The organism is Roseimicrobium gellanilyticum (assembly GCF_003315205.1).
GTDB classification, from domain to species: Bacteria; Verrucomicrobiota; Verrucomicrobiia; order Verrucomicrobiales; family Verrucomicrobiaceae; genus Roseimicrobium; species Roseimicrobium gellanilyticum.
In genome coordinates, this window is sequence record NZ_QNRR01000007.1 from 1 (window position 1) to 57,671 (window position 57,671).

Below are 57,671 nucleotides of genomic sequence, written 5' to 3' on the forward strand. Positions count from 1 at the left end.
TGCAAAGCCGATGATAGCCTGACGAAAGGTCACGCAAAAGTAGGCAGTCGCCAGTTTATTTCATTCAAGGCCGTTCCAGAAATGGAACGGCCTTGACGTTTTTATACCGCATGAACGGCGCGGGCCGTGGCGGTTTACAATGGGATGCCAAAAAGCAGATGCTACTTCAGTGACGCATGTACGGCAGCATCACCCTCGACATCTCCGGCTTGGGAATCATCATGTACTCCCCGGCCCATGCCGCCCACATCGCGCAGGATGAGGACTACTTCACTGCAAACTACTGGAGAGAATCGGACGTTCAGCGCCACATTCAGAAAGGAACCATCGTGGGTTTCGGCACCGGCAGTTCAGGGAGGTTCAAGCTCGATTTCTTCGAGGGGTATCCGACTGACGCACGCATTGAGGAAGCCGAGTTCAAATACCGTCTCGGCCTTGTCGTCACGGGTGGTAAAATCTGCATCCGTGATCTCTATGATCTGATGCGTTGGTCGGTTGCTTGCCCTGAGAGCCAGATCCTCACCCTCAAAGACGGCATCTATCACGTCACCCTCTGTAGTGACAGCCCTGCTTCAGGAATCTTGGGTGATGACCAGCGGATCGAAATCTATCTGCAACCGATGGCGGAGTTCCCAGCTATCGCCACCACCGGAATTCCTTCGCTGGTCTGACCCAGTGGAGGATTGGTGGTCCCGGTGTCGCAGAGCGACACCCGAGCCCGCGACCTCACCCACGGCTCACCTTTTCGGGCGTCTTCTCCAACGCATCTGCTCCCACCGCCCAGCGCTCCCGGCGCCTGCACTTCATCATTGCCCCGCATTTCACCAAGGTGTACAGTCACCCTGAGTGAAACCCACCCAGACCCCAGGAAACGATAGTTCGTTTGGCCGATTTTGAAGTTTTTCACCACCCACGCCGCATGAACGCCCTAACACCCACCACAGTAGCCAGGCTGTCAGGCGCACGCGCGCAATCACACCCCGCACAAACTGAAATCCGAGTACTTCGGACGCCCCTGCGGATTCCGTCCATTCCGCCGGAGCTGGAAGCGAATGTCCTGTCTCTGCTCTGCAGTCTCCCACGGTGCGAACCGCGACATCCGCTCGAGATGCTTGAGGTAATTCTCCAGGAGGTCCAGCGCCTGTGGCGTGTTCTCCCGGAAGTAACGACCGTTGATCCGGAACGCATAGCCGGCGTCTACCTGCCAAAAAAGCACCTCGTAACGCCTCCCTTGTGCATCCTCCACGGTTCGGGTCCGCCCCTGCTGGCCCACCACTCGTACTTCTTGACGGTCTGTGAGACCCTCGGGGAGGGGATAGCCTGAGCTGTCACTCATCCAGGCTCTCATGCCTGGCTTTGGGGAAATGGTACGCCGTTCCAGTTGCATGGTAGAATGTTTGAACACTGTTCAAAAGAACGCAAGTGCAAATTGTATGAAAATCTGCACATGCATCGGCTACATCTTGGAATCGATTCATGGCCAACACCGGGATGGATCCGCGTCGGCCTTGACCCACCTCGATTTCTCAGGCAATGCTCGCGCCAATGAGTTTGTATGATGTGATCATCATTGGCGGCGGCCCTGGCGGCAGCACGGCGGGCAGTGCCCTGGCGCAGCAGGGGAAAAAAGTCCTGATTCTTGAGCGCGAAAAGTTCCCCCGTTTCCATGTGGGGGAGTCCCTCATTCCCTTTGGCAATGAAGAACTGCGAGCCATTGGAGTCTGGGACCGTCTCACGAAGTCCAGTTTCGTGCCCAAGCTTGGTGCCGAGTTCGTGCTGGGAAACTCCACGGCTGGCATCCAGATCGTCTTCGGCAAGCACCTGCCACCCCACTACGCGCAGACCTTCCAGGTGGAGCGCTCCAAGTTCGACGACATCCTCCTCGATCACGCTGCCTCCTGTGGTTGCGAAGTGTGGCAGGAGACTTTGGTGCAGTCCTTCGAAGTGAATGATGATGGCGCCAAGATCGTCTGCAAGCGCGGGGATCAGACCATCGAACTGCAGTCCCGTTGGTTGCTCGATGCGAGCGGCCGCGATGCCTTCATGGGCAAGCGCATGGACCTGCCCAAGGATGACCTTGGTATGCCAAAGAAGTTCGCCACCTTCGCCCACTTCAAGGGGGTGAAGCGAAATGACCCACCGGCGGATGGTTACATCACCATTGTGCGTCTCGATTTCGGCTGGTTCTGGATGATCCCGCTCGATGACGTGAAGACTTCCATCGGTCTCGTGCAGACGCTGGAGCACTACAAGTCCACCGGCCTGAAGCCGGACGAGTGCTTCGAGAAAGTCGTGGCTTCCTATCCCGAAATCCGCCGGCGCATGGAGAGTGCCGAGCGCGTGGGAGAGTACCGCGTGGTGAGCGACTACACCTACCGCTATGAGGTGAATGCCGGCAATCGCTGGCTGCTCATCGGTGACGCTGCTGGCTTCATCGATCCCATCTTCTCATCCGGTGTGATGCTTTCCATCAAGTCTGGATATCTTGCGGCCTCAAAAGTGATCGCTGCGGATAAGGCCGGCACTGCGCTCTCGCTTGATGAGCAGAAGCGCTACACGAAGAAGGTGGGCCAGATGAGCAAGGTCTTCCTGCGAATGATCAAGATGTTCTATGACCGCAATGGATTCGAGGTCTTCATGACCCCGGCTCCGGATCCGCAGATGGAGTGGGCCGTGTTCAACCTCGTTGCGGGCAATACAGATTTCAGCTGGTGGCTCCACTTCAAGGTCAAGATGTTCTACGCCATCTGCGCCATTCAGAAATACTTCCCCATCGTGCCGCGCCTGGATTATTCCGAGAGGCCTGCCGTGCAGCAAGCACAAGTGACCGCATGAGCATGCGTCTCTGGAGTCTCATTCTAAGGTGCGTGATGGCAGGCATGCTCTGCCTGACTTGCACACATTGCGCCAGTACTCCGGAAGAGGAGGCCAGGGAGTGGGCCTCCATTCTGGAGCATCGTCTGTCACGTGAGTGGATTCTGCAGGCCAAAGTCGTCACCTTGGGAGAGCAGACGGTGTATTTCCATGGAGAGGCGGAAGTTGGGCCGGAACTCCCACTCGTCGGATGGGCCGGCGATATCACAGGGGACGTGCTGATCATCACCCCGAAGTCCGCCACCGTGTGCACTAATCTGAAGGTCACTCCTGACGGTGGTGTGCATGTTGCCGGTAGATCCCATACGGAGGCCAAAGATCCGCCCAATGCCTGGGAATATCTCGTGCCCCGATGAAGCTTTTGCATCTCGCAGGAGCGCTCCTTTGCGGCCTGCTGCTCACACAGTGCGTCAGCACTCCGAGCGCGAGCGATGAAGCGATCGGTCCACTTGCCTCGGTCACGCAGGCTGAGTCCCTGGCGATCGCTGAGCGCTACCTGAACCATCGCTGGGCCGCGACCGAAAAGCAGGCGATGCACGGCGTCGATCCTGACGGTGTACGCGTCGACACCCCCGACGCGACCTTTCGCCCGGCAGGCCGCACACCCGGATGGTGGAAGTCTGGTCAGGTGAACGTCGGCATTCCCTACTGCTGGGGAGCCGACGATACCCCAGAGAGCTTCGATCAAGGGGTGCGTCAGGGAAAATGGGCGGGAGACATCTACACCTCGGCGAAACGCAAAGGGCTCGCCTCCGCGCGCAGCAAACATACCGTGGGCGCGGATTGCAGCGGCTTCATTTCACGCTGCTGGAATCTGGACTGGCATTGCTCTACCCGCACCATTCCGAAGATTTGCGACAAGCTGGCGACCTATGACGAACTCCAGCCAGGCGACGCGCTGAACACCGTCAATGGCCACGTCCTGCTCTTCGCTGCCTTCTCGAAGCCGGACAAAAGCGAGCTCCTGGTTTATGAGACCGGCAGCCCGCTCGGTTGGCTGGTCACGAAGCACACCACGCCCGTTGGGTTTCTTCAGGGATTGGGGTACGAACCATACCGGTACCGTGGGATGCGCCGGTGAGCGGCGACTGTTCACTGAGTTGTCGAGGGACTACTTCGACATGCCCGTACCCGTTGCACTTCCCGGAGGATCAACCGTGGAGACAATCAGCGGGTAGTCCGTGAGTTGCTCCAGCTTGATGCCGTAGAGCTGGCAGATGGCATTCGCTTCGGAATCGGGGTAGGGGTCGCGGTAGTAAATTTCCTTTACCCCATAGGCGCACAGCATCTGGGCGCAGGAGGTGCAAGGCATGGTGGTGCAGGCCACCAGCTTCACGTTCCCCCGGGTGAAGAGACTGCAGAGGTTCACCTCGGCATGGAGCATGTATTTGCGCCGGGTATCGCGGTCCAGCCAGAACTCATGGTCGGCATTGAACCCCGGCGCCAGGCCGTTGTAAGCCGTGCCTATGACGCGGTTATCAAAGTCGAAGGCCACAGCGCCGACCTTCCTGAATGGGTCTTCAGAGCGCAGGCTGGCCACGTGGGCCAGTGCCATGGCGTACTCGGGAATGGTCAGGCGTGTCTTCGTGGCGGGTGCGCTCATGCGGGAGTGAAGGGTGGCGGTCTGCCCGGCAGGACAGCCCGTTGGGACCCTGCTTTTTCCGCAGTTCCGCCTCCCAAGTCAAGGCTGTGGTGGAATGCCCGATGGTGAGGGAGGTATCCTTCATTTGTCACGGCCTGCAAAAAAAGCCGCAATCCGGGCAAAATGAAGGCAGAAGAACCGATTTTTGAAAGACCTTTTTCGTGGCAGATTTTTTTCCCACCCGTGACGAAATCTCCTCGACAAGGGTAGACCACTTTGCTTGCATGGCGTTGCATCGCCCTCTTTTTTAGCCTTTTGTATGACTCCCTGCGCAAAAATTCATCTCCCCAGAATTGTTGCTGCGTGCCTTTCACTCCTTGCCGCCCATCAATTTACAACAACCGCCTCGGCGCAAACGGGCGTAGCCCCTTCGCAGACAGGGCTTTTCTTTGACGATCTGCGCAATCGCGCGGCGCTTTTTCGTCAGCAGGAAGCGGCGGATGAATCTGCTACCAGCTCTGCGGGAACCTATGACTTTAATCGCGGTGAGTACACCGGCGAATCGACTCCGGATGAGGAGCGTCCTCTCGGAGAGCGTACCCAGCTGGAAGAGAGCGTTGGCCGCTCCTTGGGCGCAGATGATTTCCGCGGAGGATATGTAGGCGGTTCGCGTCGTCGCCCGGGCGACTACACGGGTTCCTCCTCGAGCCCATATCCCGCGACCACCACGTTCTTCGCGCCGACCTACATCACGGATCCCTTCCTGGCTGGAAAGCGCAACATCAAGCTCGGCCCGGTAAACATTGGTTTGGGCCTAAACGGCAATCTTGAGTACAACGACAACGTCAATCAGGCACATTCCGATGCGCAGGATGACTTGATCGCGGGCCTCTACATGAACGTAGACGCCAACTACCAAATCACCGAGCAGCAGCGCTTCTCTCTCTCGGTCACCATGGGGGTGGACCATTACTTTAACCACCCTGAGCTCAGCCCCAACGGCAAGGATTTTAACTTGAACGTCTTCCCCGGCTCGACGCTGGCGTTCGATGTGATGGTGGGTGATATCCTCTTCGTCATCTATGATCGCGTTTCGGTGCGCCCGGCGTCCCAGACCGAATTCGCGCTGGACGACCTGGACGTGTTCGGGGTCTTCCAGAACGACATTGGTCTGGCCATGAGCTGGGCCATCAATTCGAAGACCAGCCTGTCGGTGAACTACAACCACTCCGACTCTCTCGCGCTGGAAGACAATTTCTCCGAGACAGATCGCACGGTTGATTCAGTGTCGGGATCGTTGGCCTTTACACCGACTGGCACTTACACCATTGGCATCGAGGGAAGCGTCTCGTGGGTCAACTATGATGAAGAGTTCAACAACGATGGTGTTACTTCCAGTGCGGGCGTCTTCCTTATTCTGCCCATCACAAGGAGCACCATCCTGAAGGCGTCCGGTGGTTACCAGCACTTCGAGTTCGATACGCCTCCGGCTTTCACCCGCAGTGTTTCGGATCAGGACATCGCTTCCACGCAGGCGCAGATCGATACTCTGAATGCCCAGGCCGCTTCAATCAATGTGGCGACTTCGCCAAACCCAGTGCAGGCGCAGGAACAACTGGCCGCCATTCAGGAGCAGCAGCTGGCTCTGCAGGATCAACTGGCCGCCCAGCAAATCCAGAAGCAGCAGGATGACGTCACCGAATCCAGCCGCAGCTTCGACAGCAACAGCGAGCTCGACGACTACTACTATAATGTCACGCTGTTCAACCAGCTCAACGCCCGCATCTCCCATCAACTCAGCTTCGGTCACGAATCCTCGCTCAACACGAGTTCGAACTTCCTTACGGCTGACTATGTCACCTACGCTGTTGGTATGATCGCCTGGCGCGGCGCCCGTTTCACCCTCAGCACCTACTACGAAGATGCTGAAGATTCCGGCGGTCGCCTCGCGGAAGACGTGGAGCAGTGGGGCATCGACGCCCTCCTTACCCACCGCCTGAACAGCCGCCTTGTACTCGGCCTTGGCTATCACTACGGCAATACCGACTCCAACATCGAACTGCGCGACTACAACCAGCATGCTTTCTCCTTGGACGTAAGCTGGGCCTTCAACCGCAAGATGAATGTTGGTGTGGGATATCGTTACCTGACCACGGATGCTGAGGACGAGCGCCAGAGCTTCGACCAGAATCGGTTCGTGATGTCCATGAACTACAACTTCTAACGAAGGATGGGCTTGATGTCCCCGTGGGGTGATGTCCGGGCCCTCAGGGAAGAATCCGCCCTCGCTTCCCGTCGTGGAGCGAGGGCTTGTCGTTAGCCACTTGGAAGTGGTCCGGCATTGCGTTTTGCGAATCTGGAGGAAGCGTCGCAGGCTGGGCGAGCGAATGATCTTGCAGTTCGAACATTGAAAAGGGAAACTTGTCCTAGTCGCATTCGAAATTTAAACTCAGTTCCCTGCCTTACCCCAGTATGAAGCGCCTTCTTCCCCACGCCGTGGTTGCTGCGGCCCTGCTAGCCAGCCAGATCATCGCTGTTGCCCAAGACCCCGGATTCCTTCCTGCGCAGCCACAGAGCAGCCGCTCGCGTCAGCAGATCCAGCCGGCCGCTTCCCAGTCGCAAGCCCAGCCCGGGTCCATGGAGCGTGACGATGTTGCCGCCTCCGCGTCCCGGATCACCTCGATGACCCAGCTGGATGACTCGCGCCCGCTGCGTATCAAGGATCAGGTTGTCCTTCGTATTGTAGAGGACAAGGCGGAACCCAAAAGCCTGGTGGTTCAGGACTCTGGAGACATCTTTGCTCCCTACATTGGCTTGGTGAAAGCGGCAGGCCGTACCCCCCGCCAGCTGGCCTTGTACATGAAGGGTGAATTGGAGAAGCAGTACTTCCAGCAGGCCACTGTCATCGTGGCGCTTGAGCGTGCTTACATCCCCGGCAGGGGGGGGCGCCAAGGAGACGGCTTCGTCCCCGATGACATGGGTTATATCACCATCTATGGGCAGGTCATTCGCCAGGGCAAATATGAGTTCGCCCCGGAAGACCAGCTCACTGCCAGCCAGGCCATCCTGCGGGCGGGCGGCTTTGCCCCCTTCGCCAAGGACAAGGCGGTGAAGATCATCCGCAAAATTCCCGGCAAGGGTAATGTGACCATTGTGGTGAACCTCCGCGATGTGATGACCAAGGGCCGTTTGGAGAAGGACATCACGATCTATCCCAACGACACCATCATTGTTGAGGAAAAACTCATCAATTTCTAAGAACGTCGCAACGTATGCGCCCAGAAGGGCGGAAAATCTTCCAAGGCTGGTCCGAGGGGTGGGTGCAAAGAGGTTCGGCAACAGCTGGCTCACTTCGCTCTCCTGGTTAACCGCCCTCCATGGAAGTTCCAGCCCCCACGCAAAGCCCCTCTGGGCCATCCTCTCCCAAGGGGACACAGGGGCGGCTGTGGTTTTGGGTCGGGCTTACGATCGTTGCTCTGGTGGCAGGGGTGATGTCACTCCCCTACGTGGCTTCCACCCAAACCCCGGCGACGCCTCCCAGTCCTTCGCCTCCGAGATCCGCAGGAGCGGGGGCTGCCGGGCCCTACATTACCGTTTACGGTGAGGTGAAACACCAGGGAAGGTATGATTTCGTGACAGGGGAGATGGTGGGAGGGGCGATCTTGCGCGTTGGCGGATTTTCCACAAAGGCCAAGGACAAAGCCGTGAAAGTCGTCCGAAAGGTGCCCGGGAAGGGGAATGTCACCATCGTGGTAAACCTGAGGGATGTTTTTTCTGGGAAAGCACCGGGGAAGGACATCCCCCTCATTGCTGGCGACACCGTCATCGTCGAGGAAAAGCTGATCAACTTCTAACGTCACCGTCACCAGAACGTCACTTGCATTGGCGTCTGTGGTGACAATGTAAACAAAATTTTCTTTTAACACCTGCTCAATCTGGTAAGCTCGTTTGCTGCCAGCTCATCCTGCTCCAATATGGAATCCCTGTACTCTGCCCAAACCACGGCAAACTCGCTGAACCGGTTTCACGAGACTTCAGCCAAGCTTCAGCGCTACAAGGTGCTGCTTCGCCGCCGGTGGTGGTTCCTGCTCCTGACTTCCTGTATCGCGGTGGTGTACGCGGCCATCACCGTAACCAGCAGCCCTCAAGAGTACATTGCGGTGGGCAAGCTGCACGTGGGTACCAAGATTGACGTTTCCGGCTCCTCTGGCGGGACCATGTCCAGCATGTTCCTCACGGACTTTTACGGTACGCAGATTGAGTTGCTGGAGAGCTCCAGCTTGAGGAACAAAGCCAAGGAACGAGTGGCCATGGCTCACCCGGAACTCAAAGAGATTGAGGTAGATATCCAGGTGACCCAAACGAAAGGCTCTTCCATCTTGAACGTCACGGCGATCGGCACGGAAGAGAAATACACCCAGGCCTTGCTGAATGAGTTGCTGTCCGAGTACATCGCCTTCCGCAAAAAGATGATCGATGACTCCGTGGGCGGAACGGTGGGCAAGGTCATTCAGGAAGTGTTGGAGAAGCAGAAGGAAGTGGCGGCCGCCAAGCTGGCGTTGGAAAACTTCCTCAAGGCCAATGATGCCACCATGTTCGAGGGGAATTCCAACCGAGCTGGAGCCTATCTGGTGCAGCTTGAGAACAGCCTGAACATGTATGAGACTGAAAAGCGGATCATGGAACGCATGGGATTGGACAACTACCTGCGCCAGCAGGATAAGCGGTCATCCACCATGCCGGCAATGTCGGGAGCTGTAGATGCTGCTCCGACCACCGTGCAGGGCAGCGGCAACTCTCTGCCCACTGCTCCAACAAGCTCCACTCCAACTGTGGGTAGTGGCATTTCCCCCATGGAAGGACGCTACTTGGATGCACAGAATGAGCTCATGTTCATGGAGTCAAAGCGCCTGGACCTGCTCAAGACCTACCGGCCTGAGCACCCCTCCATTAAAGATGTGGATGAAGAAATTGCCGAGGTAAAATCGAAAGTGCTCATCTACAAAGCGCGGTGCGAGGAGGAAATGCAGGGGCGCATTGCAGGCCTCCAGACCAAAATCAGCGGTCTCAAGGAAGCCATCGCCGAGTGGACGGTGAAGGCGAAAGAGGCCAACGACAAGATTGTGACCTACAAGCAATTGGACAGCGAGTACAAGCGCTTGGGTGAGGACCACGACTCTTGGAAAAAGAAACTGGCCGATCTCGACACCACCAGCATCACGCAGTCTGACCTCGTGGCCATTTTGGAGCTCGCCGGTCCGGCCATTGAAAAACGCCGTGAGTTGATTCTTCCCATCGCCCTGGCGCTGATTGCTGGTCTCGTGGCCGGTTCGGTCATTCTCCTGCTGTTCGACCGCTTGGACGATCGCATGAACACCTTCAGCGAGTTCCAGTCGCTGTTCCCGAACGAGTCCATCCTGGGGCAGATTCCCGAGCTGGCTGGACGTGGTGACGTGGCTCTCATCCGCCCGAGCGATGATCGCCACCTGTATGCCGAGGCCTTCCGCAATTTGCGTTCTTCGATCCTGTTCAAGAACTGGACGGGTGGCAAGCCCCCCAAGGTGATTCTTGTGACCAGCGCCGTGCCGAACGAAGGCAAGACCACTTCCGTGGCGAATATGGCCATCACCATGGCACTCGGCGGAGCCCGTGTGTTGCTGGCAGACGCGGACTTGCGTCGTGGCGGGGTGAGTGAGCTTTTCAAGATCCCGGGCACACCCGGCTTCACGGAGGTGCTCAATGCCCAGATGCACTGGCGGGATGCAGTGCTCGAGAGCGGTACACGTGGACTGCACGTGCTTCCCCGAGGTGAGGCAGTGGACCAGGCTTCTGAGCTGTTCCTCAATCCGATGACGGATGAAATCATTCGCGAGATGACTGAGGAGTACGACTACATCATCTTCGACAGCGCTCCCGTCCTCGTGGCGGATGACACGGCAAGCTTTGCTCCGAAGATGGATACGGTGCTCTTCGTGGTGCGCATGTCCTCCACCATGGCCCGTCTGTCCGCGAAGGCGCTGGACCTGCTCTACGATCGCCAGGTGAGTGTGGGGGGCATCATCCTGAACCGTGCCAGCACCAGCCTCAAGGAGTACACGTACTACAACTACGCCAGCTACTACTCCGTGGGCTCGAAGAAGGGGCACGCGTCCCAATCCGCCTGAGGAGGCAAGTCACGCCCTGGCTTCCCATTTGGAGACCCGGTGATGCACATCACCGGGTTTTCCTTTTTGGAGCGGCCTTAGCTTTGGTCCTTCCACCAATCAGCTCCGCGTTCCCAGGGCTGCCGCTTGGGGTCCTCTTCGGCGCTTCTTTCTGACTTTTGGGAGGACTCGGGACGCTGCACGTGGCTGTGCGGCGCTTCATTTTCGGGTTCGGACAGGGTGTCGTGCTCTCTCTTCCGCAAGACCAGTGCGCCGCCGAGGAAACACACGGTGCAGAAGACGAGCAGAGCGACGAGAGTCCACGCCGTGGCATCTGCGGCCGCAGCCTCGCTCTCGGTGAGAGTTGCCAGACCTTGCCACCATGTGGATGGCTTGAGGGGTGTGCCCGGCAGGTTCATGGACGTTTTCAGGTATTGTTTTCGAGAAACACCAGGCGCATCGGAATCATATGGGAGAACACAAATCCGTGCTTCTGGAAGAAGCGCTGGCTCTCAGCGCTGATCTTATCGGTGAGCAGCGTGATACGCTTGAAATTCTTTTCGCGGGCGAACTCAATGGCGCGCTTCAGGAGGCGCGATCCGTAGCCCTGACCGCGGTGCATGGGATGTACTATCACGTCCTCCATGAGGACCACGAATCCGCCTTCCGCGGTACTGATGGTGAAGAGCAGGTTCACCATGCCGATGACAAAGTGATCATTGCGCAGGACAAAGATGCGGCCGCGGCTGGGTTGCTCCAAAATGAGGCGCAGTCCGTGTTCCTGTTTGCTCCGATTTGGCGTGAAATCCTCCTCCTCACCCAAGAGGGCCATCACGAGATCTGTAAGCTGCGGCAGATCTTCTAGTGTGGCTGGCTCTATGCGGGGATCTGAGGTGATGGATTCGATAACCATGTGCCCCAGCATACTCCAAGCCAGCCAAACTCAAAATTCAAACCCTGAAACTTGCGGCCAGCAGGCATCTTGTCCAACTGCCTGCCGATGTGGCTGCGGCATGGGCGGAACTCCAGGGAAACAAGGGGTTGAGCCAGGAGGCTCCAGATGCGTTGTTCCTAGACGGGAGCTGGGGCGCTGACAGGTGCCACTTCCAGTTTGACATTTGTACCCCACCCAGTAGTATGCCCGCCCCTTCCATCCAGCCGAGCCGCGTGGATGGATTCCAGCACCCCTTTCACCTCCCCGCGAGAATATGCCCAAACGCACCTACCAACCCTCCAAGCGCACCCGCAAGCAGCAGTTCGGCTTTCGCGCCCGCATGAAAACCGAAAAGGGGCAGGACATCCTGCGCCGCCGCCGCAAGGCTGGTCGCTGGCGTCTCCTTCCGAAGGGTGTGGAAGTTCCCTTCAAGCGGCATACCCGCCAGCATACTCCCAAGGGCACCGCGCAGGCCCGGCCCACCTATTGAGGCTGCGTGCCACCATGCGACTTCCCGCCGCGCGTCGCCTTCGCTCATCTTCTGAGTTTGCCCGCGTGCGGGCTGAGGGCACAAGTGTTTCTGGGAAGTTCGTGATTGTGAATGTGTTACGCCATCCTGAGGGTGGCTTGTGGCGCTCCGGCGTCATCACCTCACGGAAGGTCGGCGGAGCGGTGCAGCGTAATCTTGCCCGCCGCCGCCTCCGCGAAATCATCCGCCAGGCCGGCATTCAGGACGGTGTCTGGGTGGTCACTGTGGCTCGCTGGCGCATTCTTGAGGCCAGCTTTGAGGAATTGAAGCAGGACTGGATGCGTGCCGCCCGGCGCGCCCGTATCCTCCTCCAGCAAGAGGCAGCAGTCCCCGGCACGCCATGAAATTCCTCATCCGGATCGCCATCCGCTTCTACAAGCGCTTCATCTCCCCGGTCATCCATTTTGCCGCGGGACCTATGGGTGGCTGCCGGTACACTCCCACCTGCTCGATGTATTTTCTCGAGGCCGTGGAAACTCACGGCGTCCTGCGTGGAAGCTGGATGGGCATCAAGCGCATCTGCCGCTGCAATCCCTGGGGCGGGACCGGGCATGACCCCGTCCCCCCTTCGCGTGACAAGAATGACCCCGGAGCGAATTGCGATTGCCACCGCTCATCTTCGGAGCACCAGTCTCCTCCCCGCCATGATAGCGGCCTGATGCGCAAACCTGCCTGACAGACCGATAACTGCGACAATTTTTCCTGCACCCATTTTCCTTCCCGAATCCTGACATGGACAAAAAGACCTGGATCGTCGTGAGCCTTTGCATCGTGGGCATGATCGTCAATGCCTTCTATCTGACTCCCAAGCCTCAACCGCAGTCGCAGACTCCGGCGGCCGAGTCCGCTCAAACCACTCCCGCTGCCCCTGCGGCCCTCACGCCTCAAAGTCCCACGGCCACGGCGCCCGACGGTCAGGCCACAGCTGCTCCTGCGCAGACTGAAGCGGTGGAAACTGTCGAGCTTACCAGCACCAATGCGCGGTACGAATTCTCCAGCAAGGGTGCCGGCATCAAGAAGGCCTATCTTCTGGACACCAAGGACAAGGTCGTGCTCAACAAATGGGGCAAGGCTCCCATTGGCGCCCTGAGCACCGCCTCCAGGAGCTATGATGATCTCAACTACAAGGTCGTCGAGAAAAGCGACAAGCATGTGGTCTTTGAGGCCATCTCGGCTGAGAAGGTATTGATTCGCAAGGAATACCGCTTTTCCACGGGACCCGCAGTGAGCGACCACCTCCTTGACATGAAGATCACTCTGACCAACCAGAGCGGGGCGAAGATGAGCCGCGACAGTTGGTTCCTCTACACCGGCTCCTCCTCTGAGCTGCGTCCTGATGAAATCGAGCGCCCCGCCTTCATCTGGAACGATGCCGGCGATGCTCATGCCATCCACACCAGCCACTTCCGTGACGGCCCGAACTGGCTGGGCTGGGGCGGTGCCATCGTGCTTGAGGAGAAGTCTCTCCCGCGCACCCGCTGGGCGGGCGTGATGAGCCGATTCTACACCACGGTGATCACCAACAAGGAGGATCAGCCCTCCCGCATCTGGATGGAGCGCTTCCTCATTGACCATTCCAAGGACGAATTCGCCAAGAACAGCAAGGCTGCCACGGACCATGCCATCCACGGCGGCATGAGCCTGCCCCCGGTGGAACTGGAAGCTGGCGCGGCGAAGACCTTGGAGTTCCGCATTTACACCGGACCGAAGATCTATCGTGACCTTGCCGCGATTGACGCGGCGGATGGCAATCATGAACGCCAGCTCAAGCAGGTGATGTTCTACGGCAACTGGTTCGGCTGGGTGAGCCGCCTGCTGGTGTCCGCATTGCGGATATTCCACGATTGGACCGGCAACTGGGGCGTGGCCATCATCATGCTGACAGTGGCCGTGCGCAGCCTTCTGTGGCCGCTGCAAGCGCGCTCCAACGCGCAGATGAAAAAGATGGGCAAGCTCTCCCCCCTGATGAAGGAGATGCAGGAGAAGTACAAGGATGACCCGCAGAGGATGAATCAGGAGATGATGAAGATGTACCGCGAGTACGGGGTGAATCCCGTCGGCGGATGTCTTCCGCTGCTGGTGCAGTTTCCCATTTTCATCGGCTTCTACACCGCGCTGAAGAGTGCGACCGAACTGCGTGGCCAGCCCTTCATCTGGTGGGTGCAGGACCTTTCGCTGCCCGACACGGTGGCTACGCTCAACCTGTTCATCTACCATCTGGACATCAATCCGCTGCCGCTGCTCATGGGTTTGACCATGTTCCTGCAGATGAAGCTGACGCCGCAGCCGGCCACGGTGGACAAGATGCAACAGCGCATCTTCATGCTGATGCCCTTCATGTTCCTGTTCTTCTGCTACACCTTCGCCTCCGCGCTGGCGCTGTACTGGACCTTCACGAACATCTTCATGATCATCCAGGCCCAGCTCACGCGCATTTGGCAGAAAGAGCCGGTGCTGGAAAAAAAAACGGTGATTGACACCAAGCCCGCGTCTGTGTCATCCATGTCGCCTTACGCCTCGGGCAACAAGCAGAAGAAGGACAAGCCCAGGACGCTGCGCCCCGGTGGTGGCGGTAGCAAATCGACCCGCAAGCCCAATACATGACCCCGCTGGAACATTCTCGCAAGATTCTCGACACCATGCTGGGGTACCTCGGCTTTGTCGTGAAGATTGAAGAGGATGACGGCCCGGACGGTCCCACGCTGCAGATTCTCACGGAAGAGCCGGACGCCCTCATTGGGCGCCGCGGAGAGGTGCTGGATGACATCCAGTACCTCGTGAACCGCATTCTGCAGCGTCGTGAGCCCAAAGCGCCCCGCATTCGTGTGGATGTGGAGTACTTCCGCACGATGCGAGAGGACAACATGCTGGAGAAGGTCAAGCAGCAGGCTGAGCGTGTCCGGGCGACCGGGCATGCCATTGCCCTCAATCCCATGAACAGCTACTACCGCCGGCTGGTGCACAATCTCTTCGTGGACGATCCGGACATCATCAGTGAAAGCGCCCAGGGGGACGGCCGCTTCAAGCGCATCACTCTGAAGAAACGGGGCAGTGCGGGACAGGGGGCTGTGCCGGCGGCTGGGGAGGCCACCTGAGGCAGCCCCCCAAAGGGATTTCCGAGAAGAGGCCGGACCAACGGGAGGCCACACCTTGTGCTTGCGTTCCGGCCTGTTTGTGCTTATCTCTCAGGCTCCCCGCACGACGGTGCGCGGGTAATTCAGATACCAAACCATCCTCGATTCATGGCCGCCATCGTCTCCATGCCCCTCTCTACTCAAGCTGCCAGCAGGGGCGCTTTCGGCGGTCTGCCAGTCCAAGCTATGAGATCCGAACTCGTTGAAAAAGCCGCTCAGGTCGTCCCGGAACTTCCCGTGTTGATCAACATGGTCTCCAAGCGCGTGAAGCAGCTGACCTTGGGCCGCCCTGCGCTCATCGACAAGAAGCCGGGCATGCGGGAGGCGGATGTCGCCCTCCTGGAAATCATTGAAGGCAAGATCAAGGTGGAACGTCCGGAGGACGAATTCCTCAACCAGGACTAAGCCGCGGCACCTCGCCGCGGAAGATATCGAAGGATGATCGCGGAGGCCCACGCCTTCGCGATGCGCTATAGTGAAAACAGGATGCCTTGCTGAGGAGGGCATTCGACCGGGTATGCCGTCATGAGTGAAATCGCCACCAACCGCAAAGCGCACCGGGATTACCACATCTTGGAGAAGGTGGAGGCGGGCATGGAATTGAAGGGCACGGAAGTGAAGTCCGTGCGCCTCGGGCACATCAATATCGGCGATGCCTTTGCCCGTGTGGAGCGAGGCCAGTGCTTCCTCTATGGGTGCGACATCCAGCCCTATGTGAAAGCCAGCCATGAGCAGCACGAGGCCCGCCGCACGCGTCGACTGTTGCTTCACAAAAATGAAATCATGCGCCTGTGGGCGGCCAGCCAGCAGAAGGGCCAGTCCCTCGTGGCTCTGCGCGCCTATTGGAAGAACCGTCGTGTGAAAATCGAAATCGGTGTCGGCAAGGGCAAGACGAAGGGCGACCAGCGTCAGGACCTCAAGAAGAAGGCCGAGATGCGCGAGGCCCAACGCGAGTTGGCACGCTTCAACGATCGCGGCAAGAAGTAGGCCGGAAAGCTCGGAATTGCGGGCCGGAGGCGGGGCGTTTTGCCTGATGGCGCCGTTATTTCGATTTCATTGACCGCCGTAGCAAGGGCCTTACCTTTGGTGTCGTTTTTGTCCGCTCACTCCGCGCGACCACGCCCCCATGCTCCGACGCCTTACTGCGCCTTCGTTTTGTCAATCCATGGTGAAATCCATGCCACTGGGGATCAGCCTGAGCGCGGTGTTGCTCAGTGCGGCTACGGCACCTGCGAATCCCACGGATGAGTTCCGGAAGGGAGCCACGAGGTTTTTTGAGCAGCACTGCATGGAGTGCCACGATGCGGATGTGGCCAAGGGCGGGCTGAATTTGGAGAAGCTCCAGCCATCCATGGCGGGTAAAGAACAGACAGATCTCTGGACCGCCGTTTTTGACCGTGTGAAGGCCGGCGAGATGCCGCCGGCGAAGCAGCCGCGTCCGGCTGCAGCGGAGCTGGAGCAGTTCCTTTCCTCCGTGTCTCCGCGCCTGAGTCAGGCGGACAAGGCGCGCCGCGAAGTGGTGCAGCGCCGGCTCAACCGTATCGAGTACGAGAACACCATCTGCGATCTGCTGGCGGTGAATGTGGAGGTGAAGGATCTGCTTCCCGCGGACCAACAGGCCGGTGGATTCGACAACAACGGTGAAGCTCTCGCGCTCTCTGCGGAGCAGATGCAGGGCTATCTCGATGCGGCACGAGTGGCGGTGAAGGCGGCCATCTTCACCACGCCCCGTCCCGAGACGAAGACGGTCACCGTGGATTCACTCAAAGAGGTGCAACGATACATCGACACGGGTGACTACGGCTTTGTGGATGGGCGTATCATCAGCTATACCACCACGGACACGGATTACTCAAAGATCTCCACGCGCGAGTACCGCACACCGGTCGCGGGACGGTACCGCTACCGTTTCCAGGCGGCCGCGCACAACACGCAGGACACCCAGTACTTCAGCATCAATGCCTCGAACTTCGCGGGTGTGGCAGCGTATTCGAAGATGATCGGGTACTACGAGGTGGGGCCGGAGCCGAAGATGTTCGAGATTGAGACGTATCTCGAGCCGAAGTACGCGCTCCAATTCTTCCCGCAGGGATTTCCTGGGTACGTGAAGAAGGTCCCCGGCATGCCTTATCGCGGAGTTGGCTTTGGCAAAGTGGAGATCACCGGGCCCATCATCGACCAATGGCCGCCGGAGAGTCACACGCGCCTCTTGGGCGAAATCGATGTGAACAAGGGGACGCTTCAGGACGCAGAGATGGTGCTGCGCCGTTTCATGCCGCGTGCCTATCGTCGTCCGGTGCAGGAGACGGAGGCGCAGCGTTACGTCACCCTGGTGAGCAAGCAACTCGACGCAGGACGCCCGTTCCTGGAAAGTCTGCAAGGCGGACTGGTGGCGGTGCTGTGCTCGCCGGGTTTCATCTACCTGAATGAAGTGAAGGTGCCGGATGCTGTGCGTGTCTCTGACTTGGAGCTGGCCTCGCGGCTTTCCTATTTCCTCTGGAGCAGCCAGCCGGATGCCACGCTGCTGGAGGTGGCCGCCAAGGGTGGGCTCAAGGATCGCGCGCAACTCGAGGCCCAGGTCGAGCGCATGCTGAAGGATCCGAAAGCAGAGTCCTTTGTGAAGAACTTCACTGGCCAGTGGCTGAAGCTGCGCCAGATCAATGAGACCGTGCCGGATGAGCGGCTCTACAGGAAGTTCAACGAAATCCTCCGCATCAGCATGGTGTGGGAGACAGAAGGATTCTTCCGCCATCTGCTGACGAAGAACCTGTCCATCGCGAACTTCCTCGACTCCGACTTTGCCTTGCTGAATCAGCGATTGGTGGAGCACTATGGCATCGACGCGAAGGAAGTGCAGGGACTTGAGCTGCGCCCGGTTGCGTTGCCCAAGGATTCCGTGCGTGGTGGCGTGCTCACTCAGGCGGCGGTGTTGAAGGTGACGGCGAATGGAACCACGACCTCGCCTGTGATGCGCGGCGTGTGGGTGCTGGAGAACATTCTCGGTCAGCATGTACCACCACCTCCTCCGAATACCGCTGGCATCGAGCCGGACATTCGTGGAGCCGAGACGGTGCGAGAGCAACTCGACAAGCATCGCAATGTGGAAAGCTGCAGTGCCTGCCACAAGAAAATCGACCCGCCAGGCTTCGCATTGGAGAGTTTTGATCCCATTGGAGACTATCGGGCCAATTATGCCCGCTGGGTGGTGCACAATGAGGAGAAGGGCTACGGCTCGGTGAAGGAGGGGGCACCGGTGGATGCCAGTGGCAATCTCGCCAGTGGGGAGAAGTTTGCAGACATCCGCGAATTCAAGAAGCTGCTGATGAACCAGCAGGAGGCGTTCAGCCATTGCCTGACGGAAAAGCTCATGACCTATGCCACGGGACGCGGCATGGGCTTCTCCGACCGTGAGGCCCTCCATGCGATCGTGAAACAGGCCGCTTCCAAGGGGAATGGCCTCCGCACTCTGGTGCATGAGATTGCTGCCAGCGATCTCTTCGCCGCTCCGTAATTCCTTTATCACTGTCATGAAGCACCTTTCCCGCAGAACCTTCCTCCGTGGCGCCGGTGTGAGCCTCGCGCTTCCCCTGCTTGAGGCAATGATTCCTGGAGCGCGTGCTGCTGCGGCGGCGGCAGCCACATCGCCACGCCGCATGGTGGCCATCAATATTCCCCTCGGCTTCCTGGGTGAGAAGTTCTTTCCGACCGGCACCGGGACCGGCTATGAACTGAGCGAGTACCTGAAGCCAGGTGAGGCCCTGCGCGGCGACTTCACCGTCTTTTCCGGCGTAAGTCACCCGGATGTGGACGGTGGGCATTCGGCTGAGAAATCCTTCCTCACGGCCGCTGCACATCCTGGATCGCGCAGTTTCAAGAACAGCATCTCGCTGGACCAGTACGTGGCGAAGCAGATTGGCGACAAGACGCGCTTCGCCTCGCTCACTCTCGGCGACCACTCCCTGTCGTGGACTGCAAATGGGGTGCCCATTCCCGTGGAGCAGTCGCCCGCCAAGGCCTTCGCCAAACTCTTCCTCACCGGCACGCCGAAGGAAGTCGCAGCGCAGGAGCAGGAACTGGATCAGGGCCGCAGCATCATGGACACGGTGCTGGAAGATGCCAAGTCCATCGAAGGCAAGGTGAGCGCTGCCGATCGTGACAAGCTGGACCAATTCTTCACTGCGGTGCGCGAGACGGAGCAACGCCTCTCCAAGGCCCAGGCCTGGAGCCAGACACCGAAGCCAAAAGTGAATGCCGCACAGCCCGGTAAGCTCGATAGCACCGATCTGGTCGGCACTTTCAAGGCAAACTTCGACATCATCCGACTCGCCCTGGAAACTGACTCCACTCGTGTCGTGGCGCTGGGAGGCACGGGCTATGGCCTGGTGCCCACCATCAAGGGTGTGACACAGGCGTATCATGCCCTCTCACACCACGGGAAGAATCCCGAGATGATGGGCCAGCTGGCGCTGATTGAGCGCGCGACCATCGAAGCCTTCTGGGCATTCCTCGGCAGCTTGAAGCAGAGCGCGGATGGCGGCTCCAGTCTGCTCGACAACACCCAGGTGCTGCTCGGCAGCAATCTCGGCAATGCCAGCGGCCACCTCACGACAAACCTTCCTGTCATCCTTGCCGGCGGTGGGTTCAAGCACGGCCAGCATCTCGCCTTCGACCAGAAGAACAATTACCCGCTGCCCAATCTCTTCGTCAGCATGTTGCAGCGGATGGGTGTTGAGGCTGGTTCGTTTGCCTCCAGTACAGGCACGATGCGTGGACTGGAGATGATGGGGGTGTAAGCAAGGCCGTCACTACTTGCCCATAGACATCCGGGGCCATCTCGCCACCATGCGGGCATGACCGCTGAACAGATGGCCGAGGTGCTGCGCAACATCGCGCGGCTGCTGGAACTCAAGGGGGAGAATCCCTTCAAGATCCGTGCCTATACCACCGGAGCAGATGTGGCGGAGAATTTCAGTGGTGACATCGTGGCCAAGGCGAAGGCGAATGACCTGGGAGGCATCAAAGGTATCGGTGATGCGCTCCAGCAAAAGCTGCATGAACTGGCCAGCACCGGAAAGCTGGAGTTCTACGAGAAGCTCAAGGCGGAGTTTGGAGATGGGATCCTCGAACTGTTTGAAGTGCAGGGGCTGGGCGCAAAGAAGATCGCGGCGCTCTTTGCCACACTGGGCGTGAAGTCCATCGCAGATCTGAGGCGTGTGTGTGAAAGTGGCGAGGCTGCGAAGCTGCCCGGCTTTGGCGCGAAGACGGCGGAGAAGCTGCTGCAGGGCATCAGCTTCCGCGAGAGCCACGCACATGAATTCCGTCAGGAGCAGGTGGCGCCGATCGTGATGGGGGTGTTGGAAATGCTCCGCGACCATCCGGATGTCTCACGCGTGGAAGTCGGCGGTAGCTATCGCCGTGGCAAGGAGACGGTGCATGACCTCGACTTCCTCGCGGCCTCTCGTCGTCCCAAGGAGGTGCTGGAGGATTTCGTTCATATGCCGGGCGTGACCCAGGTGCTGGGCCATGGTGAAACGAAGGCGAGTGTGGTGTTGGACAGCGGGGTGCAGTGTGACCTCCGCGTGGTGACGAATGATGAATTCGCCTGTGCGCTGGTGTACTTCACCGGAAGCAAGGAGCACAACATCGTCCTCCGCAGCCGTGCTCTGGAGCGTGGATGGTCGCTCAACGAATATGCCTTCACTCCTGTGGCGAATGGCAATGGCAAGGAGCCGCCGAAGTGCATGGAGGAGGCGGATGTGTATCGCGCGCTTGATCTCGAGGTTGTGCCACCGGAGCTTCGTGAAAACACCGGTGAAATCGAAGCGGCGGAGGAGGGACGGATTCCCCGGCTCGTGGAATTGCAGAATCTCCGTGGATGCTTTCACAATCACACCGTGGCCAGCGATGGCGCAGCGACTTTGCGTGAGATGGCCGAAGCCGCGCAGGAAGTGGGCTGGCAGTACCTGGGCATCGCGGATCACAGCAAGTCCTCCTTCCAGGCGAATGGCTTGAACGAGACGCGCCTCGCTGCGCAGGTGGAGGAAATACGCAAGCTCAACGCCGAGTACGAGAAGGAAGGCTTCCGTATCTTCGCGGGCAGTGAGGTCGATATTCTCAAGGATGGGGCGTTGGACTTCAGCGACGAAGTGATGGCCGGACTCGACTACGTCGTGGCCAGTGTGCACAATCTCTTCACGCTTTCAGAAGCGGAGATGACGAAGCGTATCATCAAAGCGATAGAGAATCCGTATGTGACGATGCTTGGACACGTGACAGGGCGCTTGCTCCTTTCTCGTCCTAGTTATGCGGTGAACATTCCCGAGATTATTGAGGCTGCCTCGGCGAACGGGACCATCATCGAGATCAATGCGAACCCCTGGCGCCTGGACATGGACTGGCGTTGGTGGAAGATGGCAAAGGAGAAGGGCGTGAAGTGCGCCATCAATCCAGATGCGCACAGCACGCGTGGATTGCAGGACGTGTTCTTTGGCGCTCGCATCGCACGGAAGGGATGGCTCACGCGCGAGGATGTCATCAACTGCCTGCCACTGGGACAGGTGGAGCAGGCGTTGAGGGTGAAGCGGGAGGGGAAGTGATACTTTCTGGGGTAAGATGGACTAGGCGAGCTTTGCAGCGCGCATTGTGCTAAAACAGTGCGTGCACGCGTTGAGGCGTCTGCTGTGTGCTACCTTGCGCGAAGCGCTTTGGAGTGCGTGTGCGAAGCACCGCTTTAGTAGGGAGTTTCGCGGTCGGAGCGTGCAGCTTGCTATGCCACGCGACTCCACGCCATCATGTATAGTGACCGCCACTCACGGTGCGTGCGCACATCAGCTGAACTCATTGTTACGTTGTTCCACTCTCCGCCAAAGCGGTGCTTCGCACACGCACTCCAAAGCGCTTCGCGCAAGGTGGTGAGTGTTCGGGTCAATTTGGGGCTGACAGCTTGAATGATCTCACGAGACGCTTCAATCAGCAGCGACGCATCACTTCCTCTTGCCGCGCTTCGACGGCCCTTTTTTAGCAAAGCCACCGGGTCCCTTCTTGAAGGGGCGTTTCTTGGCAATGCCATCCTTGTGTCCAGCGCTGCTGCTGTTGCCAGAGCCTGCGCCTTCTCCCTGACCATAGTCACGGCGAGGAGCAGGTTTCTTGGAGCTGTGTGGGCGCTTCTTGGAGAAGCCTCCTTTAAATCCGCCGCCGCCGCTGCCACTTTCGCTGCCGGGTGGTCTGCCTTGCTTGGGACCGCCTGGCTTGCCCCCTTTGCCACCGCGCTTGCGACCAGAGGCCAACTGCAGTTCTTCTGGCGACTCGACTTCCGCTTTACGTGCCGGACGGTCTGGACGGGGTCCCTGCCTCTGCTCAGAAGGAAACAACGTGCGGGGACGCACACCATCGGGACGGGGACGAGGAGAACGCTCTTCGCGCTGCCGAGGACCGGGTCCGCTCTTGCGTGTGCGAGAGAAGTCCGACCTGCGGGTGTCGCGGCCATCGCGGGATTCATCACCGCTTTGCGGAGCAAGCTGGAAGTCCACCTGCTTCTTGGTCTCATCGATGCGGTAGATCTGCACAGGCAGCCGGTCACCCAGCTTGATGACGCGGCGCGAGTGCCGGCCCACGAGCTGGCTGCGCACGTCGTCGAAGATGAAGAAATCATCCGTGAGCGAGGAGAGGTGAATCAATCCGCTCATGCCGAGATCCGTGACATCGACGAAGAATCCGAAGTTCCGCACATCCGTGACGAGGCCGCTGTAGGTCTGGAGTTCGCCTGACTTCAACTGGGTCTTCAGGTGTGCATAGAGCTTTACATCCTTGCTGTCGCGCTCGGCGTCTGACGAGATGCGTTCGGTGTTGCTGATGTGTTCCGCGGTCTTCTTCAATTCAGGCACCGGGATGAGCTGGTTGTTGAAGAGGGTGCGATGCACCACCAGATCCGAGTAGCGACGGATGGGAGAGGTGAAGTGGGTGTACTTCTGCTTGTTCAGTCCGTAGTGGCCGAGTGGATCCACGGCGTAACGCGCACGCATCAGCGAACGCAGAAAGCCAATCTTCAGCGCGGGGCCGATGGGCAGCTTCTCCAGCGTACGCAGGAGTTTCTGGACCTCGTCGCGCTTCGTGAGGTCACCGCAGGGCACGCGATGACCGAGAACGTCATCCTGGAAAGCCTCCAGGCGCTTGGCCTTGGGCTTCTCGTGCACACGATACACTGAAGGACGTTGCAGAGACATGAGACGACCTGCCACGGCTTCATTCGCCAGGAGCATGTACTCCTCAATGAGCTGGTGCGATTCGTCATTCTCGATGCGCTCGATACGCAACACGCGGCCGCGTTCGTCCAGACGGATCTTGTTCTCAGGGAACTCCAGATCCAGTGCGCCGGAGCGGAAGCGCTTCGCGCGGATGCGCTGCGCCATCTGGTGCGCCGCATGCAGCATGCGCTCCATGTCGTCCTGCGGCTCACGCTGGATGATTTTGTAGGCCTCCTGATAGGTGAAACGTCGCTGTGAGCGGATCACCGCGGAGTGAAACTTTGCCTTCACCACAGTGCCATCCGTCGCGAGGTCAAACTCGACGCACTTTGTCAAACGAGCCACACCCGGTTTCAGCGAGCAGAGTTCATTGCTGAGCGCCTCAGGAAGCATGGGAATGACACGGTCCACCAGGTAGGTGGAGTTGCCGCGTTCATAGGCTTCCTTGTCCAGCAGGCTGCCGGGCTTCACGTAGTGGGACACATCGGCAATGTGTACCCAGAGCTTCCAGTGATCTTTCGACTGTCGCTGGAGGCAAATGGCATCATCGAAGTCCTTCGCATCATCCGGGTCGATGGTGATCACCATGTGATCGCGGCAATCGACACGACCTACGAAGTCCTCTTCCGAAGGCTCGTTGTTGGCGCGACCATGGCCATGCACAATGGCATTGGCTTCGTCGAGCACTTCACGGGGAAAGCTCAGGGGCAGACCGTAGTTGCGCAGCACGGAGAGCATGTCCACGCCCTCCGCGTCGGGAGGTCCGAGCACTTCCACGATCTCGCCCTCGGGCGGCGTGAAACGGTTTTCCCAGTGGGTGAGTTCCACCACCACCTTGTCGCCCACGACGGCGGGGCGTCCGGTGTCACGTGCGGGCGGCACGGAGATGTGGTGCGGGATGCGGGGGTCGTCCGGCACGACGTAGAGGAACTCGCGAGCCTGCTTGAGCGTGCCCACAAGGCGGCTGCGCTTCCGTTCCAGGATGCGTACGACGGTGCCGGTGACTTCCTCGGCTTCCCCTGCGGTTCGGGGACGCAGGCCTCGAGGCTTCACATCACGGCGCACCAGCACGCGATCGCCATTCAGCGCGGTGGAGGTGGCGGATTCTTGAATGACGATCTCGACCGCGCCCGGTTCATCGGGCAGCAGGAAGCCCTTGCCTGCGCGGTTGATCTGAATGATGCCGGCGACCATGTCGGCCGGCTGGGCGAGGATGTAGCGATGCCCCTTGGTGACAAGAATCTTGCCTTCCGTTTCCAGCGTGTGCAGCACTTCCTGCAGCTCCTGCTGCTGGCTGCGGTGGAGGCCGAGCCCACCGATGAGCTGGGGCACGTTGGACGGCACATAGTCGGCGCGTCCGAGCAATTTGAGTATTTTGGTTTCCATATAACTGACTGACAGACCCTGGGTACAGGGAGCCCCATGTCGGGGATGTATCGCGCCTCAGGTCGGAGGCGGGTGCGGCGTGAGCATCGTGTGCTTCCTACCGCTTACTCTAACACAACATGTGACTGACTTTTTAATAGATGACGGCACACCCTATCACACCTTCAAGAAAAGCGCCAGCCAAATCGCATCTTCGCTGGTCCGGTGCACCCGATGGCGCACGCGTTTGGGGACGGTCAGGTGATCTCCTGCGGTGAGTCGCACCATGCCGCCGTCGGCAAATTCAAGCGTCGCTTCACCCCGTAGGAGCAGCACCCATTCATCTTCATCCTGGTCGTACCAGAAGTCTGGTGGACTCGCCTGTCCGTGGGAGATGATGTGTTCCAATTTTACGTATGGCGACTCCAAGAGGGTGTGGAAAAGTTCGGCACCTGCGCGTGGGTCTTCCGATTTCTGCAGCAGGTTACCTGGGGAGAGCTCATATTTCATGGAAGGGGAGGCGCTGGCTTCAACAATCGCTTCGGGAGGTCGATTTGGCGTGCTGCGGCAATACTTCAGCGAGTGAGACAGGTGGGTTGGCATTGTCCCCCAGGAATCGAACCACCCTGTCATAGACGATGATGGCGCCTCCCGGCAGAAGCTCGTGAGGGATGGCCACGCGCCACTGGCCTTCAAGTTCCTTCAACCAGTCTGAAACGGTCTGGAAGAAAGAAGGTGTCAGCGCCCTGAGCTCATCCACTTCCAGGTACTGGGTGCGATCACCCCAGAAGTCTCCGCGAAGATAACAGGCATCGCGGCGGAGTTTCGTTGAGCGGAGGTAAGTGCGGAGCTTCTTTTCCAGAAACTCACACGCGTCTTCAAATTCGTCGCCGGTCGGCACACTTGAGTCTTTGGCCGGGAGCCAGAGCAGGGCGCTCTCCTTCGCGGATGGAGTTCCGAAAACGTACCTGGCCATGGTACAGGGTGCGCTTGTGCTGAGGGATGGTCAAGCTTCTGGAGCTTGCTCACTCCAGGGTCACCTCGGCAGTGCCGGCCCTCAATACACCCTCCTTCAGAAGATTCTCTCCTGACACGCTGATGATGTACTTCCCGGGCGCGGTCATGGGGTAGTACTGGTAGTCCAGTTCCTCCTTGTAGCCCCATCCCGGTTTTGCGGAGCTGATTCGTTGCAGTATGAACCAGTGATACTCGCCGGGCTTGAGCAGCACGGCGTAGGATTTCCCATGTTTGGAGAAGTAGTCCTCAATGTCCTTTGAGGTTAACGTGGGATGTGGCATGGCCGAGATTGAGTCGCCACCTTCTTTGCGCACTTCCAGCTTCCATTTGGAGCTGGTTGCGCGTGGCCAGTCGGTATAGCGGAGGGTGATCTCCGCGTTCGAGTCGTTGCGACAGCCGACCCACAAATCGATTTCATCCCCGACATGAAACTTCGGGACTTCGGTGGTCAATAACGTGGAGAGTCCATTTTCCGCTTTGGACCATGAAGGTAGGCGTTGGACCAGTGAAGCGATCTCCCTGGCGTCATTATCCGAATAGGGGCGCGAGCCAAAGTCTGTAACTTCGAACTTGGTCTGACCACTTGAGCGCTTGAGGAGCAAAAGGTAGTGTCCGCCTTCCTTCCACTGAACTTCTCCCCAGAAGCGGGCCATCGAAGTCATGAGCGCTTCGGTGGACCCTTTCGCAAGGTCGCCTTTCAAGACCTGATCTACTCCCACTGTGATGACGGCGGTGCCATCGGTTTTCGAACTGAGAGCAGGGAGCACGGTGATGTGCGCTTCCACAATGGCATCTGCCTCTGCAACGAGAACGGCCAGCGGCTTATAGCTCCGGGACAAGGCGTGTGCGAAATGCGAAACGCCAAGCAGCATGGTGATGGCGAGGATGATGACGGGTGTGCGTGCGTGGACCATGGGGATGCAGCGGTAGAGGTTTGCCTGTTCAACCAACAAGCCAGACGTGTGAAACCACACGGTTCTTTGTAAACGCCTGGTAAAACACACATGCCGTCGTCGGACTGGCACATTCGTGCAAGACAGCGGTAGTTTCTTATGCCCCGTATTTGATCCACGCGCCCCCACCGCCGCAGTGGGCGCCGCCGAAGCGTGGGGCGCTTTCCACTTCCGGCAGCATCCAGACGGTGCTGCCGCGTCGACGCTTGTGCCAGTGGATCAGGCGAATCAATCCTGCGACAAGAAGCAGAAACCCGGAGAAACTCAGCAGCATCACCCGGCCGTGCTCTCGAGTGAGCAGTGTCCATTTCGTCCAAAGATCGTCTTCGGGCACGAGAGGTTGGGAAACATCGGCAAGCACGAAAGCCGTGGGGGACTCCGGCACCACTTTCTTCACCACTTCGGCGGGTGCGGCCTCTTCCACGGTGAAGAGCTTGGGATAGGCGCGCTCCATCCAGATGAGGCGGATGGAGAGCTGCGTGGCGAAGCGCTGCAGTTGATCCATGGGATCGGATGCGCGCATCGCGTCCTGCACACACGCTTCGAGAATGCCGGGGAGATAGCCGGGCTCCACGCCTGTGGCGATTTCACGGGTGACAAACAGACGTGCGCGCCACGGCTGCCCCAGAGGGAAGGCGGCGAGGCAGGCGTGCTCCTTCGTCAATCGTCCGCCAGCGAGCCGGGAGAGATCCACCTTCGGCGAGAGTTTCTCATGCGTATCGAGCATGAGGAAGTAGGCTGATGTTTGCGACTGGCTGACGTGGAAGGTCAGCAGCCTGCGCAGATCCTCTGACTGGATCTCCGGCAGGAGCATGTGTGGATCCAGCAGAAAGGCATCCGGCTCGAGGAGCTCGGATTGCTCCATAAATTCGCGGGTGACTTCGGTGAGCGGCTTGTCAGGCGGTAGCGCGCGCTGCACCACCGGTGCAGGTGGCTTGGGGATGAAAAGGAGAAAATTGTCGCCGAGTCCACGGCTGTTCCTGGGTGGCGGGCTCAGTGAAGGCTCGCCTTCACCTGGTGTGCTGGCCAGATGTGGGTCCGGGGGAAGAATCTTGTCGGGATCGAAATTGTCCGGCCAGAGGAGGCCACTCAGAGGCAGAATGTCGGGCTCCATCTGCAGCGTGGCGGCGTCTTCATCATTCCACACGGGGAGGGGAAGGAGATCATCCACAGCCATGCTCTCGCCGCGCGCCAGACAGAGGCTCATGACCGCCCAAGCCGCACATACCGCCCATCTGGTAATGATGTATCGGGAAGACATCATCGCTCTGTGGGGGGCGGGATGTGGTAGTCGTGGTTGTCCTCAGCGGGAGTCGGAGGGATCTCCTTGGTCAGAGTTCTCGATGGCGCGACTGGACGCAGCGTCTCCAAGCCCGTGGCCTTCAAAAATCCTTTCTCTGTGTCCGGGGGGCGGAATTCCTGCTTTTTTTGGGCACGTTTACCAACTTTGCGCAGGGCCTTGGCCAGCAGACTGAGGGCTTGGCTGATGGCGTTGGCAAACTCTCCGTGCCAGAGGGGCGTCCGCACGGCAGCGAGAATACGGGACAATTCCTTGGTCGGGACCAGCGGCTCGAGGGCATAGCCCACATTGAGGCCAGCGCATTTCGCCACCGGATCGATCATGAGCAATGCTGCATATTCATTCAGGCGGGGGCCATCCTGGGTGGGGAATGCGGCATGGTTCAGCAGCCAGAATGAGGTTTCGGGCAGGGTTGGCTGCGGTGGCAGGATGCCCAGGAAGACACAAAAGAAGACTTGGGGGAACTCCTGCTGGAGGGATTCCAGTTCATGGATGAGGAAGTGGCGATCCTTGAGTCTGAGGCAATTGGCCGCGTCGTTGAGAGGCTCCATCCGTACGAGGCTGCTCCCAAGTTCCTCCGTGAGTTGGGCAGCATGGAAGCCACAATGCCTGCAGGAGGATTGGGAAGCATTGGCATCAGTCCCGCAGCGTGGACACTCCATGAACACAAGAAATACCCGAAATGGCCGATTTTATCAAGGAAACTGTAGCAACACGCTCTGTGTCAAGGACGATAGGGTGAAGGTCTTGTCGGGAACGGTATATCGAAAGTGTTTGCATTGACAATCCAGTGGTCCATTGGGTATTTTTGAGAAATTAAACCGTGTTTTCGCTCAACACGACCAGCCCCCGATACGTTCTCCCTCTCATGAAATCCGCTTTTCATCCCACCCTTCTGGCGATGGTCTGCATGCTCGGCACCTCGTCCGCAGCGTGGCAGCGTCTGCCTTCTGCCGATGCCCCCATAAACTTGGCGAACCAGGCGATCTTGGGCGCGAAGATCCAGTCCAGCGCCAGCATTGGCAATTCCTCTGCACTGCTGAATGAGGGAGCATTGGAAGCCTCGAAGGTGCCGGCTGGTGCCTCGCACGTGGTGATTACTCTCGGTGCGCAGGAAGTGGTGGAGGACGTTTCCTTCATCAATGAAGGAGTGAGTGGCAGCGTGACGGTCTCCTGCAGCACGGACATGAATCAGTGGGTTTCCCTGGCCCAGGCTGGCTTTGATGCGAGCGAGCGTCTTGTCTCCCTGCGTTTTGCTGGTGCCCAGGCGAAGTATGTGAAGCTGAGCTTCAACGCCTCCAATGGCGCTTCCATCCGCAGCCTGTCGATTTCCGGTCCGTCCAAGGTCTCCGACTACAAGGCGGTGCAGGTGAAGGAGAAGGGCACTGAAGTGGATCTCGCTTCCGCCAGCTCAGGTGCGAAGCCCATCTATATGTACCCTACTCCCACGAATGTGGGCGACAATGAGGGGGCACGCCAGACCTTCAAGTTCCCGAAGACCACCGAGCGTTTCCGCACCGTGGTGTATGACCTTGGCAACACCCGCACCATCAAGAAGTTCAGCGCCGCCTATTCCCGCGTGCCGACCCGGCTTGAAGTGTTCGCCTTTGAGAGCCTCCCTGAGAAGAAAGACTGGCGCGGTAAGCTGACACTGGATCCTGCCATCTTCGACAGCGCGCCGATCGTTGCTTCGGGCGAAGACTCGGTGGGCAAGGGCCTTATGCAGCTCTCCCCCAAGCAGCCCGTGAGAGCTCGCTATGTGGCGCTTCGCTTCGAGCCCAACTTCGACAAGCGCGGTGTGGCTGGTCTCGCCCCTGAATGGGAAGCCATGGCGATGGCGGTGGTCGTTCCCTACGCTGGTGTGCTGAAGGAACTGGGCCTCATGGATGGCCCCACCTACACCGCTGCAGCTCCGCCCTCAGAAGCCGGTGGTTTTGAAGCCATCAAGATTTCCTGCGGCGGCGGCTCCCAGCTTGTGTTGATTTCCAAGGCGGCTATTGCCCAAGTACAGAGCCAGCTCGGACCCAACGCGACTGAGCAGGATGCCATCAACGCCATCCTCGCGGCGGCCGGTCTTACGCCTGCTGCCGCCACGGGCGAGAATGGCAGCAATGGCAATGCCCCCGGCAACGGAGATGAAGACGACAACAGCGACAGCAACAACGGCGGTGGCAGCTACGTTGGCGACCCCAACGCCCCGCTGAACCCTGCTTCGCTGTCTGCCCTCGGTCTCTCCGCCTATCGTGGCGGTGGTACGGGTGGCACTGGTCCCTTCGACGAGCCCACCGAAGACGATGATGACAACAACGGCGGCGGCGGTGGAAATAACAACGGCAACGGCCCCCCCATCATCATTGTGCCGACGAGCCCCTAACGTTTTTTGGTTTGGGATGGTTTGTGGGAGCCGCACCTTGCGAGGTGCGGCTCTTTTTTTGAGATTCCGCGCAGAACCGGGAAAATTCTTTGATTGTCTGGCGGATGGTGTGGTCCAAATTTGTTTCCCTCATGTTTTCTCGCGTGCGTGCATGTTCCGGTGGCAGGCCACCTTCTCTCTGTTCCTCGTCGCTGTTTCGGCGGATTGTCCGCTGGATGATGCCGGTGGCGTTCGTGAGCGTGCAGGTGCTGACACCTGGTCAGGAACTCACGCCGGATGGGAAATTTACCCCCGGTCCCGCATCTGCGCAGGGCCAGCCGACCAAGAAAAACAGCCAGGGGATGCCCTTGTTCGAGATTCCGGGCACACCCGTCTACATCGCTGCCTGGGAAACCCGGGTCGCGGACTTCAAGGCGTTTGTGAATGACTCGGGCTACTCGTGGAGTGGAACACCTTTTTTCCCGCAGACGGAGGATCACCCTGTGGTCAATGTCAGCTTGAGGGACGCGATGGCGTTCTGCGCCTGGCTGACGCAGCGTGAGCAGGCATCTGGCGCTCTTACCAAGCTGCAGGTCTATCGATTGCCCTCGCAGAGGGAGTGGGATGCGGCCGTGGGTCTGCAAGTGGGTCGCTCCGCCCATCCGACACCGGAGCAGCGGGAGCGTGATTTGGAGGCGTTCCCATGGGGCATGGAATGGCCGCCTCCTCAAGGAGCCGGGAATTTTAATTCCATGGAAATCTCTGGCAAGGACGATGGGTACACCTTCACGTCACCAGTCGGCAGCTTTGCAGCGTCTCCGGAAGGACTTGCGGATTTGGCTGGCAACGTGTGGGAGTGGACTTGGGATCAGCCTCCTGGTGGCGAGACCAGCTTGCAGACGTTTGGCGTCCTGCGCGGCGGTTCCTGGATGTACTTCCGGAAGGAGTGCTTGTTGTCTGCCTACCAATACAAGGTGCCGGGCGATACCCGGGCTCCCAGCATCGGCTTCCGATATGTACTGGAGGACAAACCTCGCTCGGCAATGTTCCTCGCTGAGATGGAGAGGTCCAAGGCGGACATCGCTCGTGAACGGCGCGCCGAGTTGATGGACGGTCCCAAGGTCACGCAGGAGGAGGTGGAAAAGATGCGTCAGCAGATGGAGCGTCGTGGTTCAGGTTTGGTGGTGTCGGCGAATGAAGCTGAGGTCAAGGCGCCGCTGCCCGACGTGGCGACTCTCAAGCTCGCTTCCGCGGGCCAGCCCTATACCAACCCTCTGGGGATGGCATTCCGGCCACTGGAGGTGGGCTCGCGGGTGTTGATTGGCGAGCATGAAGTGCGTGTGCAGGACTACGAAGCTGCAGGCAAGGCGTGGAAGAATCGCCCGACCTTTGCCATCACCCCGATCCATCCGATCGTGAATGTGAGTTGGGACGAGGCGAACCAGTTCTGTGAATGGCTGACTGGCAAGGATCGTGAGGCCAAGCTCATTCCTGAAGGCGCAAGATACCGCCTTCCAACCGATCTCGAGTGGAGTCGCGCAGCCGGCCTGGAAGTGGATCCGGGAGGCACGCCTGCGGAGCGTCACCTCGCCAACAAGGCGGACTATCCGTGGGGACGCGAATCCGTGCCGCCGAAGTTGAGCGCCAACCTCGACACGGCGCGTATGTCTGGATACCAGGACATTCACACTTACACTGCGCCGGTGGGCAGCTTCTCACCGAACAGCCTCCATCTTTATGACCTTGCGGGCAATGTGTCCGAGTGGTGTTCGGACGATTGGCCCGGCGCTGCGGGTGAGAAGGTGATTCGCGGCTCTTCCTGGCTTAGCTTCTCTCTGGATACGCTGCTGACTTCGGCGAGACAGCATCTTCCGGCCAACGCCACGAAGGCGAACGTGGGCTTCCGGTTGGTGCTGGAGTTGCCCTGAGCGAGAGGCGAGGCAAGGTGGGGCGGTGCTGGGTGGATTGGCATCACTCCCACGCGTCTTCCGGCAGGCGGCGCACGCGTACCTCCACGGTCATCTCGCGCGTCCCGCGTCCGCGGAAGGTGCCGCTGAGCGGGCGGATGTCGGCGTAGTCGCGGCCCACGGCGAGCTTCACATATCTCGTGTCGGGCACGCGGTTGTGCGTGGGATCGAATCCCTTCCAGCCGTAACCGGGCAGATACACTTCCACCCATGCATGGCTGGCTTCAATTTCGTCCGGCTTGCGATCGGGATTGTAGAAGTAGCCGCTCACATACCGGGCGGGAATGCCGAGCGTGCGAAGGATCCCCAGCATCACGTGCGCGAAGTCCTGGCAGACACCTTTGCGGAGCTGCACCACTTCCGTGGGGCGCGTATTCACCGTGGTGGCTGAGGGGGTGTAGGTGAAGGTACTGAATACATGGCCGCCCACGGCAAGGGTGTCGGTCCACAGGTCGGAGACGCCGCCGGGAAGGGAGTCCACGGCTTCACGCCAGATTTCGGGCTCCAGGGAAACGAATTGTGAGTCGTGGAGGAAGTCGAAGTAGTTCTCCATGATTGAGGGGTTCTTCAGTCCCTCGGGAGGGTTCTTCTCCGGCACCGGCCCTCGCGAGTCTGCGTGAGTCTGGACATGAGAAACGGCTTCCACGCTGAGCTGCTCGTGCGGGCGCTTCACATCGAAGTAGTGCACGCAGTTCGAGTAGAAGTCCGGATAGTCACGGACGTCCGCAGCTGGATCGATGTGAAGAAAGAAGCGGCGGCAGAGTTGTGCTGTATCCGTCACCGGCTGGAGCCGCGCTTCATTGAAGCTGTCCCACACCGCATCGTGATACGTGAACCGCGTGAGATGACGCACCTCCAGCGTGAGAGGCTCGGTCCATTCTGGCAAGAGTGAAGCACCGTCTTGAGGGGTGCTCATCCCTGACTTTGCTGTTGCTGCTGCATCTCCTGCTGGTGCAGGCGAATCTCAGCCTCCATGTCCGTGGGTGGGTGGTACATGAATGTTTCATAGATGAAGTCATCGATGCCGTCGAGCGTCTTACGCACTTCCTCGAGGTACTCGTGGAGACCCTGGCGGATCACCTCTTCGATGGTGCGGAACTTCATTTCGTAGAGCAGCTTTCCAAAGGTGCGCTCGCGAGGGCTGCGGTATTCACCGATGGCCGTATTCGCCAGCAGATGCAGGTAGCGGTCCACCTGTTCCAGACAGTAGCGCACGGAGCGGGGGAAGGTTTCCGAGAAGAGGAGGAACTCCGCAACTTTCCACGGGGCGATGTCCACCACATGAGAACGGCGATACGCCTCCAGCGCGCTTACCGAGCGCAGCAGCGCCTGCCACTGCGCGGTGTCCACGGCGCCACCCACATCTGCAAGGCTGGGCAGGAGGATGTGGTACTTCAGATCCAAGATGCGCGCCGTCTTGTCCGCACGCTCCACAAACTTGCCGAACTGGATGAACTCGTACCCTTCATCACGGGAGAATGTGGAACTCGTGAGTCCCTGGAAGAGGTGGGAGTACTTCTTGATCTGCTCGTAGAAATCGTGCGCGCCGCCATCCCACAGCTCGCGGGCATTCTTCGACTTCAGGAAGAGATGGCACTCGTTCAGCGCCTCGAACATTTCCCGGGAGATCTGGTCGCGAATCTGGCGTGCATTCTCACGGGCAGCAAGAAGGCAGGACATGACCGAATTTGGATTCTCCAGGGAGAAGGTCATGAACTCCGTCACACTCTGGCTGTCCGCGGTGGTGTAGTGATTGAAGAAGGTCTCTTCATCGCCGGCGGAGCGCAGGATGGGGAGCCAGTGTTCCTTGAGTTGCTGGTCATCGAGCTGGCCGAAATCCAGCATGAGCTGCAGGTTCACATCCAGCAGGCGGGCGATATTCTCCGCGCGCTCAATGTACCGGCTCATCCAGTAGAGGGAATTGGCCACACGGGAAAGCATCACCTGGGAGCCGCGCTGGATGCTCGTGTTCAATTGAATGGGATGAGGCATGGAGGGAGCCGGAGTGGAAGAGGGAGGGGGAGGTTTCTGAGCGTGTGGGAGGGGATGGACCCGGTCCAGCGTCTTGCGCAAACTGGCGACCGGACTGGAGTCATGGTCAGAGAACTGGCGCATCAGGCGTCTCCCTGCAAGACCCAGGTGTCCTTGGAGCCGCCGCCCTGGGAGGAATTCACCACGAGGGAACCTTTTCGCAAGGCCACACGGGTCAGGCCTCCGGGGGTCACGGTAATCTTGTCCCCATAGAGGATGTAGGGGCGAAGGTCGACGTGGCGGCCCTCGAAACCCTCGCCCACCCAGGTGGGATGCCGCGAGAGTGAAATGGGCGGCTGGGCGATGAAGTTGCGCGGGTTCGCCAGGATCTGTTTGCGGAATTCTTCGATTTCCTCCTTCGCAGCCCATGGCCCCATGAGCATGCCGTAGCCGCCGGCTTCGTTGGCGGATTTCACCACGAGCTTGTGCAGATTCTCCAGGATGTACATGCGATCCTGAGGCTCGCTGGCGAGATATGTGTCCACATTCGGCAGGATGGGATCCTGGTCGAGGTAGTACTTGATGATCTTCGGCACGAAGTAGTAGATGACCTTGTCATCCGCGACGCCGGTGCCGATGCTGTTTGCGAGACTGACATTTCCTGCACGGATGGCATTTACCAATCCGGGAACGCCGAGAAGCGAATCTGCACGGAAGACAGAGGGATCCAGGAAGTCATCATCGATGCGTCGATAGATCACATCCACCGGCATGAGACCTGCAGTGGTGCGCATGTACACGCGCATGTCGCGTACGACGAGGTCTCGTCCCTCCACAATCGGGATGCCCATCTGCCGGGCGAGGAAGGAATGCTCGAAGTAGGCGCTGTTGTACACACCCGGAGTGAGCAGCACGACATTGGGCTGTTCATTGCCCAGATTGCCGGGCGCCACGTGGTTGAGTACTTTGAGGAGATCGGCGGAGTAGGTGTCCACCCTGCGCACAGTGTTCGCTTGATAGAGGCGGGGGAAGGCGCGCTTCACGGCGGCGCGGTTCTCCAGCATGTAGCTCGCGCCGCTGGGGCAGCGCAGGTTGTCCTCCAGCACGAGATAAGTGCCATCACGTCCGCGAATCAGGTCCGTGCCGCAGATGTGGACATAGATGTCCTTGGGCACATTCACATTCATGAACTCCCGGCGATAGTGCTTTGCATTCAGCACGTAATGCGGGGGGATTACTCGGTCCTGCAGGATCTTCTGCTCGTGATAGAGATCGTGCAGGAACATGTTCAGCGCGGTGATGCGCTGGATGAGGCCGCTCTCGATCACCTTCCACTCGTTTGCCGGGATGACGCGAGGTACCAGGTCAAAGGGGAAGATGCGCTCGGTGCCTTGCGAATCCGAGTAGACCGTGAAAGTCACGCCTCCACGCATGAAGGCCAGGTCGGTGGCGGTCTGTCGCTGGGACCACTCGGGTGGATCCAGACGGTTGAACCGGTCCATGATGTTCGAGTAGTGGTTCCTGACGGAACCATCCTCGGCAAACATCTCGTCAAAAAAGTCGTCGTTGGCGTAGCCGTTGAAGAGCATGGAAGCGTGAGTGTTAGGTGTATGCGGGAGAAAGCAAAAACAAGGCCAATCGCCACGAATCGTTGTGCGGAGTGGTTTGCTCGCGTTGTTTCTCCATGGGACTAATCGCGGCGAGAGATTCCCTTTGGCGGGTGGGAAAGCGCGCTAAACTGTCCGGATGCACCTCCCCCACGGCAATCATCTTGGCTACTGCACCAACATCCACCGCGGCGAAACGTTTGAAGAGACGTGGCGTGGCCTCCGGGACTATACCCTGCAGGTCCGGGAGCGCGTGGCCCCGGGGAAGCCCTATGGCATTGGCCTGCGCTTGAGTGAGCAGGCAGCCCGGGATCTCTCCGCGCCGTGCATGCTGGCTGAGTTTCAGGAGTGGCTGGAGGCGAATAATTGTTATGTATTCACCATCAACGGGTTTCCGTATGGTTCCTTCCACGGAACGCGAGTGAAGGAGCAGGTCTTCAAGCCGGACTGGACCACCAAGGAGCGGCTCGACTACACTTGCCTGCTCTTCGACTTACTCGCAAAACTGCTGCCCAAGGGCATGAGCGGCAGCGTGAGCACCCTGCCGGGATCCCATAAGGAATTCGGCATCGGCGGCGATGAGTTAAACGCCATTTTCGACAACCTGAAGGCCTGCTCGGAACACATCCAGCGCCTGTGCGATGCAACTGGGCATGACCTGCATCTGGGGCTGGAGCCGGAACCGCTTGGCCTCTTTGAGACCAGTGGGGAGACGTTGAAATTCTTTGGCCTGTACCTCGATCGTCATCCGAAGGAACTCAATTTCTTCAAACGCGTGGGGCTGAACTACGACTGCTGCCATCTGGCGGTGGAGTTTGAGGAGGCCGGGGAAGCGCTCGATCGCATCACCAGCGCTGGCATTCGCCTGAGCAAACTGCACCTCAGCTCCGCCCTGAGCCTGCAACCGACGAAGGAGAACCTCGAGCGCCTGCGTGGCTATGATGAGCCGGTGTACTTCCACCAGGTGGTGGTGAAGGAAGGTGAGGCGCCGCTGCGCCGCTTCCGCGATATCCCGAATGCGCTGGAGATGGCTGCGCAAACACCGAACGATCTCGGCGAAGAGTGGCGAGTGCATTTCCACATCCCTCTGCATGCTGAGCCGAGTGGGGGATTCCGCGATACCAAGGACCATCTTCTCGGTGCCCTGGATTGGTTGCAGGTCAATCCCACGGCCTGCCAGCATCTGGAAATGGAGACCTACACCTGGGAAGTGCTGCCTGAAGGGCTGCGCACCGGGGATGTGGTGGACCAGCTCAGCGCAGAATACGCGTGGACCCTGGGCGAAATGAAGAAACGCGGATTAGCGGCCTAGACACAAAAAAGCGGGCCGTCTGCACAAGGTGCGCAGTACGGCCCGCCGAGGAAAGGTGGAAGTTACTTCAGCTCGATCTTGGTGTCCTTTTTAGGTCCGCTGGCGACCAGCGCTTCCAGGATCGAGTATTCCCAGGCAGTAGCACCGGCGGGTCTGGAGGCCTTCACCGTGACGGCGGCGACGCCCTTCGGTCCCGTAAGGGGAATGGCGAACTCGGCGCTTTCGGCGCCGTTGTTGGTGCTCACTGCGCCCATGACCCAATAGCTGGGCTCCATGGGGGTGCCAATCGCCTCTTGAAGTTCGGCCGAGCTCTGTGCGCGTTGCAATGCACCGGTGTAGGCGTCCGTCTTCTTGATGACCCCCATGATGGAGACAACAAAGAAGCCGATGGCAAGCACGCCAAGAGCAATGATGCCCAGGCAGCCGCCGCAGCCGAGGAACCACCATTTCTTGCTGCTCTTCTGAGGGACGGGAGGTTGTGAAGGAGGATAGGGATTCATGACAGAGGAATGTAAGAAGCTGCTGTGCTGTGACTGGGGTCCGGGCGATTCAAGCAAGGATTGTGCAGGCCGTCCAGTGAAGCAGGGTGTTTTTTTCCCAAGTCACTGCGCTTCATGGTGGGGAAGGCTATTGCCATGACAGGATTGGCAGGCCCGCTGACAGGTTTCTTTCCAGGCGTTTCCAAGCGGTCGAAGCGAAAGGTTTTGCTCTTGGAGGCAAACGGAGGAATGGCAGGGAAGAGCTCTTGAGGGGCATGTTGACGACCCGGCAAATCACCGCACGATCCCGATGTCATGGCAGGAGTTCTGATGAAATGCGAACTGACCTACCCCGAAAAGAAGGACGATTGGCGTCCCTTTCGGGTGGTGGTGCATGATTGCGCGCTGGGGCACCTGATGACCGATGCCCAGCAGGCGCTTCGCGTTTACGAGTTCATGTGCATCGCTCGACCGGGGGATGTGTGCAAATATCTGTGGGTCGAGCTTTTGGATGTGCCTGCTGATGCGCGATACAGGGCCGAGGAGGCGAGGAAAAAGGTCACCCATCCTCCAGAGAAGCTTTGGCCGGAGAATTTTGTGCCGCTGGTTGAGTTTGATACCTACTTCAACTGGCTCGGCGATGACACCCATTCCGAAGATGCCTGCTGGCTTGGCCATCGTGAAGGCTGGGCATTCCGGAAGGCGATTCGTGGTTGGTTTGACAAAGTGGTGGAAATCCAGCGGCTGCTTCGCGCCAGCAAGGACATCCTGATTCGCTTTGAACTGGCATTGATGAACGCAAAAGCGCATCCCTACGACGTCGACCCTGAGCCGCCTTTTTGGCGGACACGGCCTGACTACCAGTCACGAGCTGTGCCCCAGCGCCCGTCCGCGTACTATGAGAAACTTCGTGAGTTGCTTCGGCGGCCCGATTTGGAGTCACTCACCATGACCGGCCGGGTGGACTACCAGGCATTCCGCTTGATCTGTGCCACCCAGCGTGAACGAGCGGAGACCTCGGGAAAGCATCCGTATCAGGTATTCCCCATCGGCATGACTATTATGTACGAGGAGTGGGATCGAGGATGGGGTACTCACATCATCGAGTACAGCGAGGGTGTCGCCTATGGAGACATGTGGATCCTGCATGACGACGATGATGGAGGTCACATGAAGTGGCTTGTCGAAACGCGGCATGATTTTCACCGGTGGTTCTTCTTCCATCAGGGTGCCGTGGAAATTCAGGGGTATCGAATGACCCAGGGCGATGGCTGGGCGCTTCTGGAAGATGAAACCACGGAGCGTGAATATCGCATCCGGGGAAAGGCGTGGCTGGAAGCAAGCTTCCGGAGATGGAGGGAGAACGAGACAAAACGACGGGAGCAAGAAGGGGAATAGGGCCTTCTGAATTCTGACTGACCGGCCGAAAGAGTGCTTGGCGGTGGGAGCGAGTTTGATAATCTCCGCGGGTGTCGCTTTCCCCCACCAGCTATCACACGGAACTTTTGGGCTTTCTCCAGAAGCAGGAGCCGGAACTCTGGCAGTGGTTCTCCGAACCAGCCCACCGTTCTGAGGTGACCGAAGGGATACGGCGAGAACTGCTCACCACCAGCTATCGGCTGGAGGGGCCGCAGCATGCCGAGCTTCAGGCGGCCGCAAAGGAAGCGGCGGAGGCGTTGGGCATTGCGACGCCTATCACGCTCTATCAATCGCAGGAGGCGGTGCCGGCGCCCAATGCCGCCATCTGCCAGCTGCCGGGAGAGATCCACATTGTCTTTTATGGAAGCATGCTTGGCATTCTGCGTGGGCGGGAACTGCATGCGGTGCTGGGGCATGAGCTGGCCCACTTCATCCTGTGGCAGCATGAGGGTGGGGTGCATCACACGGTGGATCGTCTCGCACATGCCTGCGCCAGCGATCCAAGGGCGCAGGCATCGCATTTGCAGAGTGCACGGAGGCTGCGGCTGAACACGGAGCTTTTTGCGGATCGCGGCTCCCTGAAGGTGACGGGAAATCTGCCAGTCACGGTGGCCGCGCTGGTCAAGGCCGCGACCGGAATGGCGGAAGTGAGCGGCGAAAGCTATCTGAAACAGGCGGCGGAAGTATGCGAGTCCTGGAGGACGAAGTCGGCAGGGCAGACGCATCCGGAACTCTTCCTGCGCGCACACTGTCTCTCACTCTGGCACGAACGTGGCGAGGATGCAGAAGCAGAAATCGAGCGGATGATCAATGGTCCTGTCTCGCTCGATGAACTGGATCTTCCGGCCCAGGAAGCTCTTTCGGCATTCACTCGTCGTGTGATCGCGCAATTGCTGCGGCCACGGTGGATCCGAACTGATCTGGTGATGGCGCATGCACGGTTGTTCTTTTCCGACCTCCAACCGCATGAGGAGACGGATGCCTCGCTGGAAAAGGACGCCCCTGACCATGTGGAAGGCAAGGCGGAGTATTTCGCGGCCGTGCTGCTGGACTTCGCCACGGTGGATGAGGAACTTGATGACATGCCTCTGCGTGCGTGCCTGCTGATGAGCAGCCGCCTGGGCATTGAGAAGGCATTCGACAAAATGGTGGGGAAGGAACTGGATATGAAGGTGCGTGAGATCAAAGCACTGCGCACGGGCGCTGCGGAATTGCTGGCGAAACAAGAGGAGGCACAGGCGTGATGGACCAGGCTGGAAAAGCTTTTCTTCCGTGGCTGCGGGGCGTCACCGAACGTGGTGGCATGGAGACGGACGATGTCCTTTCCGTGATGCTGCCTCTCATGCGGCAGGTGCAGTCTGTGCATGAACAGGGCAAGGTGGCAACGCTCACGGCTGGTGGTTTAACCTATGATGCGCATCACAACGCGCTTCGCTTTGATGCCGCCCTCGCAGGAGAGCCAACGCAAGCCACGGATAGGGTGGAGGCTTTGCAGGCTCCATTGAGCCGGGCCCTGGAGGTGACGGGCCATGGCACGCAGGAGACCGACCTGGATGAGGCGAGCGTCAACTACACGGACGATTCCGTCGGAGGTGAAGACAAGCCGCTGACCCGGCCGGCATATGTGCCGGACTACGGCTGCTGGGAGCTGCGTGTGGGACACCATGACGTGCTCACGGACGTCTTCCTGTTGGGACAGGTGCTCGCCAGCGTGGCGTGTGGTCTGGACTTCACGGATGTGGAGGACGTGCGGCTCTTTGCCAATCACCGGCACAATCTTTTCAATCTGCATCCACGGCTGCATCCGGTGGTGGCTGCGGTCATTGAGGAGATGACCGAACTCAACCGGCACCGCCGTGCATGCGACCTGGCTTCTCTGCTCAAGAGACTGGAGACATATCGCGAGCAGCCGGATGACTTTGACGTGCGTCGCATCGCGGGTTTGGAGCAAGCGACGCCAAGCGGTCGGCGCAAGCTGATTCAGGCACGCCTGCGCGACCGGCTCTTTGAGATTTCCCGACGCAATCGGCTCATCTATTACAAGCCGACGCAGCAGTCGCTCAATCTCACGGTGGCCTCAGTGCCTACGCTGCTGGACTATCGCAACGTGCGACCGGAGCAGCTCTGCTACTGGCACCCGGAGATCGAGACCCTCGTGTCGCAGGGGAAAGTGATGCCGCTGGGCAAGTACCTGCGTTTCGAGGAGCAGCCTTATCTCAACGGGATGTTGGACAAGATTCTCAGTGAAGCACGTCGCGATCGCGCTGAGTATGGCTTTGCCCAGCTCCGGCTCGTGCTGGTGTTCCTGCGCTGGCACAATCTCAAGGAGTCACCCAATGAGGTGATCGAGTCGCCGCTGCTCCTGTTGCCGGTGGAACTCACCAAGAAGAAGGGGGTGCGGGACAGCTACACGTTGGATCCTATCGATACGGGTATCGCGGAGGTGAATCCCGCGCTCCGCTTCCACTTGAAGGAAGTGTACAACTTGGATCTCCCAGAGGAGGTGGATTTGCAGAAGACCACCCTGCGGCAATTCCACGAGGAACTTCGGGCGCAGATTCAAGCAAGCGAGCCCGGCGTGACATTGAGATGTGTGGAGAATCCGCAGATCAAGCTGGTGCAGCAACGGGCGCGACTGCGGGTGGATCAGTTCCGCAAGCGGCAGATGTTGAAGACGGGGAAACCCATCGCGCGCAAGGTCTCCTACAGCTACAAGAAGGAAGATTATCGCCCTCTCGGCTTGCAGCTCTTTCTGGAGAAGGTGAAGCCGCAACCCATGCCGTTGCGTCTGGCGGCGGGCGGTTCAATGGGTGAGCGTTCTCTGCCGATGGACTTCATCGTGGAGCCCCAGAGTGACTCGCCGGCGCCGGGCGTGATGGAAACTTCCAGCGAGACGTACACCCTGGAGCAGGGCATCTCCTCCTCCAATCCCTATGCGTGGGAATTTGATCTGTGCTCGCTGACGCTGGCGAACTTCAACTACCGCAAGATGTCGCTGGTGCACGACTACGAGCATCTTCTGGAACATGATCCGGCGAGCGAGGTCTTCGACACCATCTTCTCCATCGCTCCACGTGAGCAGGATAGCGCCCCACCTGCCATCCCCCTGAAGGAGCAGCATTTCGTGGTGGCTTGCGACGCGGCGCAAGCGGCTGCAGTGGCGAAGGCACGCAACGGACGCAGCTTTATCATTCAAGGGCCGCCGGGTACGGGCAAGTCCCAGACCATCACGAACTTGATCGCGGATAACATCGCTCGGGGGAAGCGCGTGCTCTTCGTCTGCGAAAAGCGTGCGGCCATCGATGTGGTCTTCCATCGCCTGCGTCAGCAGGGGTTGGATGAACTTTGCTGCCTCATCCATGACTCCCAGACGGATAAGAAGGCCTTCATCCAAAATCTGAAGCAGACCTATGAAGGATTCCTGCAGCAGGCGCAGGATGGTGATGTGACCCAGGTGCGGCAGGAGATTGTCAGGCGACTGGAGCAGGAGCTGGAATCCATCAAGCGCTTTGGAGAGGTGATGGTCTCGGCCAAGGCGGGCATGGGGGCGAGTGCGCACCAGATTCTGCAGCGCCTTGTCGAATTGAGGCCGGAGGTGTCCCAACAAGATGTGTTGAGCAATCCAAAGGAGCTGGATGTATCCACGGAAGAACTGCTGCCTGAGTACGCACTATGGAAGCAATGCGGTGACGTGGCTCGCAGGCTGAGGCAGGCGCTCGTGGACTTGGGCGAGGATGAAGTACTCGCAGAGCATCCCCTGCGCCATGTGAGTCAGGAGGTGCTGGAGTCCGAGCGCCCGATCGCCACCTTGCGAGAGTCACTGGATGCTGTGGAAGATTTGCTGGATTCTCTTGAGTCGAGCCTGTCCCTCGCCGGGGATGCTGAAGCCGTGAAGGCGCTGCCGCTGGGACATTTCGCCGGGGCGGTGGAGTTTGCGCATGACGCACGTCCCCTTGCCGAGCGCGGGCTGATGGCTGCGCTCGATGGCAGTGGCAATGCCAAGGTCACGGCCTTTGCATCCCTACAGAAGGAGCTCCAGACGAAGACGGATGCTCATCGTGAGGCCGCGACGAAATCTGAAGGGTGGCGTGACCCCCTGCCGCCGGATGATGTGCAGGAGGCGATTGCCCAGGCGAAGGCGACGGAGAACAGCCTCTTTCGTTTCCTGAAGCCCACGTGGTGGAGGCTCCGCAAGCTGATGAATGCTCGCTACGACTTCTCCAAACACAAGGTGCCGCCGGCATTCTCACGGGTGCTGGGTACGCTGGCAAAGACACAGGAGGCGGAAGCTGGCGTGGCGCAGGTGCGCCAGCGTGCGGCAACCGAATGGAACATTGATGACTTGCCGGCTTTCGTGGATCAGATGGCCGCGCTACGGCAGCGCCTTGAGCAGGCGCCACCAGTGCTGCGGGGTGTCTTGCGCAAGCTGTGTGCGAGTGATGAGGGACTGGAGTTGGCAAAAGCACTCGCGGCGGCGCATGGAGATTCTCGTGAGTTGCAGAGGGTGTTGAGTGCCGCGCTGCATGACGCGAATACGCCGAAGTTTGCCGAGCTTTGTGACGTTGTTGCATCGCTGAGGGAGAGCGCGGATTTGCTGCCGGAACTCGCGGGTATTCTGCGTGAGCTGGGGGAAACGCCGCCCGCGTTTGCGGATGCGGTGCGCCGGGTGCCGCTGCCTGTACCAGCACTGGAGTTCGCCATGGCGCGCAAGGGGTTGCGTTCTTGTTGGCGTGATGATCGTCATGCGGCGCGATTTGATGGGCCGCAACTGGCGGAGCGCATTGCGAGATTCCACAAGGCGCACGCGGCGTTGCTGGATCAGAATGCGGCTTCCATCCGGCATGGGGTGAAGCATGCCTTCCTGGAGCAGGTGCAGGTGTCTTCTCTTCCCGCGGCGCAGCTCACGCCTGAGCAGAAGATTTTCAAGAAGACCTTCAGCTCGGGACGTCGCGACCTCGAGCATGAGTTTGGAAAAACGATGCGGTATCGCTCGATTCGTGACCTGGCGACCGGCACCACGGGACAGGTGATTCGCGGGCTGAAGCCTGTGTGGCTCATGAGTCCGCTCAGTGTCTCAGATACGCTGCCGTTGGATCCGGGTCTGTTTGATGTGGTGATCTTCGATGAAGCCAGCCAGGTGCCACTGGAGGAGGCGATTCCCTCCCTCTACCGTGCAAAACAGGTGATCGTGGTGGGTGATGAAATGCAGCTTCCTCCCACGAGCTTTTTCGCCAGCAGTCGTGATGGCGATGGTGAAGAGGTTACCGTCGAGGAGGAGGGCGAGAAGATTGCCATCTCATTGGATGCAGACAGCTTCCTCACGCAATCGGCGGCCAGTCTGCCCTCGACATTGCTGGCGTGGCACTATCGCAGTCGCTATGAAGCGCTGATTTCGTTCTCGAACGCGTCCTTCTACAGTGGCAATTTGCTGACCATTCCGGATCGCCGTCCCGTGGCTGAGGGGCTTGGGGATATTGTGGTCAAGGCATCCGCAGATGCGGAGACGAATGCTGCCAAGCTGCTGGCGCGCAGCATCAGCTTCCATCGCATGGAGCGTGGCATCTATGAGAACCGTCGCAACCTCGATGAGGCGAACTACATCGCGAATCTCGTGCGCACGCTCCTGCGGCAGGGCACGAAACTCAGCCTGGGCATTGTCGCATTCTCCGAAGCACAGCAGACGGCGATTGAGGATGCGCTGGAACGTCTCGCTGGTGAGGATGCTGAATTCGCCACGCGCCTGGAGGCGGAGTACAACCGCGAAGAGGAAGATCAGTTCGTGGGCTTGTTCGTAAAGAACCTGGAGAATGTGCAGGGCGATGAGCGCGACATCATCCTGCTAAGCATCTGCTACGGCTATGATGCGAACCACCGCATGCTGATGAACTTCGGCCCCATCAATCAGAAAGGTGGAGAGAAGAGGCTGAACGTCATCTTCTCCCGTGCGAAGCATCACATGGCCGTGGTGAGCAGCATCCGCCATGTGGATGTCACGAATGATTGGAATGACGGAGCCTCTGCGCTCAAGAATTTCCTGAACTACGCCGAGCACACTTCGCGTGGGGAGCTGCGGCACGCACGTCAGGTGCTGGAGGGGGTGAACCCGCTCAACCGGCAGTCATTGCGCGCGGCATCGGTGCAGGATGTGGTCGCCATACAGCTGGCAGAAGCTTTGCGTGCACGTGGCCATCAGGCAGACGTGCAGGTAGGGCAATCGCGGTTCCGCTGTGATCTTGCCGTGCGTGATGCGGTGGCAGGGCATTACATGCTGGCCATCCAGATCGATACCGCCGAGCATTATGCGAATGCGGATGTGCAGGAGCGCAGCTTCACGCGGTCGGGGTTGCTGAAAGCCTTTGGCTGGCGCGTGCTGCACGTGCTGACGAAGGACTGGGTTGAAGATGCGCCGCAAGTGATTGCACGCATCGAACGCGCGCTCGGTGGAGAAGTGGAAGAGGTGGAGATCGAGGACGAGGTCGAAGAGGAATCGCTAGCTCCGGTGCCGCCAAGCAGCATCGATGCCACGCTCGAGCCCTCGGGCTTGCCTACGGAGCCTGCTACTGTGACGGCTTCCCCCCAATCTCGCGAGTCCACCCCGGTGGTGGCGGCCGCCAGCCCAGGTTCTGTCCCAGTGCGTCGCTTTGAGTTGGTGAGTGGTACTTCGAGCAAGTTCTGGGAAGTGAGTGTGGATGGTACCACGTTGGTGGTGCGCTTTGGCCGCATCGGCACGAATGGACAGGAGCAGCGCAAGGTGTTCCCCGATGAAGCCACAGCACAACGGCAGGAGGCGAAGCTGATCCTGGAGAAGACAAGCAAGGGATATGGAGAGGTGAAGTGACCACCGCCGGGGGGCTGGCCTCTGCTCAAATCTCAATCCTGAAGTCCAAATCCGGGGCGGGGACGGGTATTGTTCCTACCGCCTGTTTGCAGGGGCTTGGCAGCCCTTGAGACTGGCGTATTGGACCATCCCTGCTTTACTCGCCTCCCCCGCTTCCGTTTCCATGCTCCGCCCCTGGCTCGAACTTGCCCGTATCTCCAACCTGCCCACGGTCTGGACGAATGTGCTTGCGGGCTGGCTGCTGGGCTTCGGTGGACCGGAATGGCAGCCCCTGGCATGGCTGCTCGTGGGTGGGTCGTTGATGTACACGGCCGGGATGATCCTCAATGATGCGGCGGACGTGCGGTGGGATCGGGAGAATCGCAAAGCACGTCCCATCCCCAGCGGAAAAGTCTCGCTGGCTGCGGCCTGGTCGGCGGGGCTCTCCATGCTGCTGGGGGGAGCGGCGATGGCCGTATGGGGTGCCGGTGCCTGCATCTGGCTGACAGGCGCGCTGGTGGCTGCCATTGTGGCGTATGACCTCTTTCACAAGCCATGGTCTGGCTCCGTGCTCCTCATGGGGAGCTGCCGGACCCTACTGTATCTGGTGGCGGGATCTGCGGTGACGGGCGGGCTGGACTGGACCGAACATCGCGAGCTATGCGTGAAGGCCATGGCCCTTGGAGCGTACATCGTGGGAGTCAGCCTGGCGGCCCGGTATGAGTCCAAGGTGCACCAATCGCTCACGGGCAAGGCTCCGAAGAGCCAGCAGGTGGCGGGCGGGCTGAGTCTGCTGGCTCCAGCCGTAGCGGCCCTCTGGTATGCAGGTGTGCATCAGGCATGGCTGGTCGTGGTGTTCGCGGTGGCCTCGCTGGTGACTGTGCACACCGCCCTAAACTGGATGCGGGAAAATCCCAAGTGGATTGGCCGTGCAGTGAGCCTGTTGCTCGCTTCCATCTGCCTCGTGGATGCCGCTGCGGTGGCGTCCGTGAGCTTCATTGCATCCATCCTGTGCCTCGTGGCCATGCAGGGTGCAGTGCTGGCCCAGCGCAAGATTGCCGCCACGTGACCCGTTTGCGTCCGCCCGACTTTTGCAAGAGTACCACTAAGAGAGAATGCTGGAGAGAACATTTAAGGTAGAGTATGCGCAGCGCGTCCTGTTCACACGGGACATGTTTGGGCTTGAGAATCATGTGCTGCGCGACCTGCTGGCCTCTGCCCGCGAAGGTGACCGGGTAACAAAGGCGCTGGTGTTTGTGGACAGCCACGTAGCCGAAGCCCGGCCAGATTTGCTTCCCGCTCTGGAGGCTTATGCGGCAGCGCACTCGACGGTGTTTTCGCTCGCAGCGCCGGCGGTGATTGTGCCCGGCGGGGAGACCTGCAAAAATGACTTCGCCATTGTCCAGCAGTGCTGGGAAGCCATCAGTGAGGCCTGCCTGGATCGCCACTCCCTCGTGTTTGTGATTGGCGGAGGAGCGGTGCTGGATCTCGTTTGTTTCGCCGCGTCCACGGCGCACCGTGGCATCCGCCACGTCCGCTTCCCGACCACGACGTTGAGCCAGGGTGATGGCGGCGTGGGGGTGAAGAATGGTGTGAATTACTTTGGCAAGAAGAACTGGGTCGGCAGCTTCTCCGTTCCGTATGCCATCGTGAATGACTTCGCTCTGCTGGAGACCCTGCCGATTCGGGAGAAGCGTTGCGGACTCATTGAGGCCATCAAAGTATCGCTCATTCGTGATGCTGAGTTTTATCACTGGCTCGAGCAGAACGCGGATGCGCTCGCTGAGCTGGAGCCGGATGCCGTGGAGCGTGCGGTGCGCCGCAGTGCCGAGCTGCACGTGGAGCACATCACGACGAATGGTGACCCCTTCGAACTGGGCTCAGCGCGGCCGCTCGACTTTGGTCACTGGGTGGCGCACAAGCTGGAGCAGGTATCACATTTCGAAATCAAGCATGGCGAGGCCGTGGCCATCGGCATGGCAGTGGATCTGCGGTACTCCGTGAAGGCCGGCATCCTGGATGACGCTACGGCGCAGCGCATCATTTCGCTCATCCGTCGCGTGGGCTTCGCCACCTATGCGCCCCAGCTCCTTGAATCCACCAAAGATGGAGAACTCGTGATCCTTGCGGGGCTGGAAGAGTTCCGTGAGCACCTCGGAGGTGAACTTACCATCACATTGGTGCCGGAGATCGGCCGCAAGCTCGAGGTGCACGAGATGAACACCAGCTACATCGTGGATACGCTGAAGGAACTGGTGGAAGCGCGGGTGTGACCGGCATTCATCGGGCCACACCCACTGGAGCAGTTCGCGTCGCTTACGAGCGGGGCTTGGAAACCGCGTCGTAGACCGTCTTTGCAATCACCGTGGCGCCTTCATCATTGGGATGCACGTTATCAGGGAGCAGCGCATCCTTGCCGGCGAGGGCGCTGTAGATGTCGATCACATCGAGCTTCATTTCACTGGCCACCTGCTTCACGAGAGGGATAATCTCGGGCTTCACAATTTCTTCGCGGATACCGAAGTTTCCGGAACTAATCACCGGGGCCGGCGTGCAAAGGTAGATCTTCGCCTTGGGGTTTGCCTTCTGGAAGGCTTCCACGAGGGATTTGGTGGAGGCGGCGAAGCCTTCTTTCTTGGCCCAGTTTTGCGGTTTGCTGTCGTTCGTACCGAGTTTGATGATCACGATGTCCGGTTTGAACTCCAGCGCTTGTGTGAAGGCCTTTTCCTTTTTGTAGGGCTTGTCCCCCTGATCGAGCATCGTGGAGCCGCTGACGCCGAAGTTCTTCACTTCATAGTCTTTGCCGAGTAATCCGCCGAGTTGGGTGGGGTAGCGCTTGGCGGGATCCTTCACGCCGGCGCCGGCGGTGATGCTGTCACCCACACAGGCGACCTTGGTGATGGCGTGGGCTGGTTGGGCAAATGCTGCGACCGTGGCGGCGACCAGCAGGGTGATGAAGGCTGTGCGTTTCATGAGGAATGAAATGTGATGCTGGGGATGTCTGGCTTGCGGACAAGGTGAAGGGACATGCTGGAGATACTCCGGGATGGGGTCAAGCACGGTGTGACTTTTCCGCGTGCGCGCAAGATGCTCGCGTGGCTTCGCGTTTGCCCGAGATGCGATTTTTCATCCCCCTTTCCTGTGCCGCGCTTTGCGTCGCTGGCAGCCTCTTTGCAGAAGCTCCTGTCACGACAGCAAAATCCTTTGAGAGCGAGATCACCATCAAGCTGGGTTACAAGTACACGCTGACGGTGCCGGAAGGTTATGGCGCAGACAAGGCGAAGGAATGGCCACTGGTCATCTTCTTGCATGGGGCAGGGGAGCGCGGGGACAATCTGGAACTGCTCAAGAAACACGGGCCACCAAAGCTCATCGCTGCGGGGAAGAAGATTCCCGCCATCGTCGTGGCACCTCAGGTGCCGTCCGGAGAGTTCTGGAATCCGCATGGCGTGAAGGCCCTCGTGGATCAATTGAAGAAAGACTACCGCGTGGATGCGAAGCGCGTGTATCTCACTGGCATCAGCATGGGCGGATTTGGCACGTTCGATACCATCGCCGCATATCCGGATGTCTTTGCCGCAGCGGTTCCCATTTGCGGAGGTGCGGGCATCAACGTGGTGAAGTTTGGCCCGCTGAAGGACCTGCCCATCTGGATCTTCCATGGTGCAAAGGATCCCGTGGTGCCGGTCGAGTTTACCGAAATGGCGGAGAAGTGGTTCAAGCGCAACGGTGGCGGCGCGAATGTGAAGGTCACCATCTATCCCGAGGCACTGCATGACTCGTGGACCCAGACCTATGACAATGAGGAGGTGTGGACTTGGCTCTTCCAGCAGGCGCGGAAGTAGTGCGACTTCTCGACGCCTCGATACCCGCATTGACCTTTTCATCGCACTCCTTCATCCTCGACGACTCTCATTCTCATTCTCATGAAACGCCTAGCCATCCTCCTCTGCTCCCTGCTATTCGCCGCCATGGCCCCTGCTGCTGATTCACCCGTCTACGAACTTCGCACCTACGTCACCAACGAGGGCAAGTTGCCGGACCTGCTCACACGCTTCCGGGATCACACCTGCAAGCTCTTCGAAAAGCACGGCATGAAAAACATTGGCTACTGGGTGCCCATCGACAAGGAGAACGGATCGGAGAACACGCTTATCTACATCCTCGAGCACAAGAGCCGCGAGGCTGCGAAGGAGTCCTTTGGCGCTTTTGCCAAGGATCCGGAGTGGAAGACGGTGCGCGAGGCCAGTGAGAAGAATGGCAAGATCCTGGCCAAGGCGCCGGAGTCCGTGTTCATGACACTCACGGATTTCTCACCGCCTGTGAAGGTTGGTGCCGGTAGCGGCCCTGCGGTCTACGAGTTGCGCATCTACACCACGCCCGATGGCAAGCTGGAGGCGCTGCACTCCCGCTTCCGCAATCACACGATGAAGCTCTTTGAAAAGCACGGCATGACCAATCTTCCGTACTTTGTGGTCATGGACGAGGACAAGGGCGCAAAGAACAAGCTCATCTATCTGCTCAAGCACGAGAGCAAGGAAGCTGGACTGGCCTCCTTCGGGGCCTTCCGTCAGGACCCGGACTGGATCAAAGCCAAGGGCGAGAGCGAGAAGGACGGCTCCTTGACCATTCCGCAGCCCGACGGCGTGAAGTCCATCTACATGAAGGCGACGGATTTCTCGCCGATCAAGTAGCGGGCAAGTCGCATTACTGAGTTTTCGGTGGGGCGCGGTGAATACCGCGCTCCACTTCCTTGGCGTATTGTAAAGAGACCTCTTGTTGCGTGCACACTGTTTCATGGTGACCTGATGCCATGCGACTTTCGAAAAACGGATTGGCATGCTGTCTCTCGCTGTTCTCTTTGATTCTCGTTGCGCCTCTACACGCAGCCGAAGTCATCCACGTCTTCGTCGCTCTTTGCGACAACGCCTCCCAGGGCATCGTGCCTGTGCCAGCCAAGATTGGTGATGGTGACAAACCGGACGCGAATCTTTATTGGGGCTGCTCGGAGGGAGTGCGCTCCTGGTTTTCCGCGAGCAAGAAGTGGAAGCGGCTTCCTGCCGTGGCATCACCGCGGCCCGAGATATTGGAACGTGTGGTGTTCAAGCATCGCGAGCGGGATACCTACCTCATCGCCGATGCGTGGCGGGGCAGGGAGATCAAGCCATGTCTGCAGGCGTTCGTGCATGCGGCGGGCGGGCTCGGTGGAGAAGTGGTGAAGGCAGGCGAGAACGCGCTGAAGGCTGGTGGAGATGCGGCGCTGGTTGCCTACATCGGACACAATGGACTCATGGAGTTCAATGTGGACTGGCCTGCAGCGAAAACTTCACCCGTACCAGCAGGTGCGGAGCCGAAGCCCGCCGTCGTGCTCGCCTGCATCAGCCAGAGCTATTTCGCAGAGAAGTTGAAGGGAATCGGCGCGCATCCCCTGCTCACCACACGCCAGCTGATGTATCCCGGGGCCTTTGCCCTGCACGATGCATTGGAGGCGAGATTTGCGGGAAAGAATGCGGCTGCCGTGAAAGAGGCTGCGGCGCGAGCCTACGCGAAGAACCAAGGCATCTCGGTGAAGGCGGCCTCGGGCGTCTTCGCGGCGGAGTAATCCCTAATGTAGCAGGCTTCTCCAGAAGCCTTTCACCATTGCCTTGCCCATGACTTGATTGAGGGAACCAGACATGCGGGGGCATTGTCGGGAGAGTGGATAGCTCAGTGACGCGCCGACTGAGAGGCTTCTGGAGAAGCCTGCTACTTTCTATCACTTGCGCCTGCGCCGCGCATGCTACACTCGCGCATGAGTAGCGCGCAAAAGACGGATACGGACAGCATCCCGGCCATCGGCATCATTGGTGGCAGTGGCTTGTATGAGATCGAGGGTTTCACCCAGAGCGAGGAGCTGCATGTGCCCACACCGTTTGGAGAGCCTTCGGACCGCATCATCGGCGGCACCATGGCGGGGCGGCATGTCTATTTCCTTCCGAGGCATGGGCGCGGGCACCGCTTGCTGCCTACCGAGGTGAATCATCGTGCGAACATCTGGGCACTGCGCTCCCTGGGCGTGCGCTGGATCATCGCCGTGACTGCCGTGGGCAGCCTGAAGGAGGAGTATCACCCTCGCAATATCCTCGTGCCGGACCAGTTCTTTGATCGCACCTCGCGTCGGGAGCATCATACCTTCTTTGGGAATGGCATCGTTGCGCACGTGAGCTTTGCCGATCCCATCAGCGCTGGCCTGCGCACCCTGTTGGTGGAGGAGGCGCGTGCCGCGGGGAGCACCGTTCATGATGGTGGTACGTATGTGTGCATGGACGGTCCGGCCTTCTCCACACGAGCCGAGTCGAATGCCAACCGCCAACTCGGCTTCGACGTCATCGGCATGACGAACCTGCCCGAGGCCAAGCTCGCCCGTGAGGCGGAGATTGCCCTTGCCACCCTGGCCATGGTCACGGACTACGACTGCTGGAAGACCGATGAGGAGCCTGTGACCGTGGAGGCCCTGCTGGGACACCTGCATGCCAACTCCGCCACGGCGAAGCACATCCTCGCCCAGGTCATCCCACGCATCCCCACGGAGGCGAACTGGCCGGAGCACCACGCTCTGGACACTGCTATCATCACCGACCGCAAGCTGTGGCCGGAGGAGAGCGCGGCACGGCTCAAGCCGGTGCTCGGCCGCTTCTTGTAGGCGGCACACCTACTCAATTTCCTGCTTTCCATCCCGGGCTCATGGCTTAGGGTGACTCTTCCCAGGCGTGGCCAAGGGCCCGTGTGTTCCACTTTCCATACAAAATCCCCCAATCGTGATTTCTCAGCGCATGTTCCTTTCCATTTGGGTCGGTGTAGTCATGGCAGGCGCGCAAACCGGCTGCTCAACTCTCAGCAAGAAGGAGGCGGAAGTCCGCCCTCCGGTGGCTGCTGAGAACCGTCCGGCGCAACCTCCGGCGAATCCCGGAAGCGGACGCAGCATGCGCAATCCGGACTACTACACCATTCCCAAGGTGCCGCCGCCCGGCGCGAGGAACACCTACTCCTCCGTGAACGTGAATGGCCCGTACATCGCCATCACCTTTGACGACGGCCCGCATCCCACGAACACCCCGCGCCTGCTGAACATCCTCGCCCAGCGCAACATCAAGGCGACGTTCTTCGTCGTCGGCCAGTTGGCGAAGGAGTATCCGCAGATCATCCGCCGCATCCTTGCCGAGGGGCATGAGATTGCCAACCACACCCTGACTCACCCCACGCTCACGAAGGTCTCGGATGACCGCATTCGCCGCGAGCTTGGCGAGACACACAAGGCGTTGGTGGACATTGCCGGGTATCACACCCGCCTGTTCCGTCCGCCGGGCGGTGCGACGAATGCCCGCTTGAAGGAATGGTTCCACAACGAGTACGGCTACAGCACCATCCTCTGGACCGTGGATCCGCAGGATTGGAAGCGCCCCGGCGTGAGCGTGGTGACCAGCCGACTGGTGAATGGCGCCCGCCCCGGTGCCATCCTGCTGTGCCATGACCTGCATGCACCCACCGTGGACGCCATGCCCGGCACGCTCGACCAGCTCCTGGCCAAGGGCTTCAAGTTTGTGACGGTGAGCCAGCTTCTGAACATGGAATCCAGTGCCCCGGCCTCTTCAGTGACAGCCGTCGCGCCTTCGTCGGATCCGGCTCCCTTCAACCCCAATGGATCGATTGTACCTTCCGTACCCAGCGATGCGCCGATCCCCTTCCTGAAAGGCCAGCCCCCGGCTGTGAACGGCATCCCTTCAGAGGGGGGAGCCGCACCTCTGCGCTAGGACACTGAGCCATCGCCTTTCCTCACCCGAAAAGACGCATGGAGACCAGCCAGGGCAGGATGATAGGCCAGGATTTCCTGGGGCTGCGCAACCGGCTGGAGCAGGCGCTGGATTCCCTGGCGCAGCTCGCGCCAGATGCCGGTGCCAAAGACGAGCATGTGACGATGCTCGACAACCTGGTGAAGAGCCTGGATGAGCCCTTTGTCTTTGTCGTCGTGGGTGAGGTGAACGTGGGCAAGTCCACGCTGCTGAATGCCCTCTTCGGCGCGGACCTTTCCAGCACCGGAGTCATTCCCACTACCGACCGGATCTTTTTTTATAAGCATGGGCCAAAGGTGAAGCGGGTGCCCATTACCCGCACCCTGGAGGAGGTCTTTGTTCCCGTTGAGTTCCTCAAGGATTTCCATGTGGTGGACACGCCTGGTACAAACTCCGTGGCGAAGGAGCACCAGGAAATCACGGAGCGCTTCATCCCGGCGTCGGACTTGGTGTTGTTCGTCTTCTCGGCCATCAATCCTTGGGGTGCCTCGGCGTGGCAGTTCCTGGAGCGAGTGCACAAGGACTGGATGAGGCACGTCATCTTCGTGCTGGGCCAGTGTGACCTGCGCACGGCAGAGGAGGTGTCCTCGATTTTGGACTACATGAAGCAGCTCAGCCGGCAGCGTTTCGGCCGGGAGTTTCCTGTCTTCCCCGTTTCTGCCAAGAGCGCCTACCTTTCACGCAGCTCAGGCCTCGACCGCGACAGACTTTACCTGAGCAGTGGTTTCCCACAGCTGGAGGCGCACATTTCCAAGACCATCGGCGGCAATGCCCAGCGCGCCGGGAAGATGGCTCATGCATTGAAACTGGCGCGTGAGCTGCTTGTGGCCCTGCAATCTACCGCCACGGGCCGAATCGCCAGCCGCGAGGAAAAGTCCCGGCTGCTGGGCGAACTGGAAGCTGAATTTGCCGCAATTGAAGAGCGTTCGCACTCCAAGCTCACTGGCACCATTGACGCATCATCCACAGATTTTGGCCGTGCTGCGGGAGAGGTTGCTGGCCGTGTGCAGAAGATGCTGAGCCTTCCTGCGGCCTACGGCAGCATGCTGAAGGAGAAGCGTAGCGTGAAAGGCCTGGAGCGCGAGGTGCTCGACCAGGTCTGGGAGCCGAATGCCTCCCGATGGGTGCAGGCGTCCAAGATCATCGAAGACGATGTGGGAGCTGCTGCTGACCATCTCAGCGGCCAGTTCGGCGCCGGGCTGAAGGTGCAGGTGCGGGAGGAACTCCGGCCTGATGCTTCCTTTTGGGAAACGCACCGCCATCGACTCCGCCAGCATCTGGAGGACATGCTGCACCGGGTGGTATATCACCTGGGAGTGGAGAAGGAAGTGGCGCCCGTCTTTGCTCGCTCCCGCAAGCTGGCCCGGAATTCCGTAGTGATCATGTTGGTGGCCCTCATGGGGGGGATAGCGCTGGTGACGCAAGGCCTGGGCGTCTATGGAGCTGTGCTCGCAGGCGTGGGCCTGCTCAGCGGAGGTGGCCTGGCGCTCGCCTGCCACCGTCTGCTGCGCACGGCTTCCCAAGTGGTGGATCAACGCTTGAAGGAGGCAGAGAAGTCGCTGCACGATGCCCTGGAAGGGGAGATCCGGCAGGAGGTGCGAGACCTGTACGCGGGCATGGCCTCCATCCTGCAGCCCACCCGCGAACGGTTGGCGGAGCAGAAAAAGCGGCACCATACCCTGCAGGAGCAGCTTGCGGATCTGGACGTCACCTTACGTACCATCGAGACAGAGCTGGACAAGCTTTCCAGCCAGCGGGCGGGTTGATCGGGCCCCTCCCGGCATTCCAAGTCCGTAAAAAGAACCTTGGAGAATTTGTGCTGGAGGTTTGACAAGCGGCTTCTTCCGCCTAACCTCTCCGGCTCACGATGGACCGCGTCGTGTTTGTGGCAGGGTAGCTCAGCGGTAGAGCAGGGGACTCATAAGCCCTTGGTCGGGAGTTCGATTCTCCCCTCTGCCACCAACTTTTTCCCCTTTGATTTTAAAGGGGGCGCACCATGAAATTTGATCTCGTAGAAAGAGATTGCGGCGCGCCATGAGTTCCATCGTCCTCACCAACTGGATGCTCGGCGGTCGCAGCGGCATGGAGTTGTACATCCGTGACCTGGCGCTCGGATTGAAAGAGCGGGGTTGGGAGCCGACCATCTTCTCACTGAAGACTGGACCGCTGGCGGAGGAACTGCGGGAGGCAGGAGTGCCCGTGGTGACCCGGTCAGAGGACCTGCCGCGCGATGCTGTTCTCATTCATGGTCATCACAATTTCATGACGGTGATGGCGCTGCTGGCTTGCAGAAAGGCGAGGGGGCTCTTCGTCTGCCACGCCTCCCTCTTTTGGCAGGAGGAAGCGCCCGTGTTCCCCCGGGTACTGACGTATGTGGGCGTGGATGATCTCTGCAGGGAAAGAGTGGCGGGGGACCTTCAGTGTCCTTTGGAAGAGGTGCGATTCATCGGCAACTCGGTGGATCTTGCCCGGTTCACTCCGCGTCCTCCGCTTCCACCAGCGCCGAAACGGGCGCTCCTCTTCAGCAACTACGCGGCAGAGCATACCTTCCTCCCTGTAGTGCGTGAGGCCTGTAGACAGGCGGGATTGGAGCTCGATGTCATCGGCTCCGGAGTGCTGCATCAGGTCGACGATCCGGAGCGCGTGTTGAAGGAGTATGACATCGTCTTTGCCAAGGCCCGCTGCGCCATGGAATCACTGGCGACCGGCTGTGCCACGGTGCTCTGTGGCGTGGAGGGGGTGGGGCCACTGGTGACGACGGAGAATTTTGATCGTCTGCGTCGCGACAACTTTGGGCGACGCTGCCTCTCCTTGCCGATGACGGTGGAGTGTCTGCTTACCGGGATACGCCAGTATGACGCTGCCGCCTGCGAAGGGACCGGCCGATATGCGCGCCAGGAGCTCAATCTGGAGCACGTGATTGGTCAGTGGATTGACTTGTACGAGGAAGTTCTCGCTTCGCCATGTCCCGCAGGCGATGTGGAGAGCGAGTGCAGGGCCGCTGCCGTGATGATTGAGAAACTCAGTCCGCCACTGTTCCGCACGTTTGAACTGGAAAGTGCTCGTGATTATTTGCAGCACGAGATGGGAAAGCTGACCGAAGCCAAGGCGGGGCTCGAAACAGAATTGGCCCGGGCGGTTGCTTCCTCCACCGCAAACGAACACTCGGTCGCGGAGCTGCGTGGCAAGTTGAAAGGCGTCCAGCAGGAGAGTCAGCGCCATCGGGCTGAGCGCGACCGGATGCGTGAAAAGGCACGGGATAAAGCAGCTGGCACTGTGGCCCTGAAAGGCCCGCTGGCGTGGCTCTGGCGGCACCGCATGTTGCGACCCATTGCCAGGCTCCTGGGAGTGCGTGGCCGGTAGCCTTTGGGGTCGTGCTGGCTTCATGAAGCCTTGAACTCCAGAAGGTGGATGCCATGGTCGGGGGCAATGTCGTTTTTCCAGATTCTCGTCGTCTCGGCCGTCTTGGGCTTTTCCATGGCTTCCGCTGCGGATGTATCGCGTGTCGATACCTCCACCATCACTGGTAAGGTCGTGACGGGATACCAAGGATGGTTTCGCTGTGAGGGCGATGGCAGCAACAACGGCTGGCACCACTACGGGGCGAAAGGAAAATTCGAGCCGGGGTTCGCCGGCATTGAAATGTGGCCGGATGTTTCTGAACTTACCGAGGAGGAGAAGTTCGCCACCCCTTTCCGACATACAGACGGGAGTGTGGCGCATGTCTTCAGCTCTGTGAAGGAAGCTACGGTGCGCAGGCACTTCGAGTGGATGCGAGACTACGGCATCGATGGCGCCTTTCTCCAACGCTTCGGCGTGCAGACGAAGGACAAGCGTTTCCGC

At 59.5% G+C, this 57,671-nt stretch carries 49 protein-coding genes and 1 tRNA gene (1 of these 50 running past the window's edge); 35 read left to right on the forward strand and 15 right to left on the reverse strand.

The genetic code is table 11. The features are described 5' to 3' along the window. Positions 1–176: 176 nt before the first annotated feature. The gene (locus DES53_RS18650) at positions 177–671 is read left to right on the forward strand and encodes a hypothetical protein (protein WP_113959825.1); all 495 of its coding nucleotides are present in this window, start codon (positions 177–179) and stop codon (positions 669–671) included. Between the two features lie 302 nt (positions 672–973). On the opposite strand, the gene DES53_RS18655 is transcribed toward DES53_RS18650, so the two are convergent. Beyond that, positions 974–1,336, reverse strand: coding sequence for a hypothetical protein (locus tag DES53_RS18655; protein ID WP_147263482.1), 363 nt, complete (start codon positions 1,334–1,336; stop codon positions 974–976). Between the two features lie 209 nt (positions 1,337–1,545). Here DES53_RS18655 and DES53_RS18660 point away from each other — a divergent pair, with 209 nt between their 5' ends. The 3 genes from DES53_RS18660 to DES53_RS18670 are packed head-to-tail and all read left to right on the forward strand — an operon-like array spanning position 1,546 to position 3,955. Further along, entirely contained in the window at positions 1,546–2,835 is a 1,290-nt protein-coding gene (locus DES53_RS18660) for an NAD(P)/FAD-dependent oxidoreductase (RefSeq protein WP_170157214.1), read from the forward strand. 44 nt (positions 2,836–2,879) lie between these two features. Next, a complete protein-coding gene (locus DES53_RS18665; protein WP_170157215.1) occupies positions 2,880–3,230 on the forward strand; it encodes a hypothetical protein in 351 nt (116 codons plus the stop codon). Continuing rightward, a complete protein-coding gene (locus DES53_RS18670; RefSeq protein ID WP_113959829.1) occupies positions 3,227–3,955 on the forward strand; it encodes a hypothetical protein in 729 nt (242 codons plus the stop codon). Before DES53_RS18665 ends, DES53_RS18670 begins: the two co-directional genes overlap by 4 nt. A gap of 30 nt (positions 3,956–3,985) precedes the next feature. Here DES53_RS18670 and DES53_RS18675 read toward each other — a convergent pair whose 3' ends face one another. Next, the gene (locus DES53_RS18675; protein ID WP_211325606.1) at positions 3,986–4,477 is read right to left on the reverse strand and encodes a deoxycytidylate deaminase; all 492 of its coding nucleotides are present in this window, start codon (positions 4,475–4,477) and stop codon (positions 3,986–3,988) included. Positions 4,478–4,736: 259 nt separating this feature from the next. Between DES53_RS18675 and DES53_RS18680 the strand changes: the two genes are divergently transcribed. From DES53_RS18680 to DES53_RS18695, 4 genes are all read left to right on the forward strand, one after another. Further along, the gene (locus tag DES53_RS18680; RefSeq protein ID WP_170157216.1) at positions 4,737–6,680 is read left to right on the forward strand and encodes an outer membrane beta-barrel protein; all 1,944 of its coding nucleotides are present in this window, start codon (positions 4,737–4,739) and stop codon (positions 6,678–6,680) included. A 248-nt stretch (positions 6,681–6,928) separates the two neighbouring features. Then, entirely contained in the window at positions 6,929–7,714 is a 786-nt protein-coding gene (locus DES53_RS18685; protein WP_113959831.1) for a polysaccharide biosynthesis/export family protein, read from the forward strand. A 119-nt stretch (positions 7,715–7,833) separates the two neighbouring features. Continuing rightward, positions 7,834–8,310 (forward strand): polysaccharide biosynthesis/export family protein, encoded by a 477-nt coding sequence (locus DES53_RS32540; protein ID WP_211325607.1) that lies wholly within the window; start codon positions 7,834–7,836, stop codon positions 8,308–8,310. Positions 8,311–8,430: 120 nt separating this feature from the next. Beyond that, positions 8,431–10,620: a polysaccharide biosynthesis tyrosine autokinase gene (locus tag DES53_RS18695; protein WP_113959833.1), complete on the forward strand. Its 2,190-nt coding sequence runs from the start codon at positions 8,431–8,433 to the stop codon at positions 10,618–10,620. A gap of 77 nt (positions 10,621–10,697) precedes the next feature. Here DES53_RS18695 and DES53_RS18700 read toward each other — a convergent pair whose 3' ends face one another. Both DES53_RS18700 and DES53_RS18705 read right to left on the reverse strand, forming a co-directional pair. Then, on the reverse strand, positions 10,698–11,018 hold the full coding sequence (locus tag DES53_RS18700; protein ID WP_113959834.1) for a hypothetical protein: 321 nt from the start codon (positions 11,016–11,018) through the stop codon (positions 10,698–10,700). Positions 11,019–11,026: 8 nt separating this feature from the next. Further along, positions 11,027–11,512, reverse strand: coding sequence for a GNAT family N-acetyltransferase (locus tag DES53_RS18705; RefSeq protein WP_113960154.1), 486 nt, complete (start codon positions 11,510–11,512; stop codon positions 11,027–11,029). Positions 11,513–11,807: 295 nt separating this feature from the next. Here DES53_RS18705 and rpmH point away from each other — a divergent pair, with 295 nt between their 5' ends. The 10 genes from rpmH (at position 11,808) to polX (ending at position 21,792) form a co-directional block, all read left to right on the forward strand. Then, positions 11,808–12,023: a 50S ribosomal protein L34 gene (gene rpmH / locus DES53_RS33945; RefSeq protein WP_113959835.1), complete on the forward strand. Its 216-nt coding sequence runs from the start codon at positions 11,808–11,810 to the stop codon at positions 12,021–12,023. 14 nt (positions 12,024–12,037) lie between these two features. Then, a complete protein-coding gene (gene rnpA / locus DES53_RS18715; RefSeq protein WP_147263485.1) occupies positions 12,038–12,406 on the forward strand; it encodes a ribonuclease P protein component in 369 nt (122 codons plus the stop codon). Next, complete coding sequence (gene yidD / locus DES53_RS18720; RefSeq protein ID WP_113959837.1) at positions 12,403–12,738, forward strand: membrane protein insertion efficiency factor YidD; 336 nt, start codon at positions 12,403–12,405, stop codon at positions 12,736–12,738. Before rnpA ends, yidD begins: the two co-directional genes overlap by 4 nt. 56 nt (positions 12,739–12,794) lie before the next feature. Further along, a complete protein-coding gene (yidC, locus tag DES53_RS18725; protein ID WP_113959838.1) occupies positions 12,795–14,666 on the forward strand; it encodes a membrane protein insertase YidC in 1,872 nt (623 codons plus the stop codon). Next, entirely contained in the window at positions 14,663–15,157 is a 495-nt protein-coding gene (locus DES53_RS18730; RefSeq protein ID WP_113959839.1) for a Jag family protein, read from the forward strand. Before yidC ends, DES53_RS18730 begins: the two co-directional genes overlap by 4 nt. Before the next feature lie 225 nt (positions 15,158–15,382). Next, on the forward strand, positions 15,383–15,601 hold the full coding sequence (locus DES53_RS18735; protein WP_113959840.1) for a DNA-directed RNA polymerase subunit omega: 219 nt from the start codon (positions 15,383–15,385) through the stop codon (positions 15,599–15,601). Positions 15,602–15,721: 120 nt separating this feature from the next. Next, positions 15,722–16,183, forward strand: coding sequence for an SsrA-binding protein SmpB (gene smpB / locus DES53_RS18740; protein ID WP_113959841.1), 462 nt, complete (start codon positions 15,722–15,724; stop codon positions 16,181–16,183). A gap of 139 nt (positions 16,184–16,322) precedes the next feature. Further along, a complete protein-coding gene (locus DES53_RS18745; protein ID WP_113959842.1) occupies positions 16,323–18,707 on the forward strand; it encodes a DUF1592 domain-containing protein in 2,385 nt (794 codons plus the stop codon). 16 nt (positions 18,708–18,723) lie between these two features. After that, positions 18,724–19,989 carry a DUF1552 domain-containing protein gene (locus DES53_RS18750; protein ID WP_113959843.1) on the forward strand — a complete coding sequence of 422 codons (1,266 nt, stop codon included), beginning with the start codon at positions 18,724–18,726 and terminating at the stop codon, positions 19,987–19,989. Positions 19,990–20,046: 57 nt separating this feature from the next. Next, positions 20,047–21,792, forward strand: coding sequence for a DNA polymerase/3'-5' exonuclease PolX (polX, locus tag DES53_RS18755; protein WP_113959844.1), 1,746 nt, complete (start codon positions 20,047–20,049; stop codon positions 21,790–21,792). A gap of 387 nt (positions 21,793–22,179) precedes the next feature. Here polX and rnr read toward each other — a convergent pair whose 3' ends face one another. From rnr to DES53_RS18785, 6 genes are all read right to left on the reverse strand, one after another. Next, a complete protein-coding gene (gene rnr, locus DES53_RS18760; protein WP_113959845.1) occupies positions 22,180–24,825 on the reverse strand; it encodes a ribonuclease R in 2,646 nt (881 codons plus the stop codon). Between the two features lie 156 nt (positions 24,826–24,981). Continuing rightward, positions 24,982–25,314, reverse strand: a complete 333-nt coding sequence (locus DES53_RS18765; protein ID WP_113959846.1) for a cupin domain-containing protein — start codon at positions 25,312–25,314, stop codon at positions 24,982–24,984. Positions 25,315–25,333: 19 nt separating this feature from the next. After that, complete coding sequence (locus tag DES53_RS18770) at positions 25,334–25,780, reverse strand: hypothetical protein (protein WP_113959847.1); 447 nt, start codon at positions 25,778–25,780, stop codon at positions 25,334–25,336. Between the two features lie 49 nt (positions 25,781–25,829). Next, positions 25,830–26,735 carry a hypothetical protein gene (locus tag DES53_RS18775; RefSeq protein WP_147263486.1) on the reverse strand — a complete coding sequence of 302 codons (906 nt, stop codon included), beginning with the start codon at positions 26,733–26,735 and terminating at the stop codon, positions 25,830–25,832. A gap of 136 nt (positions 26,736–26,871) precedes the next feature. Beyond that, positions 26,872–27,981, reverse strand: coding sequence for a hypothetical protein (locus DES53_RS18780; RefSeq protein WP_113959849.1), 1,110 nt, complete (start codon positions 27,979–27,981; stop codon positions 26,872–26,874). A 53-nt stretch (positions 27,982–28,034) separates the two neighbouring features. Next, positions 28,035–28,625, reverse strand: coding sequence for a hypothetical protein (locus tag DES53_RS18785; RefSeq protein ID WP_147263487.1), 591 nt, complete (start codon positions 28,623–28,625; stop codon positions 28,035–28,037). 317 nt (positions 28,626–28,942) lie between these two features. Between DES53_RS18785 and DES53_RS18790 the strand changes: the two genes are divergently transcribed. Together DES53_RS18790 and DES53_RS18795 are read left to right on the forward strand one after the other, a co-directional pair. Continuing rightward, a complete protein-coding gene (locus DES53_RS18790; RefSeq protein ID WP_113959851.1) occupies positions 28,943–30,448 on the forward strand; it encodes a hypothetical protein in 1,506 nt (501 codons plus the stop codon). A gap of 131 nt (positions 30,449–30,579) precedes the next feature. Continuing rightward, positions 30,580–32,355, forward strand: a complete 1,776-nt coding sequence (locus DES53_RS18795; protein ID WP_211325609.1) for a formylglycine-generating enzyme family protein — start codon at positions 30,580–30,582, stop codon at positions 32,353–32,355. A 43-nt stretch (positions 32,356–32,398) separates the two neighbouring features. Here the strand turns inward: DES53_RS18795 and DES53_RS18800 are convergent, their stop codons facing one another. The 3 genes from DES53_RS18800 to DES53_RS18810 form a co-directional block, all read right to left on the reverse strand. Then, on the reverse strand, positions 32,399–33,310 hold the full coding sequence (locus DES53_RS18800; protein WP_113959853.1) for a transglutaminase family protein: 912 nt from the start codon (positions 33,308–33,310) through the stop codon (positions 32,399–32,401). After that, positions 33,307–34,386: an alpha-E domain-containing protein gene (locus DES53_RS18805; RefSeq protein WP_211325610.1), complete on the reverse strand. Its 1,080-nt coding sequence runs from the start codon at positions 34,384–34,386 to the stop codon at positions 33,307–33,309. Before DES53_RS18805 ends, DES53_RS18800 begins: the two co-directional genes overlap by 4 nt. A 122-nt stretch (positions 34,387–34,508) precedes the next feature. Further along, on the reverse strand, positions 34,509–35,954 hold the full coding sequence (locus tag DES53_RS18810; protein ID WP_113959854.1) for a circularly permuted type 2 ATP-grasp protein: 1,446 nt from the start codon (positions 35,952–35,954) through the stop codon (positions 34,509–34,511). Positions 35,955–36,111: 157 nt separating this feature from the next. Here DES53_RS18810 and eboE point away from each other — a divergent pair, with 157 nt between their 5' ends. Then, positions 36,112–37,284 (forward strand): metabolite traffic protein EboE, encoded by a 1,173-nt coding sequence (gene eboE / locus DES53_RS18815; protein WP_113959855.1) that lies wholly within the window; start codon positions 36,112–36,114, stop codon positions 37,282–37,284. 62 nt (positions 37,285–37,346) lie between these two features. Here eboE and DES53_RS18820 read toward each other — a convergent pair whose 3' ends face one another. Continuing rightward, positions 37,347–37,784 (reverse strand): cytochrome c oxidase assembly factor Coa1 family protein, encoded by a 438-nt coding sequence (locus tag DES53_RS18820; RefSeq protein ID WP_113959856.1) that lies wholly within the window; start codon positions 37,782–37,784, stop codon positions 37,347–37,349. Positions 37,785–38,093: 309 nt separating this feature from the next. Here DES53_RS18820 and DES53_RS18830 point away from each other — a divergent pair, with 309 nt between their 5' ends. The 5 genes from DES53_RS18830 to DES53_RS18850 all read left to right on the forward strand — a co-directional run bounded on the left by DES53_RS18830 (position 38,094) and on the right by DES53_RS18850 (position 48,272). Continuing rightward, complete coding sequence (locus DES53_RS18830; protein ID WP_170157219.1) at positions 38,094–39,161, forward strand: hypothetical protein; 1,068 nt, start codon at positions 38,094–38,096, stop codon at positions 39,159–39,161. Between the two features lie 71 nt (positions 39,162–39,232). After that, entirely contained in the window at positions 39,233–40,426 is a 1,194-nt protein-coding gene (locus DES53_RS18835; protein ID WP_113959859.1) for a M48 family metalloprotease, read from the forward strand. Continuing rightward, entirely contained in the window at positions 40,426–46,020 is a 5,595-nt protein-coding gene (locus DES53_RS18840; protein ID WP_113959860.1) for an AAA domain-containing protein, read from the forward strand. Before DES53_RS18835 ends, DES53_RS18840 begins: the two co-directional genes overlap by 1 nt. Positions 46,021–46,183: 163 nt before the next feature. Then, positions 46,184–47,068 (forward strand): UbiA family prenyltransferase, encoded by an 885-nt coding sequence (locus DES53_RS18845; RefSeq protein WP_113959861.1) that lies wholly within the window; start codon positions 46,184–46,186, stop codon positions 47,066–47,068. 46 nt (positions 47,069–47,114) lie between these two features. After that, on the forward strand, positions 47,115–48,272 hold the full coding sequence (locus DES53_RS18850; protein ID WP_113959862.1) for a 3-dehydroquinate synthase: 1,158 nt from the start codon (positions 47,115–47,117) through the stop codon (positions 48,270–48,272). 43 nt (positions 48,273–48,315) lie between these two features. Here the strand turns inward: DES53_RS18850 and DES53_RS18855 are convergent, their stop codons facing one another. Beyond that, on the reverse strand, positions 48,316–48,972 hold the full coding sequence (locus DES53_RS18855) for a GDSL-type esterase/lipase family protein (RefSeq protein ID WP_113959863.1): 657 nt from the start codon (positions 48,970–48,972) through the stop codon (positions 48,316–48,318). 143 nt (positions 48,973–49,115) lie between these two features. On the opposite strand from DES53_RS18855, the gene DES53_RS18860 reads away from it, so the two are divergent. The 9 genes from DES53_RS18860 to DES53_RS18900 all read left to right on the forward strand — a co-directional run. Next, positions 49,116–49,844, forward strand: coding sequence for a carboxylesterase family protein (locus DES53_RS18860; protein WP_113960156.1), 729 nt, complete (start codon positions 49,116–49,118; stop codon positions 49,842–49,844). A gap of 81 nt (positions 49,845–49,925) precedes the next feature. After that, positions 49,926–50,693, forward strand: a complete 768-nt coding sequence (locus DES53_RS18865; RefSeq protein ID WP_113959864.1) for an NIPSNAP family protein — start codon at positions 49,926–49,928, stop codon at positions 50,691–50,693. A gap of 119 nt (positions 50,694–50,812) precedes the next feature. After that, positions 50,813–51,601 (forward strand): hypothetical protein, encoded by a 789-nt coding sequence (locus DES53_RS18870; RefSeq protein ID WP_113959865.1) that lies wholly within the window; start codon positions 50,813–50,815, stop codon positions 51,599–51,601. A gap of 189 nt (positions 51,602–51,790) precedes the next feature. Further along, a complete protein-coding gene (gene mtnP / locus DES53_RS18875) occupies positions 51,791–52,681 on the forward strand; it encodes an S-methyl-5'-thioadenosine phosphorylase (protein WP_113959866.1) in 891 nt (296 codons plus the stop codon). A gap of 130 nt (positions 52,682–52,811) precedes the next feature. Next, complete coding sequence (locus DES53_RS18880; protein ID WP_113959867.1) at positions 52,812–53,789, forward strand: polysaccharide deacetylase family protein; 978 nt, start codon at positions 52,812–52,814, stop codon at positions 53,787–53,789. Positions 53,790–53,827: 38 nt separating this feature from the next. Next, the gene (locus tag DES53_RS18885) at positions 53,828–55,594 is read left to right on the forward strand and encodes a dynamin family protein (RefSeq protein ID WP_113959868.1); all 1,767 of its coding nucleotides are present in this window, start codon (positions 53,828–53,830) and stop codon (positions 55,592–55,594) included. Positions 55,595–55,715: 121 nt separating this feature from the next. Then, positions 55,716–55,790: transfer RNA gene (locus DES53_RS18890), tRNA-Met, on the forward strand. Between the two features lie 72 nt (positions 55,791–55,862). Then, entirely contained in the window at positions 55,863–57,191 is a 1,329-nt protein-coding gene (locus tag DES53_RS18895) for a glycosyltransferase (RefSeq protein ID WP_113959869.1), read from the forward strand. 114 nt (positions 57,192–57,305) lie between these two features. Continuing rightward, positions 57,306–57,671, forward strand: the start of a protein-coding gene (locus tag DES53_RS18900; RefSeq protein WP_147263488.1) for a glycoside hydrolase family 99 protein. Its footprint extends 858 nt past the window's final position; 366 of the gene's 1,224 nt are visible here — the first part of the coding sequence; its start codon is at positions 57,306–57,308; its stop codon lies off the right edge, out of view.

Excerpts from the sequence above, each read along its gene's own strand:
- DES53_RS18650 (WP_113959825.1), top strand. The coding sequence starts at position 177 with ATGTACGGCAGCATCACCCTCGACATCTCCGGCTTGGGAATCATCATG.
- DES53_RS18655 (WP_147263482.1), bottom strand. The coding sequence starts at position 1,336 with ATGAGTGACAGCTCAGGCTATCCCCTCCCCGAGGGTCTCACAGACCGT.
- DES53_RS18660 (WP_170157214.1), top strand. The coding sequence starts at position 1,546 with ATGAGTTTGTATGATGTGATCATCATTGGCGGCGGCCCTGGCGGCAGC.
- DES53_RS18665 (WP_170157215.1), top strand. The coding sequence starts at position 2,880 with ATGCTCTGCCTGACTTGCACACATTGCGCCAGTACTCCGGAAGAGGAG.
- DES53_RS18670 (WP_113959829.1), top strand. The coding sequence starts at position 3,227 with ATGAAGCTTTTGCATCTCGCAGGAGCGCTCCTTTGCGGCCTGCTGCTC.
- DES53_RS18675 (WP_211325606.1), bottom strand. The coding sequence starts at position 4,477 with ATGAGCGCACCCGCCACGAAGACACGCCTGACCATTCCCGAGTACGCC.
- DES53_RS18685 (WP_113959831.1), top strand. The coding sequence starts at position 6,929 with ATGAAGCGCCTTCTTCCCCACGCCGTGGTTGCTGCGGCCCTGCTAGCC.
- DES53_RS32540 (WP_211325607.1), top strand. The coding sequence starts at position 7,834 with ATGGAAGTTCCAGCCCCCACGCAAAGCCCCTCTGGGCCATCCTCTCCC.
- DES53_RS18695 (WP_113959833.1), top strand. The coding sequence starts at position 8,431 with ATGGAATCCCTGTACTCTGCCCAAACCACGGCAAACTCGCTGAACCGG.
- DES53_RS18700 (WP_113959834.1), bottom strand. The coding sequence starts at position 11,018 with ATGAACCTGCCGGGCACACCCCTCAAGCCATCCACATGGTGGCAAGGT.
- DES53_RS18705 (WP_113960154.1), bottom strand. The coding sequence starts at position 11,512 with ATGGTTATCGAATCCATCACCTCAGATCCCCGCATAGAGCCAGCCACA.
- rpmH (WP_113959835.1), top strand. The coding sequence starts at position 11,808 with ATGCCCAAACGCACCTACCAACCCTCCAAGCGCACCCGCAAGCAGCAG.
- rnpA (WP_147263485.1), top strand. The coding sequence starts at position 12,038 with ATGCGACTTCCCGCCGCGCGTCGCCTTCGCTCATCTTCTGAGTTTGCC.
- yidD (WP_113959837.1), top strand. The coding sequence starts at position 12,403 with ATGAAATTCCTCATCCGGATCGCCATCCGCTTCTACAAGCGCTTCATC.
- yidC (WP_113959838.1), top strand. The coding sequence starts at position 12,795 with ATGGACAAAAAGACCTGGATCGTCGTGAGCCTTTGCATCGTGGGCATG.
- DES53_RS18730 (WP_113959839.1), top strand. The coding sequence starts at position 14,663 with ATGACCCCGCTGGAACATTCTCGCAAGATTCTCGACACCATGCTGGGG.
- DES53_RS18735 (WP_113959840.1), top strand. The coding sequence starts at position 15,383 with ATGAGATCCGAACTCGTTGAAAAAGCCGCTCAGGTCGTCCCGGAACTT.
- smpB (WP_113959841.1), top strand. The coding sequence starts at position 15,722 with ATGAGTGAAATCGCCACCAACCGCAAAGCGCACCGGGATTACCACATC.
- DES53_RS18745 (WP_113959842.1), top strand. The coding sequence starts at position 16,323 with ATGCTCCGACGCCTTACTGCGCCTTCGTTTTGTCAATCCATGGTGAAA.
- DES53_RS18750 (WP_113959843.1), top strand. The coding sequence starts at position 18,724 with ATGAAGCACCTTTCCCGCAGAACCTTCCTCCGTGGCGCCGGTGTGAGC.
- polX (WP_113959844.1), top strand. The coding sequence starts at position 20,047 with ATGACCGCTGAACAGATGGCCGAGGTGCTGCGCAACATCGCGCGGCTG.
- rnr (WP_113959845.1), bottom strand. The coding sequence starts at position 24,825 with ATGGAAACCAAAATACTCAAATTGCTCGGACGCGCCGACTATGTGCCG.
- DES53_RS18765 (WP_113959846.1), bottom strand. The coding sequence starts at position 25,314 with ATGAAATATGAGCTCTCCCCAGGTAACCTGCTGCAGAAATCGGAAGAC.
- DES53_RS18770 (WP_113959847.1), bottom strand. The coding sequence starts at position 25,780 with ATGGCCAGGTACGTTTTCGGAACTCCATCCGCGAAGGAGAGCGCCCTG.
- DES53_RS18775 (WP_147263486.1), bottom strand. The coding sequence starts at position 26,735 with ATGGTCCACGCACGCACACCCGTCATCATCCTCGCCATCACCATGCTG.
- DES53_RS18780 (WP_113959849.1), bottom strand. The coding sequence starts at position 27,981 with ATGAGCCTCTGTCTGGCGCGCGGCGAGAGCATGGCTGTGGATGATCTC.
- DES53_RS18785 (WP_147263487.1), bottom strand. The coding sequence starts at position 28,625 with ATGGAGCCTCTCAACGACGCGGCCAATTGCCTCAGACTCAAGGATCGC.
- DES53_RS18790 (WP_113959851.1), top strand. The coding sequence starts at position 28,943 with ATGAAATCCGCTTTTCATCCCACCCTTCTGGCGATGGTCTGCATGCTC.
- DES53_RS18795 (WP_211325609.1), top strand. The coding sequence starts at position 30,580 with ATGTTTTCTCGCGTGCGTGCATGTTCCGGTGGCAGGCCACCTTCTCTC.
- DES53_RS18800 (WP_113959853.1), bottom strand. The coding sequence starts at position 33,310 with ATGAGCACCCCTCAAGACGGTGCTTCACTCTTGCCAGAATGGACCGAG.
- DES53_RS18805 (WP_211325610.1), bottom strand. The coding sequence starts at position 34,386 with ATGCCTCATCCCATTCAATTGAACACGAGCATCCAGCGCGGCTCCCAG.
- DES53_RS18810 (WP_113959854.1), bottom strand. The coding sequence starts at position 35,954 with ATGCTCTTCAACGGCTACGCCAACGACGACTTTTTTGACGAGATGTTT.
- eboE (WP_113959855.1), top strand. The coding sequence starts at position 36,112 with ATGCACCTCCCCCACGGCAATCATCTTGGCTACTGCACCAACATCCAC.
- DES53_RS18820 (WP_113959856.1), bottom strand. The coding sequence starts at position 37,784 with ATGAATCCCTATCCTCCTTCACAACCTCCCGTCCCTCAGAAGAGCAGC.
- DES53_RS18830 (WP_170157219.1), top strand. The coding sequence starts at position 38,094 with ATGAAATGCGAACTGACCTACCCCGAAAAGAAGGACGATTGGCGTCCC.
- DES53_RS18840 (WP_113959860.1), top strand. The coding sequence starts at position 40,426 with ATGGACCAGGCTGGAAAAGCTTTTCTTCCGTGGCTGCGGGGCGTCACC.
- DES53_RS18845 (WP_113959861.1), top strand. The coding sequence starts at position 46,184 with ATGCTCCGCCCCTGGCTCGAACTTGCCCGTATCTCCAACCTGCCCACG.
- DES53_RS18850 (WP_113959862.1), top strand. The coding sequence starts at position 47,115 with ATGCTGGAGAGAACATTTAAGGTAGAGTATGCGCAGCGCGTCCTGTTC.
- DES53_RS18855 (WP_113959863.1), bottom strand. The coding sequence starts at position 48,972 with ATGAAACGCACAGCCTTCATCACCCTGCTGGTCGCCGCCACGGTCGCA.
- DES53_RS18860 (WP_113960156.1), top strand. The coding sequence starts at position 49,116 with ATGCGATTTTTCATCCCCCTTTCCTGTGCCGCGCTTTGCGTCGCTGGC.
- DES53_RS18865 (WP_113959864.1), top strand. The coding sequence starts at position 49,926 with ATGAAACGCCTAGCCATCCTCCTCTGCTCCCTGCTATTCGCCGCCATG.
- DES53_RS18870 (WP_113959865.1), top strand. The coding sequence starts at position 50,813 with ATGCGACTTTCGAAAAACGGATTGGCATGCTGTCTCTCGCTGTTCTCT.
- mtnP (WP_113959866.1), top strand. The coding sequence starts at position 51,791 with ATGAGTAGCGCGCAAAAGACGGATACGGACAGCATCCCGGCCATCGGC.
- DES53_RS18880 (WP_113959867.1), top strand. The coding sequence starts at position 52,812 with ATGTTCCTTTCCATTTGGGTCGGTGTAGTCATGGCAGGCGCGCAAACC.
- DES53_RS18885 (WP_113959868.1), top strand. The coding sequence starts at position 53,828 with ATGGAGACCAGCCAGGGCAGGATGATAGGCCAGGATTTCCTGGGGCTG.
- DES53_RS18895 (WP_113959869.1), top strand. The coding sequence starts at position 55,863 with ATGAGTTCCATCGTCCTCACCAACTGGATGCTCGGCGGTCGCAGCGGC.